We start from the raw sequence: 57,671 nt of genomic DNA, 5'->3' as shown, positions 1-57,671 counted from the left end.
CGTGCCGCGCGGGTTCGATCTGCGTGGCCTGAAGATCGTGCTCGACTGCGCGCACGGCGCCACCTACCACGTCGCCCCGCTGCTGTTCCGCGAGATGGGGGCCGAGGTGGTGAGCATCGGCGATGCGCCGAACGGCCTGAACATCAACGATGGCGTCGGCTCGATGCACATCGACAATCTGGCCGCGAAAGTGCGCGAGGTCGACGCTGATTTCGGCATCGCCTTCGATGGCGACGGCGACCGCGTGCTGATGGCCGATGACCAGGGCAATCCGGTCGATGGCGATGACCTGCTGTTCGTGCTGGCCCAGGCCTGGCAGCGCAATGGTCGCCTGCATGGACCGGTGGTCGGTACGCTGATGACCAACTTCGGCCTGGAGCAGGCCCTGGAACGGTTGAGCATCCCGTTCCAGCGCAGCAACGTCGGTGACCGCTACGTGCATCAGGCGCTGGTGGAAAACAACGGCGTGCTCGGTGGCGAAGCCTCCGGTCATCTGCTGTGCCTGGACCGCGCCACCACCGGTGATGCGATCGTCAGCGCGTTGCAGGTGCTGGAGGTGCTGCGTCGCGATGGCACGACCCTGCGCCAGGTGCTGTCGGTGCTCAACAAGGTGCCGCAGAAGACCGTCAACGTGCGTCTGCAGGGGGCTGCCAAGGCCACCGTACAGGCCGACAGCGTGCAGGCCGCGCTGGCGGCCGCGCAGCAGGCGGTGAAGGGGCGCGGCCGCGCGTTCCTGCGCCCGTCGGGCACCGAGCCGGTGGTGCGTGTCACCGTCGAGGCCGACAGTGCCGAACTGATGCAGTCCACGCTGGACAGCCTCTCGGCGGCGGTGAAGGCGGCGGCCGCGGCCTGAGCCGGGCGGTGAGCCGGAAACTGAAAACGCCCCGGGAAGCCGGGGCGTTTTCGTTGCAGCGGAGGCGACCTGTTACGGCCCCGCGACCATCTTCTTCTTCTTCGCCTTGAAGCGGTTGAACAGCGGCGCGATCAGCGGGTGGTAGCTGTAGGCGATGCGCTTGCGCAGCCAGCTGGCCGGACGGTTGCGGATCGCGAAACGGTAGATGTGTTCCGGGTCGCCACCGACCACGTTGCGGCCGAACGGATGGGTGGTATGCAGGTACTTGAAGCCCTGCGCCCGGGCGATCTGCACATAGTCCTCGTCGAAGTCGCCATACGGCCAGCACAGCGTGTCCGAGACCTCGCCCAGCTGCTGCTGCAGGACGTCGCGCGCCACCGAAAGGTCGCCGCTGATGCCCTGGCGCTTGTGCTCGCGGGAGATGTCCTGCTTGAGCCAGCGGGTATGCGTGTGCGTGTGGCAGTGCACTTCGAAGGTGCCCGCCGCGATCATCGCGCGCGCCTCGCTCCAGCGCATCATCACGTCGTCCGGACGGCTCTCGCGCAGGATCGCCGCCTCGCAGCCGCGATGGTCCGGCGTGGCGGGCAGGGTGGCGCTGGGCTGGCCCGCATGCGGGCGGACATCGCCTTCCCCCATCCAGCCGGTGACCACGAACACCACTGCGTGCATGCCGTACTTGGCCAGGATCGGGTGTGCATACACCCAGTTGTCCAGGTAGCCGTCATCGAAGGTGATCACGATCGACTTGGCCGGTGTCGGCTTGCCTGCGAGGAACCCGGCGTACTGGTCCAGCGTCAACGAGGTCCAGCCATTGGCCGCCAGCCAGGCGATCTGGCTCTCGAAGTTCTCGGGAGAGACCGTGATCATCCCCGGCGAGGGGGAGACATGGTGGTGCATCAGCACCGGGACGGATCTAGCGTTTGCCATGGCCCAGTTCCTTCAACCACTGGTGGTAATAGTGTTCGGTCGCTTCAGTGTGACCGGTCGGGGTGAAGCGGTGTGCGCTGCGCATCCATTCCCAGCCGGCCAGGCCCATCTGCTGGCGGCGGTCGGGCTGTTCGATCAAGGTGCGCAGTGCGTTGGTCAGCGCGGCCTGGTCGCCCAGCGGGGCAAGCAGGGCATTGCTGCCTTCCACCACCATTTCGGGCACGCCGCCCACGCGCGTGGCCACGATCGGCACGCCCACGTAAGCGGCCTCCAGGAACACCGTGCCGGCGGCTTCCTTGTGCGTGGCGAGGGCGAAGATATCGAAGCCGGTCATCAGCCGGCAAGCGCCCTGGCGGTAGCCGAGCAGATGCACCTGTGCGGCGATGCCCAGCTGCGCGCGCAGGGCCAGCAGGCGATCCATCACCGGCTGGCCGTCACCCACGATCACCAGCTGCACGCGCGGATCGGCACGGCACAGCGGTGCCATGGCCTGCACCAGTTCCAGATGACCCTTGGGCTCGCGCAGCACGGCAACGCAGCCCACCACGATCTGGTCGTCGCTGAAGCCCAGCTCGGCGCGCACTTCCGCACGGGTGTCCTGCAGGCACTGCCAGGGGTCGCGCTTGGCGATCTGCGACCACTGCGGCGGCACCGCGATCGGTGGCACGATGCCCACATGCGCATCGGCGATGCCGCGGCCGACCATCAGCTTCTTCACGAAGCTGCTCACGGTCATCACGCGGTGGGGCAGGCCGGTATACGTCAGCAGTGAGTTGATCGGACTCATCAGGTGGCGCGAGCGCACTACCAGCGGCGTGCCGCCCAGGCGGGCACCGGCGGCCGCGATCAGGCTGTCGCGGCGGCTGGTGGTGTTGACCACGTCATAGCGCTGGCGGCGCACCAGGCGTGAGACCGACCAGATCCCGCGCAGCAGCCGCAGCAGGCCGCCCATCTTGAGCGAGTGAACGGTGAAGCCGGCTTCGCGCGCCATCTCGCCCAGCCGGGCACCGGGCTGGCACAGCAGCGACACGTCATGGCCGCGATCGCGCATCGCCAGCATGTGGCGGTAGATGTAGATCTCCTGTCCGCCAAATCCCTTGGCAGCCTCGGTATGGAGAATTTTCAGTGGAGCGTTCATCGGTGGACAGTCCATGTGTGGAAACGCGCCCGCGGCATGCACGGGCGGCCGTCGTCATTGCCTGCGGGACTGCGCCGGCGCATCCCATGCGCTGTGCGGTGCCGTGGGTGGGAGGTGATGCGGGTGCATTGGACACGGGCGCGCCCCTGTCGGCGTGAGCCAGCGCAACGCCATGGGCGATGAGGGGGAGGGCAGGGCATCCATCAGGCGGACCGGGCGACGCAAGGAGTAGAGGGGGCGGCGCATGGGCACCACCGTTGGCCCGTTCTGGCCGTCTGGGCGCGCGCATTGTATCGGTTTGTATCAATGTATCGGTGGCGGGGTTGGCTCGATCTGGCACAATGTTCAGCCGGGCCACAGCTGGCCCACCGACCACCATGAACAAGCAGGAATCGCTGTGAGCCAGATCCCCACCCTCGACATCACCCGTTTCGACACCGACCGCGATGCGTTCGTGGCTGAGCTGGGTGCGGCCTACCGCGAATGGGGCTTTGCTGGCATCCGCAACCACGGCATTCCGCAGGCTGACATCGACGCCGCCTATGAGGTCTTCAAGGCCTTCTTCGCGCTGCCGGAAGAGACCAAGCGCCAGTACCACGTGCCGGGCAGCGGTGGCGCGCGTGGTTACACGGCCTTCGGCGTGGAGACCGCCAAGGGCTCGCAGCACTTTGATCTGAAAGAGTTCTGGCACATCGGCCGGGAGATCCCGGACGACTCCCCGTACCGTGACGTGATGGCCCCCAACCTGTGGCCGAGTGAGGTCCCGGGCTTCCGTGAGCGCGGCTACGGGATCTACCAGGCGCTGGACGCACTGGGCTCGCGGGTGCTGTCGGCGCTGGCGCTGCACATCGGTCTGCCGGAGGACTTCTTCGCCGACAAGACCAACCACGGCAATTCCATCCTGCGCCCGATCCATTACCCGCCGATCACCGCCGAAAACATCCCGAACGTGCGCGCCGGTGCCCATGGCGACATCAACTTCATCACCCTGCTGGTCGGTGCCAGCGCGGCCGGCCTGGAAGTCCAGTCGCACGAGGGCAAGTGGGTGCCCTTCACCTCGGACGCTGACACCATCGTGGTCAACATCGGCGACATGCTGCAGCGCCTGACCAACCACGTGTACCCGTCCACGATCCACCGCGTGGTGAATCCCCCGGGCGAGCAGGCGCGCCAACCGCGCTACTCGGTGCCGTTCTTCCTGCACCCGAACCCGGATTTCCTGATCGACGTGCTGCCGACCTGCATCACCCCGGAAAACCCGAGCCGCTACCCGGAGCCGATCACCGCCCACGGCTTCCTGGAAGAGCGCCTGCGCGAGATCAAGCTGAAATAAGCCACGAAGGCCGCCGAAAGGCGGCCTTCTTCATTCCAGTAGTGCCGGCCGCTGGCCGGCTCCAGACATACTGGCCCTGCTGCATTCAGCTATTCGCTGCTACGTGTTGGGCGATCGCTGCCATGCCCAGCCGGGACGCGCCGTAAACCCATCCCTGGGGGCTCGACGGGCGCCATCCTTGGCGCCCGACGGTCCCGGCTGGGCACGGCAGCGCTCGCCCCCTAGAGATTTCTCGCCGGAGGGCAAGGGCAGGGTCAGTGCCCCGACCCACCGCGTCCTAGTCGTGCCATGCAAGCCGACCCACTGTCAGAGGGTGGGCGTGGGTGGGTTGGCGGGACCGTTTTGCGCCATGGATGGCGCATAACGAGCCCCCATGGATGGGTTCACGGCGGGTCCCGCCAACCCACCCACGCCCGCCCAGCCCGGGCACGTCCACCGCCCCCGTCGCCCTTGCTTTTGACTTGCGCCCGCAGGGAAAAATAAATATCCAATTGAAATGTAAGCGTTTTCCCACCAACGTCATTTCGTTGCATCCGTTATCATGGCCGGCTGATACCCAAAGGAGCCCCGCCATGCGCCGCAAGATCGTCGCCGGTAACTGGAAGCTGCACGGCAGCCGCCAATTCGCCACCGACCTGGTCAGTGACCTGGTTGCCGACCTGCCGCTGCAGGGCGTCGAGGTCGTGGTCCTGCCGCCACTGCCGTACCTGGGCGAACTGGTCGAAGCCTTTGAAGGGCGCGCCGTCGCCTTCGGCTCCCAGGACGTCAGCAGCAACGAAAAGGGCGCCTACACCGGCGAAGTCTCGGCCACCATGCTGGCCGAAGTCGGCGCCCGCTATGGCCTGGTCGGCCACTCCGAACGCCGCCAGTACCACAGCGAGAGCAGCGAACTGGTCGCGCGCAAGTTCGCCGCCGCCCTGCATGCCGGCCTGACCCCGATCCTGTGCGTCGGCGAAACCCTCGAGCAGCGCGAAGCTGGCCAGACCGAGGCGGTCATCGCCGCCCAACTGGCCCCGGTCCTGGCGTTGGTCGGTGCCGCCGGCTTCGCCCAGGCCGTGGTCGCCTATGAACCGGTCTGGGCCATCGGCACCGGCCGGACCGCCTCCCAGGAGCAGGCCCAGCAGGTCCACGCGTTCATCCGTGGCGAAGTGGCCAAGCTCGATGCTAGAATTGCGGATTCACTGTCGATCCTCTATGGCGGCAGCGTGAAGCCCGACAACGCCGCGGAACTGTTCGCACAGCCCGATGTCGATGGTGGGCTGGTGGGCGGCGCCTCGCTGGTGGCCGCGGACTTCCTTGCCATCGCTGCCGCGGCGGCGGGGCGCTAATTAGTTACGTTGTCGGCGCAACCGCCGGCACGACATGTCCGAGGACGGATTCGAAATGCTGATGTTGATCCTCAATGTGGTCTACGTGCTGGTCGCAGTGGCCATGATCGCGCTCATCCTGATGCAGCGTGGTTCCGGCGCGGCCGCGGGGTCGGGTTTCGGTGCCGGCGCCTCGGGCACCGTGTTCGGCGCGCGTGGCGCGTCCAACTTCCTGTCCAAGTCGACCAAGTGGCTGGCCGTGGTGTTCTTCGGCATCAGCCTCTTCATGGCCTGGTACGCCAGCCATGGCTCGCGCCCGGCGGCACAGCAGGACCTCGGCCTGATGTCGGCGCCGGCCGCCACTGCGCCGGCCGCACCGGCAGGTGAGCTTCCGGCCGTGCCGAAGGCCCCGGAAACCCCGGTGCAGCAGCCTGTTCCGTCGGCCACTGTGCCGGCTCAGGCAGAAACTCCGAAATCTGGTGAAGAAAAGCCTTCGGAAGGCACCCAGACTCGCTGAAGACGGTTACAATATGCGGCGCACTGGGGAACAACCGGTGCGATCGTAAGCCCAGGTGGCGGAATTGGTAGACGCACTACCTTGAGGTGGTAGCGACGAGAGTCGTAGGGGTTCGAGTCCCCTCTTGGGCACCATTTGTTTGTAAGCGGGTTCGTCTGGCGCGCAAAGCGCCAGGTAGCGGTATCCGTCCACTCCCCCATGCCAAAGCGCCTGCAGGCGCAGCGGCAGAGGCAAGAGAGAATCGCTGTGCTGGCCGAATATTTGCCGTCTCTGCTGTTTCTGATCGTTGCCACCGGTATCGGCGTTGCGCTGATGCTGGTTGGCCGATTCCTCGGTCCCCGACGTCCTGATCTTAAAAAGCTCTCGCCGTACGAATGCGGCTTCGAGGCTTTCGAGGACGCGCGCATGAAGTTCGATGTGCGCTACTACCTGATCGCGATTCAGTTCATCGTATTTGATCTGGAAATCATCTTCATCGTGCCGTGGACCCAGGTCTTCATGGAGCTGGGCGCACGTTCGCTGGTCACGATGGGCCTCTTCGTAGGCATGCTTTTCCTCGGTTTCATTTACGTCTGGAAGAAGGGAGCGCTGGAATGGGAGTAATTCAGACGCTCGACGGCCTGATGAACAACCCGGTCCCGGAAGGGCGGGTCGATGACATCCTGCGCCCCGAAGGCGACAACCCCCTGCTCGAAAAGGGCTACGTGACCACCAGCGTCGATGCGCTGTTGAATTGGGCGCGTACCGGTTCGATGTGGCCGATGACCTTTGGCCTGGCCTGCTGCGCAGTGGAAATGATGCACGCCGGCGCGGCGCGCCTGGATCTTGACCGTTACGGTGTGGTGTTCCGCCCGTCGCCGCGTCAGTCCGACGTGATGATCGTGGCCGGCACCCTGGTCAACAAGATGGCTCCGGCCCTGCGCAAGGTCTATGACCAGATGCCGGACCCGAAGTGGGTCATCTCGATGGGCAGCTGCGCCAACGGTGGCGGCTACTACCACTACTCCTATGCAGTAGTGCGTGGCTGTGACCGCGTGGTGCCGGTGGACATCTATGTCCCCGGCTGCCCACCTACCGCCGAAGCGCTGGTGTACGGGATCCTGCAGTTGCAGAAGAAGATCTGGCGTACGCAGACCATCGCCCGCTGACATCCCTCCTGACAAGAGCACGCCAAGCCCCCATGGCAGAGCAAGCACATTCCTTCATCGACCGACTTTCCGCACGTTTCGCAGGTGCGCAGGTCTTCGTGGTCGAACCCCGCGGCGAAGTGACGCTGGAAGTGCCCGCCGCTGACTGGCATGCCACCGCTCTGGCGCTGCGCGACGAATTCGGTGTCGAGCAGGCGGTTGACCTGTGCGGCCTGGATTATCTCGGCTACGGCAGCGACGAATGGGATACGGCCGACGTGTCGTCCCAGGGTTTCAGCCGTGGCGTCGAGGGCAAGTCCGTCGGTCGTTTCGCCTGGGGTGAATTCCCCACCCGCGAAACCAGCGATGGCGCCCAGCCGCAGCCGGTCCCGCTGCAGCGTTTCGCCGTGGTCGCCCAGCTGCGTTCCTACCAGCACAACCTCACGATGCGCATCCGCTGCTTTGCGCCGAACGAGGAACTGCCGGTGGTCGCCTCGCTGACCAATATCTGGCCGGGCCTGAACTGGTTCGAGCGCGAAGCGTTCGATCTGTTCGGCGTGATCTTCGAAGGTCACCCGGACCTGCGCCGGATCCTGACCGACTATGGCTTCGTCGGCCATCCGTTCCGCAAGGATTTCCCGCTGATCGGCAACGTCGAAGTGCGCTACGACGAAGAAAAACAGCGCGTCATCTATGAACCGGTGACCTCGGTCGAACCGCGTGTCGGCGTGCCGCGCGTGATCCGTGACGACGCCCGTTTCCAGACCGCTGCCGGTGAATCCGCGCAGTCGGAGGCAAGCAAGTGAGTGAATTCACCCAGGCCAGCCAGGCCTTTGCGAGCAACCCGGCCGAACTGCGCCAGGAAATCCGCAATTACACGATGAACTTCGGCCCGCAGCATCCGGCCGCGCACGGCGTGCTGCGCCTGATCCTGGAAATGGACGGCGAAACCATCATGCGTGCCGACCCCCACGTGGGCCTGCTGCACCGTGGTACCGAAAAGCTGGCCGAGTCCAAGCCCTTCAACCAGTCGATCGGCTACATGGATCGCCTGGATTACGTGTCGATGATGTGCAACGAGCACGCCTACGTCCGCGCGATCGAGACCCTGATGGGGATCGAGGCGCCGGAGCGTGCGCAGTACATCCGCACCATGTTCGACGAAATCACCCGCATCCTGAACCACCTGATGTGGCTGGGTTCCAACGCGCTCGATCTGGGCGCGATGGCGGTCATGCTGTACGCCTTCCGCGAACGCGAAGAGCTGATGGACTGCTACGAAGCGGTCTCCGGTGCGCGCATGCACGCGGCGTACTACCGTCCGGGCGGCGTCTACCGCGACCTGCCGGACCACATGCCCAAGTACAAGGAATCGCGCTGGCACAAGGGCAAGGCCCTGAAGAACCTCAACGCCTCGCGCGAAGGTTCGCTGCTGGACTTCCTGGAGAACTTCACCGTCGAGTTCCCCAAGCGCGTCGACGAGTACGAAACCCTGCTGACCGACAACCGTATCTGGAAGCAGCGTACGGTCGGCATCGGCGTGGTCACCCCGGAACTGGCCCATGCGTGGGGCATGACCGGCGTGATGCTGCGTGGCTCGGGCATTGCCTGGGATCTGCGCAAGAAGCAGCCGTATGCCAAGTACGACGCGGTCGAGTTCGACATCCCGCTCGGCAAGGAAGGTGACTGCTACGACCGTTACCTGTGCCGCGTGGCCGAGATGCGCGAATCCAACCGCATCATCAAGCAGTGCGTCGCCTGGCTGAAGGCCAACCCGGGTCCGGTCATGGTCAAGAACTTCAAGGTCGCGCCGCCCAGCCGCGAAGACATGAAGGACGACATGGAAGCGCTGATCCATCACTTCAAGCTGTTCAGTGAAGGCTACTGCGTCCCGGCCGGCGAAACCTACGCCGCCGTCGAAGCGCCCAAGGGCGAGTTCGGCTGCTACCTGATGTCCGATGGTGCCAACAAGCCGTTCCGCGTGCACCTGCGCGCGCCGGGCTTCGCCCATCTGTCCTCGATCGACTCGGTCGTGCGCGGGCACATGCTCGCCGACGTGGTGGCCATGATCGGCACCTACGATCTGGTGTTCGGTGAGGTGGACCGGTGATCGCATCCGCCTGCACGATGCCTGACACCCGCCGGCTGCTGCCGGCGCTGCAGGTTCTGGTTTTTAACGATTTCGTATTCGCTGAGGTCGGCCGATGAAGGCGACAGGTAATTTCGAGGCGGCGCGCGACGTCGACCCGATGGTGGTCTTGAGTGACAAGACCCGTGCGCACATCGATCACTGGCTGGCCAAGTTCCCGCCGGATCGCAAGCGCTCGGCTGTCCTGCAGGGCCTGCACGCCGCACAGGAACAGAATGCGGGCTGGCTGACCGACGAGCTGATCGCCGGCGTCGCCAAGTACCTGGACCTGCCGCCGGTGTGGGCCTACGAGGTCGCCAGCTTCTACTCGATGTTCGAACTGGAGAAGGTCGGCCGCCACAACGTCGCCTTCTGCACCAACATCAGCTGCTGGTTGAACGGTGCCGAAGATCTGGTCGCGCACGCCGAGAAAAAGCTCGGCTGCAAGACCGGTCAGTCCACCGCCGATGGCCGCATCTACCTCAAGCGCGAAGAAGAATGCCTGGCCGGTTGCGCCGGTGCGCCGATGATGGTCATCAATGGCCATTACCACGAGCGCCTGACCGTCGAGAAAGTCGACGAGCTGCTGGACGGGTTGGAGTAAGACATGGCACATCATCACGCACCCAGTGGTCCGGTCGGTCCCGCACCGTTGCCGCACCAGGTGGTCTACACCACGCTGCATTACGACACTCCGTGGTCGTATGAAAACTACCTCAAGACCGGTGGTTACGCCGCCCTGCGCAAGATCCTCGAAGAGAAGATCTCGCCGGAGCAGGTCATCGAGATGGTCAAGCAGTCCAACCTGCGCGGCCGTGGCGGCGCAGGCTTCCCGACCGGCCTGAAGTGGTCCTTCATGCCCAAGGGCACCATGCAGAAGTACATCCTGTGCAACTCGGATGAATCCGAGCCGGGGACCTGCAAGGACCGCGACATCCTGCGTTACAACCCGCATTCGGTGGTGGAGGGCATGGCGATCGCCTGCTACGCCACCGGCTCGACCGTGGGCTACAACTACCTGCGTGGCGAGTTCCACCACGAGCCGTTCGAGAACTTCGAGCAGGCCCTGGCCGACGCGTACGCGAACGGCTGGCTGGGCAAGGACATCCTTGGCAGCGGCGTGGACATCGACATCTACGGCGCGCTGGGCGCCGGCGCCTACATCTGCGGCGAAGAAACCGCGCTGATGGAATCGCTGGAAGGCAAGAAGGGCCAGCCGCGCTACAAGCCGCCGTTCCCGGCCAACTTCGGCCTGTACGGCAAGCCGTCGACGATCAACAACACCGAGACCTATGCCTCGGTGCCGGCGATCATCCGCAACGGTCCGGAGTGGTTCCAGGGCCTGAGCCTGACCAAGAACGGCGGCCCGAAGATCTTCTCGGTCTCCGGTTGCGTGCAGAAGGGCGGCAACTTCGAAGTGCCGCTGGGCACCACCTTCGACGACCTGCTGGAAATGGCCGGTGGCCTGAAGCCGGGCCGCACGCTCAAGGGCGCGGTCCCGGGCGGCGTCTCGATGCCGGTGCTGAAGGCCGATGAGCTCAAGGGCCTGCAGATGGACTACGACACCCTGCGTGCCCTGGGCACCGGTCTGGGGTCGGGTGCCATCGTGGTGCTGGATGACAGCGTCTGCTGCGTCAAGTTCGCCTGCCGCATCTCGCAGTTCTTCCACAAGGAATCCTGTGGGCAGTGCACCCCGTGCCGTGAAGGCACCGGCTGGATGCACCGCGTGCTGGAGCGCATCGTCGCCGGCAAGGCCACGATGGAAGACCTGCATCAGTTGAAGACGGTGGCCGGCCAGATCGAAGGCCACACCATCTGTGCGTTCGGTGAAGCGGCGGCATGGCCCATCCAGGGTTTCCTGCGCCAGTTCTGGGACGAATTCGAGTACTACATCGTCAACGGTCATTCGATGGTTGACGGCAAGAAGGTGGAGGCAGCCGCCGCATGAGCGCGCAACCCGTAAACCCGAGCGTGCCACCGGATCATGTGACCGTCGAAATCGACGGCCAGTCCCTGGTCGTGCCCAAGGGCTCGATGATCATCCAGGCCGCCGACAAGGCCGGCATTCCGATCCCGCGCTTCTGCTACCACGAGAAGCTGCCGATCGCCGCCAACTGCCGCATGTGCCTGGTCGACGTGGAAAAGTCGCCCAAGCCGGCACCGGCCTGCGCCACGCCGGTCATGGATGGCATGAAGGTCGCCACCCGCAGTGAAAAGGCGCTGAAGTTCCAGCGCTCGGTGATGGAATTCCTGCTGATCAACCATCCGCTGGACTGCCCGATCTGCGATCAGGGCGGCGAGTGCGAGCTGCAGGACGTTTCGCTGGGCTATGGCCGTTCGGTCAGTCGCTTCAACGAGCGCAAGCGCGTGGTGCCCGACGAGGACATCGGTCCGCTGGTCGCCACCGAAATGACCCGCTGCATCCAGTGCACCCGCTGCGTCCGCTTCACCGCCGACGTTGCCGGTACCTACGAGCTGGGTGGCATGTACCGCGGTGAAAACCTGCAGATCGGCACCTACGACGGCAAGCCGCTGACCACCGAGCTGTCCGGCAACGTCGTCGACGTCTGCCCGGTCGGCGCGCTGACCAACAAGGTGTTCCAGTTCCGCGCCCGTCCGTGGGAACTAACCGCACGCGAGTCGCTGGGTTACCACGACGCGATGGGCTCGAACCTGTTCCTGCACGTGCGTCGCGGCGAAGTGCTACGCGCGGTGCCGCGCGACAACGAAGCCGTCAACGAATGCTGGCTGTCCGATCGCGACCGCTATTCGCACCAGGGCCTGTACAGCGATGACCGTGCGGTCAAGCCGCTGCGCAAGGTCAATGGCGAGTGGAAGGAAGTGAGCTGGGCCGAAGGCCTGGCCGCCGCCAAGGAAATCTTTGCCGCGAACCAGGGCGACGACCTCGGCGTGCTGGTCCACCCGTCGGCCTCGAACGAGGAGGGCGCGCTGCTGGCCCGTCTCGCCACCGGCCTGGGCACCACCAACATCGATCACCGCATCAACAACCGCGACTTCTCCGACGCCGCCACCGCCGAAGTGTTCGGCCTGCCGCTGGCGGAGATCGAAGGCGCGGACAGCATCGTCGTGCTCGGCAGCAACATCCGCCACGAGCTGCCGCTGCTGCATGCCCGCCTGCGCAAGGCGCAGACCACGCGCAACGCGAAGATCCATGCCGTCAACCCGGTGGACTTCGATTTCGCGTTCAAGCTCGCCAGCAAGCAGATCGTCGCCCCCTCGGCCTTCATCGACGCACTGGGCAACGCCGAGCTGCGCGACGCGGTCAAGGGCGCCAACAACGCCGTGCTGATCGTCGGTGGCATCGCCGAAAACCACCCGCAGGCTGCCGCGATCCGCGCTGCCGCGCGTGATTTCGCCGCGGCGACCGGTGCCAAGCTGTGCCGCATCCCGCAGGGCGCCAATGCCGTGGGCCTGACCCGCGCCGGCGTGCTGCCGGCCGGCAAGGACGTCAACGCCATGCTCGCCCAGCCGCGCAAGGCCTATGCCCTGTATGGCATCGAGCCGGGCCTGGACTTCGCCGACGCCGCTGCTGCCCGCAAGGCACTGGCCGGCGCCCAGGTGGTGGCCTTCAGCCAGTTCGCCTGTGCCTCGACCCGCGATGTGGCCGACGTGATCCTGCCGATCGGCGCACTGCCGGAAGTGGATGCCACCCTGACCAACCTCGATGGTCGCGAGCAGTCGGCGCGTGCCGGCGGCAAGCTGCCGGGCGAGGCGCGTGAAGGCTGGCGCGTGCTGCGTGCACTGGGCGGCGAACTGTCGCTGGCCGGTTTCGAGTTCACCGACCTGGCCGGCCTGCGCGCCAGTCTGGCCCCGGTCAGCGTCAGCGTCTCGTCTTCGGCGGCCACGCCGGTGGCGGGCGAGGGCCTGGAAGTGACCTCGACCGCCGGGATCTACCGCACCGATGCGGTGGTCCGTCGTGCCCAGGCGCTGCAGTCGCATCCGCTCAACAACGCCCCGCGCATCGTGCTCAACGCCGACGACGCAGCCCGTCTGCAGTTGGTGGAAGGCCAGATGGCCAAGGTCGGTACCGATGCCGGCCGTGCCACCTTGCCGGTGGTGGTCGACGCCCGCGTTGCCGCTGGGTCGGTCTGGATTGAATCGGGCCACGGTGCAACCGCACCGCTGGGTGCCGCACGCGTAACGGTGGTGGCTGCATGAACGAATTGCTGTTGAACGCGGTCGACCCGCTGCACCAGTGGCTGCTGTCACTGGGCGACATCGGCGCGCTGCTCTGGATCATCCTGAAGATCCTGGTGATCGCCATGCCGGTGATCATCTCGGTGGCCTTCTACGTGGTCTGGGAGCGCAAGCTGATCGGCTGGATGCACGTGCGCCATGGCCCGATGTATGTCGGCATGGGCATCTTCCAGGCCTTCGCCGACGTCTTCAAACTGCTGTTCAAGGAAATCATCCAGCCGAGCAGCTCGCACAAGGCGATGTTCATCCTGGCGCCGCTGATCACGCTGGGCCCGGCATTCGCGGCCTGGTCGGTGATTCCCTTCGACGCCCGGATCGTGCTCTCCAACGCCAACGCCGGCCTGCTGTACCTGCTGGCGATGACCTCGCTGGGTGTGTACGGCATCATCCTGGCCGGTTGGGCCTCCAACTCGAAGTACGCGTTCCTGGGTGCCATGCGCGCCTCGGCGCAGATGATCAGCTACGAAATCGCGATGGGCTTTGCCCTGGTCGGCGTGATGATCGCATCGGGCAGCCTCAACCTGAGCAACATCGTGATGGCGCAGGCGGGCAACTCCGGTCTGTTCGACTGGTTCCTGCTGCCGCTGTTCCCGCTGTTCATCGTGTACTGGGTGTCCGGCGTCGCCGAAACCAACCGCGCGCCGTTCGACGTCGTGGAAGGTGAGTCGGAAATCGTGGCCGGCCACATGGTCGAATACTCCGGTGGTGCGTTCGCGCTGTTCTTCCTGGCCGAATACGCCAACATGATCCTGATCAGCTTCCTGATCTCGATCTTCTTCCTCGGTGGTTGGCTGAGCCCGCTCCAGGGTTGGATCACGGCAGACATCTCGCCGTGGATCGACTGGATCTGGAAGGGCGGCTGGCCGTGGCTGCTGCTGAAGGTGTTCTTCTTCGCCAGCTCCTACATCTGGTTCCGTGCCAGCTTCCCGCGCTTCCGTTACGACCAGATCATGCGTCTGGGCTGGAAGGTCTTCATCCCGCTCACCATCTTCTGGATTGCAGTGACGGCGTTGATGGTGTTTTACGGCGTGATCCAGAAGGGCGTCTAAGCGATGAACCGAATTACCCATTACTTCAAAAGCCTGCTGCTCCTTGAGCTGCTCGGTGGTCTGTGGCTGACCCTGAAGTACGCCTTCAAGCCCAAGTACACGCTGATGTACCCGATGGAGAAGTTCCCGCAGTCGCCGCGCTTCCGTGGCCTGCATGCGCTTCGCCGCTACCCCAACGGCGAGGAACGCTGCATCGCATGCAAATTGTGCGAAGCGGTGTGCCCGGCGCTGGCGATCACCATCGATTCGGCCAAGCGCGAGGACGGCACCCGCCGTACCACCCGTTACGACATCGATCTGTTCAAGTGCATCTTCTGCGGCTTCTGTGAAGAAAGCTGCCCGGTGGACTCGATCGTCGAGACCCACATTCTCGAGTACCACTTCGAGAACCGTGGCGAGAACATCGTTACCAAGCCGCAGCTGCTGGCCATCGGTGATCGGCTTGAAGCCGAGATCGCCGAGCGTCGCGCCGCCGATGCCGCTTTCCGCTGAGGTCGAATGATGGATTGGGTAAATATCAGTTTCTGGGTCTTCTCCATCGTGGCGGGCATCTCCGCTGCGGCGGTGATCAGCGTGCGCAATCCGGTCTATGCCGTGTTGTGCCTGATCCTGACCTTCTTCTCCGTGGCCTGCATCTGGATCCTGGTCGGCGCCGAGTTCCTGGGCGTGGCGCTGGTGCTGGTCTACGTCGGCGCGGTCATGGTGCTGTTCCTGTTCGTGGTGATGATGCTGGACATCGATCCCTCCAACCTGCGTGAGGGCTGGGTGCGTTACCTGCCGCTCGGCCTGATGGTGGCGGTGACGATGCTGGTGCAGATGCTGGTGCTGATCGGCGTGAAGGGCAGGGCGGTCAATCCGTTCCCGGCCGACAACGCTGCCGCGCTGGCTGCCGACACCTCCAACATCACCTGGCTGGCCCGCAGCCTGTTCACCGAATACCTGCTGCCGTTCGAGTTCGCCGCCGTCATCCTGACCGTGGCCGTGGTTGCCGCCGTGATGCTGACCCTGCGTCGCCGCACCGGCCTGAAGACCCAGAACCCGTCCGAGCAGACCATGGTCAAGGGCAGCGACCGCCTGCGCGTGGTCAAGATGGATGCGGAGAAGCCGGTCGTGCACACCAACATCAAGCCGTCCAGCAACGAGGAGGCGCAGCCATGATCACGCTTGGCCACATTCTGGCGCTCGGCGCGGTGCTGTTCTGCATCAGCCTTGCCGGCATCTTCCTCAACCGCAAGAACATCATCGTGCTGCTGATGTCCATCGAGTTGATGCTGCTGTCGGTCAACATCAATTTCGTCGGGTTCTCGCGTGAGATGGGTGATACGGCCGGACAGCTGTTCGTCTTCTTCATCCTGACCGTGGCCGCGGCCGAGGCCGCCATCGGCCTCGCGATCCTGGTAACCCTGTTCCGTACTCGCCGCACCATCAATGTCGGCGAAGTCGATTCGCTGAAGGGCTGATCCGTAGATGGAAATCACTCTCTCCAAGAGTCTGTTGATCGCAGTGGTGCTTGCACCGCTGTTCGGCAGCATCATCGCCGGCCTGTTCGGTCGTCAGGTCGGTCGCGCTGGCGCGCAGGCGGTCACCATCCTCGGCGTGGCGGTCAGCTGCGTGCTGTCCAGCTACGTGCTGTACATGCTGCTGTGGGGCGGCGCCCAGCCGTTCAACCAGAACATCTATACGTTCTTCGAAGTGGGCCAGTACTCGGCGCACGTCGGCTTCATGGTCGACAAGCTCACCGCGATGATGATGGTCGTGGTGACCTTTGTGTCCTTCCTGGTGCACGTGTACACCATCGGCTACATGCAGGACGACCCGGGCTACCAGCGGTTCTTCAGCTACATCTCGCTGTTCACCTTCTCGATGCTCACCCTGGTGATGAGCAACAACTTCCTGCAGCTGTTCTTCGGCTGGGAAGCGGTGGGCCTTGTCTCGTACCTGCTGATCGGCTTCTGGTTCAAGCGGCCGACCGCCATCTTCGCCAACATGAAGGCCTTCCTGGTCAACCGTGTCGGTGACTTCGGCTTCATCCTCGGCATCGCCGGCGTGTTGTGGGTATTCGGCACCCTGGATTACGCCACCGTGTTCGCCAACGCCCAGGTGCTGGGCCACCCGGATGCGCTGATCCAGATCTGGTCGGGCACGATCAACCTGTTCGGCACCTCCATTCCGGTGATGAGCGAGCCGGTGATCTGGTCGGTCGCGACCGTGATCTGCATCTGCCTGTTCATCGGTGCGATGGGCAAGTCGGCCCAGGTGCCGCTGCACGTCTGGCTGCCGGACTCGATGGAAGGCCCGACCCCGATCTCGGCCCTGATCCACGCCGCGACCATGGTCACCGCGGGCATCTTCATGGTCACCCGCATGTCGCCGTTGTTCGAGCTGTCGCAGACCGCGCTGAACTTCGTGCTGTTCATCGGTGCCACCACCGCGTTCTTCACCGGCCTGATCGGCATCGTGCAGAACGACATCAAGCGCGTCGTCGCGTACTCCACGCTGTCCCAGCTGGGCTACATGACCGTCGCCCTGGGTGTGTCGGCCTACTCGGCCGCCGTGTTCCACCTGATGACCCACGCCTTCTTCAAGGCGCTGCTGTTCCTCGGCGCGGGCTCGGTGATCATCGCCATGCACCACGAGCAGGACATGCGCAAGATGGGCGGCCTGCGCAAGTACATGCCGATCACCTTCATCACCATGTGGATCGGTACGCTGGCCCTGGTCGGTACCCCGTTCTTCTCCGGCTTCTACTCCAAGGACACCATCATCGAGGCCGCGCAGCATCACGCGCATGTGTCCTCGAGCTGGGTGGCGACCTACGGGTACTGGGCGGTGCTGGGTGGCGTGGTCGTGACCAGCTTCTACAGCTTCCGCCTGCTGTTCCTGACCTTCCATGGCAAGGAACGCTTCCGCGACGCGCATGACGATCATGGCCATGGTCATGACGATCACCACGCCGCCGACGCGCATGCGGCCGACGCCCACCACGGCGACGCGCATCATGACGATCATGGCCACGGCCACGGCCATGGCGTGCATGAGCCGCATGAAACCCCGTGGGTGGTGACGCTGCCGCTGATCCTGCTGGCGATCCCCTCGATGGTCATCGGTTTCTTCAGCATCGGTCCGATGCTGTACGGCACCGACTGGGCCGGCCACCATGCCGACGCCGCCATCCCGGGCCAGGTGCACTCGTTCTTCACCGGCATCGTTGATTTCTACGACCCGGCGCGCAACACCATCGGTGCGCTGGCCGAAGAGTTCCACGGTCCGGTCGCCTTCGCGATCCACGGCATGATGGCCCCGGCCTTCATCCTGACGGTGGTCGGCTTCCTGCTTGCCGCGCTGTTCTACCTGTGGAAGCCGGAACTGGCCGGCAAGGCCCGCAAGACCTTCGCGCCGATCGTGTCGGTGCTGGAGAACAAGTACGGCTTCGACAAGCTCTGGATCGGCGGTTTCGCCGGCGGCGGTATCAAGCTCGGCAAGGTTTCGCGCGCGATCGACACGAACGTGGTCGATGGTGTGGTGGTCAACGGTTCGGCGCGCCTGATCGATCTGGCGGCCAACCTGCTGCGTCGCACCCAATCCGGTTTCCTCTATCACTACGCCTTCGCGATGATCATCGGCCTGATTGCCCTTCTGGGTGTCCTGATGCATTACCTGCGTTGATGACCTGTACGGAATAAGAAGACGTGTCGAACTGGCCCCTACTTAGTGTTCTCATCTGGCTGCCGATCATCGGCGGTGCATTGATCCTTGCCATCCGTGATGCCCAGACCGCCCGGTGGGCGTCCCTGGGTGTGGCGGTGCTGACCTTCGTGGCCAGCCTGTCGCTGCTCAGCGGCTATGACACGGGAATCGACGCGCTGCAGTTCGTCGAGACCCGCGCCTGGATCCCCGCCTACGACATCGGCTACAACCTCGGCGTCGACGGCATCGCGATCGCGCTGATCCTGCTGACCACGCTGGTCTCGGTGCTGGCCCTGATCGGTGCCTGGAGCGCGATCGACAAGCGCGTGAACCAGTACGTGGCCGCCTTCCTGATCCTGGAAGGCGTCACCGTCGGTATCTTCTCGGCGACGGACGCGATGCTGTTCTACGTGTTCTTCGAAGCGATGCTGATCCCGATGTTCCTGATCATCGGTGTCTGGGGCGGCCCGCGCCGCATCTACGCCGCGCTGAAGTTCTTCCTGTACACCTTCCTCGGCTCGGTGCTGATGCTGGTGGCCCTGATCTACCTGTACCTGAAGGGCGGCAGCTTCCAGCTGGCCGACCTGTACCAGCTGCAGCTGTCGGGCAAGGAACAGACCTGGATCTTCTTCGCCTTCCTGATCGCCTTCGCGGTCAAGGTGCCGATGTTCCCGGTCCACACCTGGCTGCCGGACGCCCACGTGGAAGCGCCGACCGCCGGTTCGGTGATCCTGGCCGCCATCGCCCTGAAGATCGGTGGCTACGGCTTCCTGCGCTTCAACCTGCCGATCGTGCCGGATGCCTCGCATGAGTGGGCCTGGCTGGTGATCGCGCTGTCGCTGGTGGCGGTGATCTACGTCGGCCTGGTCGCCCTGGTGCAGGACGACATGAAGAAGCTGATCGCCTATTCGTCGATCGCGCACATGGGCTTCGTGACCCTGGGTACCTTCATCGCGATGTGGTTGGTGCGTGACGCCGGCAACCCGGACGCGGCCCGCCTGGGCCTGCAGGGCGCGATGGTGCAGATGGTGTCGCACGGTTTCGTGTCCGGCGCGATGTTCTCCTGCGTCGGCGTGCTGTACGACCGCATGCACAGCCGCCGCATCGCCGATTACGGCGGCGTGGTCAACGTGATGCCCTGGTTCGCCACTTTTGCCATGCTGTTCTTCATGGCCAATGCGGGCCTGCCGGGTACCAGCGGGTTCGTCGGTGAATTCATGATCATCATGGCCAGCTTCCAGCGCAATCCGTGGCTGGCACTCGGCGCGGCGAGCACCCTGGTGATCACCGCGGCGTATACGCTGTGGCTGTACAAGCGCGTGTTCTTCGGTGAAGTGGCCAACGCCCATGTCGCCGAACTGAAGGACATCAACGGTCGCGAGTGGCTGGTGTTGGGTGTATTCGCCGTGGGCACCCTTGCCCTGGGCCTGTACCCCAAGCCGCTGACCGACCTGATGGAGCCCTCGATCGCGAAGCTGGCGATGCAGATCGCATCCAGCAAGCTGCTGTAATCGGGCCGTCGAGAGTATTGATTCCAGGATTTGATGATGACCACCTCGCCGCTGTTGCCACTGACCGCCGCAGACCTCCCGCCGCTCGCTCCCGAGCTGGTGCTGGTCGGCAGTGCGTTCGCCCTGTTGATGCTTGATCTTTTCATCAGTGAGAAGAACAAGATCTGGACCCACCTGTTCTCGATCGCTGCGCTGGCGGTCGTGTTCTTCATGCTCGCCACCGGAGTGGGCGGGCAGGGCGAGGTCTTCCACGGCATGTTCGTCCGCGACAACGCGGCCGACGTGATGAAGACCGTGATCGTGCTGTGCAGCGGGCTGACCCTGATCTACGGCTGGAGCTACCTGCGCGAGCGCAAGCTCTACCAGGGCGAGATCCCGGTGCTGATCCTGTTCGCCACCGCGGGCATGATGATCCTGGTCTCGGCCGGCAGCCTGCTGATGGTCTACCTGGGCCTGGAACTGCTGGCGCTGTGCTCCTACGCGCTGGTCGCCAGCAACCGTGAAAACGGCCTGGCCTCGGAAGCGGCGATGAAGTACATCGTGCTCGGTTCGCTGGCCTCGGGCCTGCTGCTGTACGGCATGTCGCTGATCTACGGCGCCACCGGCTCGCTGCACCTGGATGCCATCAACGCCGCCATCCCGCATACCGAAGAGAAGATGCTGCTGCTGACCGGCGCGGTGTTCATGATCGCCGGCGTGGCCTTCAAGCTGGGTGCGGCGCCGTTCCACATGTGGCTGCCCGACGTGTACCAGGGTGCCCCGGCACCGGTCGCGCTGTTCATCAGCTCGGCCCCGAAGCTGGCGGCGTTCGGCATGGCCTACCGCCTGCTGGAAATGGGCGTGGGCCCGCTGGCCGACGAGTGGAAGTACCTGATCGGTGGGCTGGCCGCACTGTCGCTGGTGATCGGCAACCTGATGGCGATCGCGCAGACCAACCTCAAGCGCATGCTGGCCTTCTCGACCGTCTCGCACATCGGCTTCCTGCTGATGGGCCTGGCCGGTGGTGGCGAGCGGGGCTACTCGGCGGCGCTGTTCTACGCCCTGAGCTACGCGATCATGTCGACCGCGGCGTTCGGCGCGATCATCGCGCTGTCGCGCAACGGCTTTGAAGCCGAGAAGATCGAAGACTTCAAAGGCCTCAATGCGCGCAACCCGTGGATGGCCGGCCTCGTGCTGTGCATCATGGCGTCGCTGGCAGGCATTCCGCCGTTCCTGGGCTTCTGGACCAAGCTGGCCGTCCTCGGCGCGGCGATCCAGGGCGACATGCTGTGGCTGGCCATGGTCGGCGTGATCTGCGCCGTGATCGGCTGCTTCTACTACCTGCGCGTCATCAAGGTCATGTACTTCGATGAGCCGGTGGGTGAGCCGCTGCCGGCCAACAACGACCGCGTGCTGGGCGTGGTGCTGGGCGTGAATGCCCTGGCGCTGCTGGCCCTGGGCGTGGCGTGGAACCCGATCATGGTGTGGTGCCAGCAGGCATTTGCACAAATTTCGTAAAAAACGATACAAACGTGCGCAACTCGTGTAATATTCATCTCCTGAGTTGTTGATGCAGCGGTTTCGCCAGAACATCGTTGCTAGGAAGTCCCCCGGGCCTTCCGCACTCATCCGCTTCTGCTGCGGGGTGGAGCAGTCTGGCAGCTCGTCGGGCTCATAACCCGAAGGTCGCAGGTTCAAATCCTGCCCCCGCTACCATATAGCTCCGGTGCAAACCGGAGGCAGTGGACGAATCAAGCGATACCGGAAACGGTGTCGCTTTTTTCGTTCCAGGCCCGGTAGAGCCGACCGTTGGTCGGCTGCCGTTCCTGGGCACGAGTGGAAACCGTCCCCCGGCTGCCGTTCGCTGGATGCGAGGTCATTCGTTTCAACACGGGGTTGCATGGGAATGAAAACTCCCTTACAATTCCGCTTCTGCTGCGGGGTGGAGCAGTCTGGCAGCTCGTCGGGCTCATAACCCGAAGGTCGCAGGTTCAAATCCTGCCCCCGCTACCACAGAAAATCTGCAGTGCAGATGCAGTAGACGAAAAGGCGATCTCGGCAACGAGGTCGCTTTTTTCGTTATGGCATCGCCCGGCTTTTGCTGTGCCTTTGCACCTGACCTCGATGACTGACCTGCCAAGTGTGCAGGCAGCGGTGGGGGCAGGTTGGCGGGACCATTGGGGCGACATCGATGTCGCCCATGAGCTCCCATGGACGGGTTCACGGCGCGTGCCGCGGACCTGCCTGCACCGATGCCCTCGACGAACGCCTAAACAGCCCGCCTTCGCTGTTCAGCTTTCCGAATAGGGGCGCCGGAAGCCACCCCAACCATTGCACCAGCCCGGTGCAACGGCTATCATCAGTGGCTTAGCGGACTGTCTACTCATATCCACCCAATGGACGTGAATAGGCCCCGCGACCGGCTTCCAGGAACGGCAACCTGTACCCAGGCCGCCGTGACCCCCGGAACGCTGGGCTCGCAGACACGCACCACGTGCGCATCTGCACCGGAATCCAGCATGACCGGAGTTGTACCGGACAGGGGCCCAACGGGCCCTTTGTTGTTTCCGGAAGGTGGTCCAAGCCGTGGACCAGACCGTATTTCTTTTCAACGAATCAAGGCCGACTGTGAGCGACAAGGCAACCGAAATCGCGAATCTGCTCGCCCCCACCGTTCAGTCGCTGGGTCTCGAGCTGCTGGGCGTGGAATATCTGACCGCCCCGGGTGGTGCCACGCTGCGCCTGTACATCGACGTGCCGCTGGCCGAACAGCCTGAACGCATCGTCAATATCGACGACTGCGAACGCGTCAGCCGCGAAGTGTCCGCCCAGCTGGACGTCGAAGACCCGATCACGGCGAACTACACGCTGGAAGTGTCTTCGCCGGGCGTGGACCGCCCGCTGTTCACCGGCGAGCAGTTCGAGCGCGCCATCGGCGAATCGGCCAAGGTGACGCTGAAGCTGCCGCAGGACGGCCGCCGCCGTCTGCAGGGCGAGATCCTTGCCGTGGATATCGAACAAGGCACGGTGACCTTCAAGGTCGACAATGCCCCGTTTACCGCCGACATCGAAAACATCGACAAGGCACGCATCATGCCGGACTGGGCCGCCCTCGGCCTGGCTCCGACCAAACCGACTGGCCCGGCACCCAAACAGGGTGGCAAGGCGAACAAGAAACCATCCAACGAGCCGGCGGCCAAAAAGCCGCGCGCGGAGTGAGCCAATGAGCAAGGAACTTTTGCTGGTAGTGGATGCGGTCGCCAACGAAAAAGGCGTCCCGCGCGAAGTCATCTTCGATGCCATCGAGGCAGCGTTGGCTTCGGCTGCCAAAAAGCGTTACCCGGAAGAAGAAGTGCTGGCCCGTGTGTCGATCGACCACAAGGACGGCAACTACGAAACCTTCCGCCGCTGGGAAGTGGTGGCCGATGACGTGGTCATGGAGTCCCCGGACCGCCAGATCCGTCTGATGGACGCCATCGAGGAAGCCGACGGCGTGGAAGTCGGCGATTTCATCGAAGAGCAGATCGAAAACCCTGACTTCGGCCGCATCGCCGCACAGGCCGCCAAGCAGGTGATCGTCCAGCGCGTGCGCGAGGCCGAGCGTCAGCAGGTGGTCGATGCGTGGAAGGATCGCGTCGGCGAACTGGTCACCGGTGTGGTCAAGCGCGCCGAGCGCGGCAACATCTATGTGGACCTGGGCGGCAACGCCGAGGCCTTCATCCCGAAGGACAAGGGCATTCCGCGCGACGTCCTGCGCGCTGGCGACCGCGTGCGCGGTTACCTGGCCGAAGTCCGTTCGGAACCGCGTGGCCCGCAGCTGTTCATCAGCCGCGCCGCCCCGGAATTCATGATCGAACTGTTCAAGCTCGAAGTGCCGGAAGTCGGCCAGGGCCTGGTCGAGATCAAGGCCTGCGCACGTGATCCGGGCGACCGCGCCAAGATCGCCGTGCTGGCCCACGATTCGCGTACCGATCCGATCGGTGCCTGCATCGGCATGCGCGGTTCGCGCGTGCAGGCCGTGTCCAACGAGCTCAATGGCGAGCGCGTGGATATCGTGCTGTGGAACGAGAACCCGGCCAACTTCGTCATCAATGCGATGGCGCCGGCGGAAGTGCAGTCGATCATCGTGGATGAAGAAAAGCACTCGATGGACCTGGCCGTGGCGGAAGAGCGCCTGGCCCAGGCGATCGGCAAGGGCGGCCAGAACGTCCGTCTTGCCAGCCGCCTGACCGGTTGGCAGCTCAATGTGATGACCCAGGACCAGGTGACCGCCAAGTCCGAGGCAGAGCAGGGCGTTGCCCGCCAGCTGTTCATGGACAAGCTGGAAGTGGATGAAGAAATCGCCGCCATCCTGGTGACCGAAGGCTTCAACACCGTGGAAGAAATCGCCTACGTCCCGGTCGGCGAACTGCTGGCCGTGGAAGGCTTCGACGAAGACATCGTCGAAGAGCTGCGTGCCCGTGCCCGCGATGCGCTGCTCAACGAAGCGCTGGCGGTGGAAGAAGGTCTGGAAGACGGCTCGCCGTCGGAAGACCTGCTCGCCCTGGAAGGCATGGACGAGGCAACTGCCTACGCCCTGGCCGGTCACGGCGTGCGTACCAGTGAGGACCTGTCGGACCTGGCCGCCGACGAGATCCTCGAGTTCGGCATCGAGGACATGGACCAGGAGCGCGCCGCCGCCCTGATCCTTGCCGCCCGAGCCGAGGAGATCGCCCGCCTGGAGCGCGGCGAATGAGCCAGCGATGAACAGTGCCCTGACCCGCTCAGGGCTTAGACTCCGCGCTGCCTTCGCACGTTTCGAGGGAGCGCCAACCAGATCATAGGATCCGAATGTCGCAGCAAACCACCATCCGCAAGCTTGCCGAACTGGTCAATACCCCGGTCGATAAACTGCTCGTACAACTTGCCGAAGCCGGCATGAAGTTCAGCGGTCCCGACCAGGTCGTGACCAGTACCGAGAAGGTGAAGCTCCTTGGCTTCCTTCGTCGCTCGCACGGCAAGACCGAGCAGCCCGTCGAGAGCACCGACGAAGCCGCCAAGAAGATCACCCTGAACCGTCGCAAGTTGCAGGAAGTGACCGTCAGCGCCGGCCGCAGCAAGACCACCGTCAACGTGGAAGTGCGCCAGAAGCGTACCTACATGAAGGACGCCAGCGGCAAGCCGATGACCGCGGATGAGGAGCGCGCCGACATCCTGCGCAAGCTGGAGGAATCCCGCCAGCGCAATCTGGACGAGCAGCGCGCACTGGCCGAGAAGGACCGTGCGCGCGATGAAGAAATCGCCCGCAAGCGTCAGGAAGAAATCGACGCCAAGGAACGTGCCGAAGCCGAGCGCAAGGCGGCCGAAGCGGCTGCTGAAGCGGCCAGGAACGCACCGCCGGCCCCGGCCCCGGTTGCCGCCAAGCCGGCTGCTGCCGATGCCCCGGCGCGCAATGCGCGCCCGGCGGCGCCGTCGGCTGCCCGTCCGGCGCCGCGTTCGGACGATCGCAACTCGAACAACAACAACAACCGTCCGGGCGCCAAGCGCGACGACGATGGTGGCAACCGCTTTGCCGGTCAGCTGCATCTGTCGGCCGCCGATCGTGCCCGTCGCGGCAACAACAGCAACTCGCGCGGTCGTCCGACCGGGCGCGTGCAGCACGGCAGCCGCCGTGACAGCAACCAGTCGCGCAGCGGCGGTGGTGCCCATGGTTTCGAACGTCCGGTCGCTCCGATCGTGCGTGACGTCACCATCGGCGACACCATCACCGTCGCCGATCTGGCCCAGAAGCTGGCCGTCAAGGGCGGCGACGTGGTCAAGGCGCTGTTCAAGATGGGCGTCATGGCGACCATCACCCAGACCATCGACCACGACACCGCCGCGCTGGTGACCGAAGAACTCGGCCACAACGTGATCCGTGCCAACACCAACGACGCCGAAGACGCGCTGCTGGCGCTGGCCGGTGGCAACCAGGGCGAGCCGGTGGCACGTCCGCCGGTGGTCACCATCATGGGCCACGTCGACCACGGCAAGACCTCGCTGCTGGATTACATCCGCCGCACCAAGGTCGCCACGGGCGAAGCCGGTGGCATCACCCAGCACATCGGTGCGTACCACGTTGAAACGCCGAAGGGCGTGATCAGCTTCCTGGATACCCCGGGCCACGCGGCGTTTACGTCCATGCGTGCCCGCGGTGCCAAGCTGACCGACATCGTGGTGCTGGTGGTGGCGGCCGACGACGGCGTCATGCCGCAGACCAAGGAAGCCATCCAGCACGCCCGTTCGGCAGGTGTGCCGCTGATCGTGGCGATCAACAAGATCGACAAGTCCGGCGCCGATCCGATGCGCGTCAAGAACGAACTGCTCACCGAGCAGGTCGTGTCCGAAGACTTCGGTGGCGATACCCAGATGGTCGAGATCTCGGCCAAGGCTGGCCTGGGCATCGACGACCTGCTGGACGCGATCTCGATCCAGGCCGAACTGCTGGAGCTGAAGGCCGTGGCCGACGGCCGCGCCAGCGGCGTGGTCATCGAGTCCTCGCTGGACAAGGGCCGTGGCCCGATCGCCACCGTGCTGGTGCAGCAGGGTTCGCTGAAGAAGGGCGATTACCTGGTCTGCGGTATCCAGTACGGCCGCGTGCGCGCCCTGTTCGACGAAACCGGCGCACAGCCTGACCAGGCTGGCCCGTCGATTCCGGTGCAGGTGCTCGGCCTGTCCGGCGTGCCGGATGCCGGCGATGACTTCGTCGTGGTCGAAGACGAGCGTCTGGCCAAGGACGTCGCGCAGCAGCGCGAAACCAAGCGCCGTGAATCGCGCCTGGTGCAGTCTGCCGGCAGCCGCATGGAAGACATCATGGCGACCCTGGGCAAGGGCGATGGCCAGCAGGTGCTGAACCTGGTGATCAAGGCCGACGTGCAGGGTTCGGTGCAGGCACTGAGCCAGGCCCTGGTCGCGCTGTCCAACGACGACATCCGCATCAACGTGATCCACTCCGGCGTGGGCGGCATCACCGAATCGGACGCCAACTCGGCGGTTGCCTCCAAGGCCACCGTGATCGGCTTCAACGTGCGTGCCGACGCCTCCGCGCGTCGCATCATCGAGTCCAACGGCGTGGACCTGCGTTACTTCTCGATCATCTATGACGTGATCGATCAGGTGAAGCAGGTGGCTTCCGGTCTGCTCGGCGTGGAAATCCGCGAAGAGATCATCGGTATCGCCCAGGTCCGCGATGTGTTCCGCAGCTCGAAGTTCGGTGCGGTCGCAGGCTGCATGATCATCGAAGGTACGGTGAAGCGCAGCAAGCCGATCCGCGTCCTGCGCGACAGCGTCGTGGTCTTCGAAGGCGAGCTGGAATCGCTGCGTCGCTTCAAGGAGAACGTCGAGGAAGTCCGCAACGGTACCGAATGCGGTATCGGCGTGAAGGCTTACAACGACGTCAAGCCGGGTGACCAGATCGAGTGCTTCGAGCGTATCGAAGTGCCGCGCACCCTGTAATGTTTCCAGGCCGGACCGCATCACGCGGTCCGGCTTTTTCGCTTTCGCATCACCCTTCAAGACGAGCCCGCCTACCGTGCCAAAGACCTTCCATCGAACCGACCGTGTTTCCGCCCAGATCCGCCGTGAACTGGGAACACTCGTGCACAACGCAGTGCGTGAACACGGCCTGCCTTCGGTGAGCGTCTCCGACGTGGAAATCACCCGCGACATGGCGCATGCCAAGATCTTCGTCACGGCGCTGATGCCCGAACGTTCGGTGGAAGCGATGAAGGGCCTGAAGGAACTGGCCTGGGGCCTGCGCATGGAGCTGGCGCGTGCGATGAAGCTGCGCCACGTGCCCGAGCTGCACTTCCACTACGATGATTCGGTGGATCGCGGCGAGCGCATCGACAACATCCTGCGCGATCTGCCCGATACGCTGGCGGCAGAGAAGAGCCGGCAGGGCGATGACGACGGTGGCGACGATGCCGCCGACGAAGGCGAAAAGAACGCCTGATGGACCAACAGCCCGAAAGGGCTGTTGTCTTATGGGGCGGGGCCTGTCGCAGTGCGACCGCTCCGCCGGAGGCCGGATTGACCGGCAGCGCCACACGGCGCCGATCTGAATTGAATGCATGGCACCCCGAATTTCGTTCCGTCGCCTGGATGGCATCCTGCTGCTCGACAAGCCGACCGGCATGAGCTCCAACGCCGCCCTGCAGGTGGCACGCCGTCTGTACCGCGCCGAGAAGGGCGGCCACACCGGCAGCCTGGACCCGCTGGCCACCGGCCTGTTGCCATTGTGTTTTGGCGAAGCCACCAAGATCGCCGGCCTGCTGCTGGGCTCGGCCAAGGCCTACGACGCCGAGGTGGTGCTGGGCCAGACCACCGATACCGATGATTCCGATGGCGCCGTGCTGCGCGAGCGGCCGGTACCGGCGATCAGCGCGGCTGAACTCGAGGCGGCGCTGGCACCGCTGCGCGGCCGCATCCGCCAGCGCGCCCCGATCTACTCCGCGCTCAAGCAGGGAGGTGAGCCGCTGTACCTGAAGGCCCGCCGCGGCGAGGCGATCGAGGCGCCCGAGCGCGACGTGGAGGTCCACGCCCTGGAGGTGCTGGACCAGCAGCCGACCCGTCTGTCGCTGCGGGTGACCTGCGGTTCAGGCACGTATATCCGCAGCCTGGCCCGCGATCTCGGCGAAACGCTGGGCTGTGGCGCCCACATCGCCGGCCTGCGCCGGTTGTGGGTGGATCCCTTCCGCGAGGCGCCGATGGTCACCCTGGAGACCCTGCGCGCCCTGGCCGGGCAGGGCGACGAGGCCGGCATGGAGGCCCTGCTGCTGCCGCTGGACGCGGGCCTGGCGCATTACCCCCGGGTCACCCTGGACGACGAGCAGACCCGCCGCTTCCGCGTGGGCCAGCGCATCCGCGATGCTGGCTGGCCGCAGGGTGGGGTGGTGGTGTTCGGCCCGGGCGAGGCGATCCAGGGCCTGGGCCAGGTCGATGAGACCGGTCTGCTGGCCCCGCAGCGCCTGTTCAACCTCTGACCGACCCGGCCGGGCACTACCCCGGTCCTTGTCCCGGACGGCCGCTGACGTTACAATTTCGCGGCCTTTTCAGGCGTCCCGCGTTCTGCGGGTTCATCCTTTCGTTAACGGCGAGTCGCGCGGTACGTCAATGGGACGTTTCTGCGGGCCACGCATCCAAGAGAAAACAGATATGTCGATCGACACCCAGAAGGTCATTGAAGAGAACAAGCGCAGCGCGGCTGACACCGGCTCCCCGGAAGTCCAGGTCGCTCTGCTGACCGCCCGCATCGAACTGCTGACCGGCCACTTCAAGACCCACAAGAAGGATCACCACAGCCGTCGTGGTCTGCTGCAGATGGTCAACCGTCGCCGCAGCCTGCTCGACTACCTGAAGAAGAAAGACGCCCCGCGTTACAAGGCCCTGATCGAAAAGCTCGGCCTGCGTCGCTAAGCACGAACCCCCACCGCGGCGCAGGAATGCGCCGCGGTTTTGTTTTGGTCGTACCGCAATAAACGCCTGGGCCGGACAACCGGTCACCCGTCGGCGGCAAGGGTCGCCCGCGGTCCATTCGAAGAAAGCATCATCCAAGGACATCCCCCGTGGCAAAAATCACCAAAACCTTCCAGTACGGCAAGCACACCGTCACGCTTGAGACCGGCGAAATCGCCCGTCAGGCCGGTGGCGCCGTCATCGTCAAGTTCGACGACACCGTGCTGCTGGTCTCCGCCGTTGCCGCCAAGAGCGCGCGTGAGGGCCAGGACTTCTTCCCCCTGACCTGTGACTACCAGGAGAAGTTCTACGCCGGTGGCCGTATCCCGGGTGGCTTCTTCAAGCGCGAAGGCCGCGCGACCGAAAAAGAGACGCTGATTTCGCGCCTGATCGATCGCCCGATCCGTCCGCTGTTCCCGGAAGACTACAAGAACGAAGTTCAGATCATCGCCACGGTGATGTCGCTGAACCCGGACATCGATGGTGACATCGCTGCCCTGATCGGCGCCTCGGCCGCGCTGTCGCTGGCCGGCACCCCGTTCAAGGGTCCGATCGCCGCCGCCAAGGTGGGTTACAAGAACGGTGAGTACATCCTCAACCCGACCGTGACCGAACTGAAGGATTCGGAGCTGGAGCTGGTCGTCGCCGGTACCGCCAACGCCGTGCTGATGGTGGAATCCGAAGCCGCGCTGCTGTCCGAAGACGTGATGCTGGGCGCCGTGACCTTCGGTCACCGCGAAATGCAGAAGGTCATCAACGCGATCAACGAGCTGACCGTGGAAGCCGGCACCAAGCCGTCGACCTGGGAAGCCCCGGCCAAGAACGGCGCCCTGATCAGCGCCCTGCAGGAAGCCATCGGCCCGCGCCTGGGCGAAGCCTTCCAGGTGCGCGACAAGCTGCAGCGCCGTGACGCCATCTCGGCGATCAAGAAGGACGTGACCGAGTCGCTGGCTGGCCGTGTGGCCGCTGACGGCTGGAACCCGGCCGAGCTGTCGAAGGAATTCGGCGAGCTGGAATACAGCACCATGCGCAACTCGGTGCTCGACACCAAGGTCCGCATCGACGGCCGTGCGCTGGACACCGTCCGCCCGATCGCCGTGAAGACCGGCATCCTGCCGCGTACCCACGGTTCCTCGCTGTTCACCCGCGGTGAAACGCAGGCCATCGTGACCATCACCCTGGGCACCGCCCGTGATGGCCAGGTCATCGATGCCGTCGCCGGTGAGTACAAGGAAAACTTCCTGTTCCATTACAACTTCCCCCCCTACTCGGTGGGTGAGACCGGCCGCATGATGGGCCCGAAGCGTCGCGAAATCGGCCACGGCCGCCTCGCCAAGCGCGGCGTGCTGGCAGTGATGCCGTCGCTGGAAGCCTTCCCGTACACCATCCGCGTGGTCTCGGAAATCACCGAATCCAACGGCTCCTCGTCGATGGCCTCGGTCTGCGGTTCGTCGCTGGCCCTGATGGACGCCGGCGTGCCGGTGAAGGCCCCGGTGGCCGGTATCGCCATGGGCCTGGTCAAGGAAGGCGATCGCTTCGTCGTCCTGTCCGACATCCTGGGTGACGAAGATCACCTGGGCGACATGGACTTCAAGGTTGCCGGTACCGCTGAGGGCATCTCCGCCCTGCAGATGGACATCAAGATCGAAGGCATCACCGAAGAGATCATGAAGCAGGCACTGCAGCAGGCCAAGGCTGGCCGTCTGCACATCCTGGGTGAAATGGCCCACGGCCTGACCGCCCCGCGCGAAGAGCTGTCGGACTACGCGCCGCGCCTGCTGACCATCAAGATCCACCCGGACAAGATCCGTGAAGTGATCGGCAAGGGTGGTTCCACCATCCAGGCCATCACCAAGGAAACCGGCACCCAGATCGACATCCAGGATGACGGCACCATCGTCATCGCTTCGGTCAACGCCATCGCTGCGCAGGCTGCCAAGGCCCGCATCGAGCAGATCACCTCGGACGTCGAGCCGGGCCGCATCTACGAAGGCAAGGTCGCCAAGATCATGGACTTCGGTGCGTTCGTCACGATCCTGCCGGGCAAGGACGGTCTGGTCCACGTGTCGCAGATCTCCAGCGAGCGCGTCGAGAAGGTCGGCGACAAGCTGAAGGAAGGCGATGTGGTCAAGGTCAAGGTCCTGGAAGTCGACAAGCAGGGCCGTATCCGCCTGTCGATGAAGGCCGTCGAAGAAGGCGAAGGCGTCGCTGCCGCCGAGTGATCGGCGCACGCTGATCCGTCGTAGGTGCGGACCGTTGGTCCTCACGCTTTCGCAGACAAAAAAAAGCGGGCTTCGGCCCGCTTTTTTTTGTGCCCGCCTGTCGAACCAACGGCGCGGGTTCGCGGTGTCGCGCCCCACCATGCCTGGCCGCCGTTGGGTGGGGCGCATTACGCCAGGTAGTGCGACACCTCGATCAGATTCCGATCCGGATCGCGGAAATACACTGACAGGATCGGCCCGGTGGCCCCGGTCCGCTGGATCGGTCCTTCTTCGACGGTCACGCCCTGTGCCTGCAGGTGCGCCAGGATCTCGTGCATGGTCGCGTAGGTGATCAGGCACAGATCAGCCGAGCCGGGTGTCGGCCGTTCCGCCTTGGGGTCGAATTCGTTGCCGTGCGCATGCAGGTTGATCTTCTGCAGGCCGAAGCGCAGCGCCTTGCGCCCCTCGCCGAAGGTATCCACCTCCATGCCCAGTACACGATGGTAGAAATCACAGGTCGCGGCGACATCCGCCACGGTCAGGACCAGATGGTCCAATCGGTCGATATGCAGGTCGGTCATCGGTATCACGCAGCAGACAGTCAGAACCGCTGAACTGTAAAACCGGCGACGCAAGGCGGAGGTGAATGCCTGGCGCCGTCAGCGTGCATGCGGGCTGCGCAGCAGGACCGGACAGGCCGCGTGGCGGTCCACGGCAGGCGGCGACCTCCAGTGACACCTCCGTGGCGTGTTGCCGCCCGCGCTGCGCGGCCTGCGGACTGCCGCGACGCCTGCGCAGGTCAGCGTTGAATGTCCGCCGGACGGATTCGCAGGACATCCGGGTGGAAAGCGCGCACGCCCGGCATCGCACTGCTAACGTGGCCTCGCCTTCGATCCGGGAGATCCCATGTTCCGTCCTGCCGTCGCTGTCCTCGCCGTCCTGATCGCCAGCGTGATGCCCCACGCCGCTTCCGCCGCCGAGCCGTTGCCCAAGGTGATCGGCGCGTACTACCCCGGCGGCTCCGCCGATCGCTACCCGGTGGAAAACATTCCGGCCGACACGCTGACCCATCTGTTCTATGCGTTCGCCACCATCGACCAGGGGCAGTGCGTGGTCGCACCGCAGGCCGACGCGCATTTCAAGGCATTGGCCACGCTCAAGCGGGCACATCCGACGCTGCACACGCTGATCTCGATCGGCGGCTGGAACGCGGGAGGCTTCTCCGATGCGGCGCTGACCGCGGAAAGCCGGCAGCGCTTCGTGTCCTCCTGCGTGGCGATGTTCTTCGAGCGCCATCGCGGCAGCTTCGACGGCGTGGACATCGATTGGGAATTCCCGGTGTACGGCGGCCCGACCGAGATCACCGACCGCCCGGAAGACCGGCGCAACATGACCCTGCTGGTGCAGGAGTTCCGCCGCCAGCTCGATGCGCTGGACAGGGCCGACGGGCAGCACCGGCTGGTCACTGCTGCATTGCCGGCCGGCCGCGTGCAGACCGATGGTCCGTACGATCCGGCGCGCAGCTATGAACTCAAGGAGCTCGGCCGCGCGCTCGATTTCATCAATCTGATGAGCTACGACATGGGCACCGGCTTCTCGGCGGTGTCCACCTTCAACGCGCCGCTGCACGCGGTGCCGGAAGATCCGCTGGCACCGGAACTGAAGCGCTGGAACAGCGTGGCCGGTGCGGTCGCCTACTACGAGCAGCACGGGGTGCCGAAAGACAAGCTGGTGTTGGGGGTGCCGTTCTACGGCCGCGGCTTCAAGCTGCAGAGCGATGCCAGCCAGGGGCTCTACCAGCGTTACAGTGCGCCGCATCCGGCCGGCGACTGGCGGCAGATCCAGGCCGGCATGCTCGGCCAGCCCGGCTGGGAGCGGCATTGGCACCCCGTCGCGCAGACCCCGTGGTTGTACAACGCCACCGAGAAGGTTTTCGTCAGCTATGAGGATCCCAGCTCGATCGGCCTGCGCGCGGGCTTCGCAAAGGACAGTGGCCTGCGCGGCGTCTTCATGTGGGAGCTGACCGGTGACGATGCGCAGGGCAGCCTGCTCAAGGCAATGGTGGCGCCGTTCCAGGGCGCTGCCAGGTAACCCCGCAGGAGGGGGCGCCGCGACGCACGCGTGCCCTATGCTTGCAGGCATGGAGACCGTCCGCCTGCTGGATCTGCACATCGACCGCACTGCCCAGCAGGTGCGGCGAGGGGATGAGGTATTGCCGGTCGGCGGGCTGAGTTGGCGGCTGCTGGACTGCCTGCTCGCCCATGGCAACGCCGTCGTCGATTTCGACACGCTCGCCGATCAGGTCTGGGCACCGGCGGTGGTCGGCGAGGATGCGATCAGCCAGCGGGTGAAGCTGCTCCGGCTGGCGCTGGGCGATGACGGCCGCCGGCCGCGCTACCTCCGCTCGGTCCGTGGCCGTGGCTACCAGTTGTGCGCCTCGCCGCAGCCGGTGACGCGCGAGACCATCGCCCACGCCAGCACGGAGGGTGCCCTCGTCGCACTCGGCGGGCGCGCACGCGCACGGTGGGTCTGGCTGATGACCGGGGTAGCCATCGCCGCTGCGGCCGTCGGGTTCATCCTGGTCCGTCCCGCTGTCGCACCAGCGTCGCCAGCGGATGCGGTGCTGCAGCGTGCCGCCTATTACGCGGGTATCGGCCAGGCCAGCAACAACGAGCGTGCGATGGCGTTGTACCGCCAGGCGTTGCAGATCGACCCCGAATCGTTGACGGCACGGCGTGGACTTGCGCGCGCGCTGGCGGCGGATGCCTGCCTGTTCAATGGCGCCCGCGAGCGCGCGCAGGAAGCGCTCGCGCTGGCCAGCTAGGTCGTGCGCGCGGCACCGGACGATGCCGCAGGCTGGGCGGCGCGCGGTTACGCCCATGATTGCCTCGGTGCGATGCCGCAGGCCATGGCCGATTACCAGCAAGCCCTGCAGCGGGACCCTGGTGATGAGCGCACCCGCGCCTCGCTGGCGTATCTGCATCAGGAACGGGGCCACCTTGCGCGGGCACTGCAGGACAACCTGTCGCTGCGGGCGCCGGCGCGTGTCCGCTTCCGCGACGTGCAGGTCGCACGTGAACTGGAGCTGCTCGGCTTCACCGATGCCGCAGCGCGCCGGCACGCCCACAACTTCCAGCTCTATCCGGACAATGTATTCGCCAACATCGCCTGGCCGCACAGCCTGCTGGCGATGGGGGAGGCGGGCAAGGCGCAGCAGGCACTGGATCAGGCGCTGGCGCGCGGCACGCCGCATCCGCGATTGCTGCGCCTGCAAGGCGAAATGCTGCTGTTGAAAGGCGATCGACACGGCGCTGCAGAAGCTTTCGAGCGTAGCCGCGCCCTGCGTCCGCAGCAGTCGATGGGGCAGACGCTGGCTGGCCTGTATGGCGACGAAGCCGCCACACCGGCCTGGATCGCCGGGCGCCTGCAGGCACTGAAGCGCCAAGGCGACGACGGCTGGTCCGACACCGCACTGGAACGTGCGTTGTTGCTGCAGGCGCAGGGTGATGACGCCGCGGCGCTTGTCGCCCTGCAGCACGCGGTGAAGGGCGGCTTCCGCGATGCGGCGTGGTTGCGTGCGACCCCCTTGTTTGCGCCTCTGCAGGGTGCGGCTGGCTGGCAGGGGCTACTCGACACGATCGAGGCGGACGTATCTGCCCAGCGCGCCCAGGTGCTGGCCGCCGCGTGGCGGCCAACAGACCTTGATGGCCTCAGCGCAGCGCCGGGAGCAGGAACTCGGTGAGGATGCGGCGCGACTGCGGATGGGCGAAGCTGCGGTTGTAGGCCTGGCTGGTGATCACCGCGACCAGCTTCTTCCCCGGCATCACGAACACGTAGTTGCCGCCGTTGCCGGACATGGTCCAGATCGTGGTTTCATGCCCATCGACCGGAAGTTTCAGCCCCCACCACTGATAGCCGTAGTCGCTGCCATCACCGGTGGTGGCCTGGGCGCTGACCATCGCCCGGACATAGCTGGCCGGGATCAGCTGCTTGCCCTGCCAGCGTCCCCCGGCCAGCACCAGTTCGCCCAGCCGGGCGAGGTCCCGGCTGCGGTAGCGCGTCCCGCCGCCGCCCATGCCGATGCCTTCCGGGGAGCGGTTCCATCTGCTCGTCGTGATCCCCAGCGGTCGTTCCAGCGCCTGCGCGGCGTAGTCGGCCAAGGGCCGCTTCGTGGCTTGTTCCAGTACCGCGCCGAGCACGAAGGAATTGGCCGTGCAGTACGCATGCGCACGACCATGCGGGCTGTCTTCCGGTCGCGTCATCCACGGTGCGAAGCCCTTGACCGGCAACGACAGCACGAAGTCCAGCCAGTGCTCGGTCACGTACATGCGTTCCTCGTGGCCGGCCGAGAACGCGTTTTCGTCATCGCATTCCCACAGCGTGCTCATGGTGAGCAGGTCTTCCACGGTGGTGGTGCGCAGCCGTGGGTCGACCGCGTGGTGGGCGGTGAATGCCGGGAAGTAGTCGTACACACGGGCCTGCACGCCGGGCAGGGAACCGTCGCCGGTGGCGGCACCGACCAGCATCGCGGTGACGCTCTTGCTCGCCGAGCGCACGTCATTGAGGGTGTCGGCCGTGCCGCCATTGAAGTAGCCCTCGTACGCCACCTGGCCGTCCACCAGCAGCAGGACGCTGGTGACCTGTTTGATGTCCTGGGTGGCGATCGCCGACTCCAGCGCGGTGATCCGCGCTGCGTCCAGGTGGGTGGGCCCGGCCAGTGCGGTCGGTGGCAGGACAACCGCCAGGGCGAAGATCAGCGCGGCGGAAAAACGGGGGCAGCAGTGGTGCATGGGTAAGGCTCCTCGAGACGAGGGCCGACTACGCCATGGGGCGGTCTGAAGTGCTGGAAACGCGACTGAAGAATTCTGAAGGCCTGCCAGCGCAGGCCGCCCGAGCGATCAGCGCGGTGCACTCCAGACGCTGTTCGGATCGCCATGCCGCGCCCGGCGCAGGCTCGCACGCGCCAGGGTGGCAAAACCAAAGGCCAGTGCCAGCGCCACCGCGTCCACCCAGAACAGCGGCCAGTAGCCGCGTGCCGCGCTCGCCCACGGCCAGAAGCCGGTCAGGGCGCCATGCATCACCGCGACCAGCGCGGTGCTGATCGCGGCCGCCCACAGCAGCTCACGGGCCGCCTGGTCGGGGCGACGCAGCGCCGCCCACAGGGCGCAGACGCCCCAAGTGACGAAACAGATCCAGCGGATGCCGTGGTCCACCGCCTGCGGCGCGACCTGCTCCAGGACCTGTGCGCCGACGAAGCTGGCCGAGATCGCTACGCACAACCCGATGCAGATGCCCACCGTGGCGCGGGCCATGTTGACCTGCGCGCGACCCTGTTCGACCTGGCGTCGCTTGCGCCGCGATTCGATCCACAGCAGGTTGCCGGAGTAGAACAGGAAGGCGCCGCCCAGGCCGAGCAGGAAGTACAGCCACACCACCACGCCATTGCCGAATTCACCGAAATGCAGCGCATAGGCGGCACTCAGGGTGGCGTGGTTGGCATCGCGCTGGCCGGGCAGCTGGCTGCTCAGCAGGCGGCCGCTGGCCGCATCCAGGCCGACCGCGCCGAGCGGCCCCAGGGTGCCCCCGGATTCGCCGGTGATCTCGATGGTGGCGTTGGCATCGCCGGCATGGGCGAGCTTGAGGAAGGCCGGCTCGAAATCGGCCACGCCCTGCGCCCGGGCCACCTCGATGGCGCGGGCATGCAGCATGCGCAGGTTGGTTTCATCGCCTGGCTGGCCGCTGGGCTCGCGTACCGGCGCGGTGTCCATCGCTGCCGGCACCGCCTGCAGCAGCTTGCCGTCGAAGATCAGCGGATTCAGCGCCGCCATCTGCAGGAAGATCAGGCAGAGCAGTGCGCCGGTCACCGCGAACATCAGGTGGAAGGGCAGGCTGAGTACGCCGATCACGTTGTGCGCGTCCTGCCACATCTGCTTGAGGTTGCGGCCCGGGCGCAGCGCGAACAGATCGCCCAGCAGTTTGGGCAGGTGGATGACCAGCCCGCTGAGCAGGGCCACGCCATACAGCAGGCTGACGATGCCCATCAGGTAGGTGCCCGCGACCGGCAGGCCGAGGCTGTAATGCAGTTCGTTGACCAGCTCCGCCAGCCCGGTCTGCGGCGGCGTGACACTGCCGTCGTAATGGTCCAGCCACGCGTACAGCCAGGTGCCCTTGGCATCCTGCCAATACGCGATCGGCTGCGGGTGATCGCCACCGGGGAAGGTCATGCCGACGTGGGCGCGCGCGGCCGGGTGGCGTTCGAGCACGCCATCGAGCAGGCGTTGCGCGTCGTCCAGGCTCGCGGCCGGCGTGTCCACCGCATGCGGGGTCTGCCACAGCGGCAGATCGTGGTGGAACAGGGTCAGCGCGCCGGCGTAGAACGCGACGAACAGCGCGAAGCCGGCGACCAGGCCGACCCAGGTGTGCAGGGTGGTGAAGGTACGCAGGGTCTGGGAACTGAACTTCATCGCATCGCTCTCATTGCACCGCGCCGGTCAGGCGCAGCAGCCACAGCAGGCCGAACCCGGCCACGGCGGCGGCACTCATCACGGCCCACGCCCGCAGCCCGGTGCGGAAGCTGAAGGCCCAGATCGCGGCCAGCATCCACAGCGGGATGAACGCGATCAGGCTGGGTACCAGCGCATTCTGCCACGGCCCCGGCGGCAGCCAGGCGATCAGCCCGGTCGCCGCGGCGGCCACGAAGAACCCCGCCAGGACGCCGGCGCCGGCCCGTGCCCACATCAGCGGGTCACCTGCGCCGGGCGGTGCCAGGCGGCGAGCAGGGGCAGTGCGATCGCCACCAGCATCCAGCTGCACAGCATCACCACCACGCCGGTGGCGATACCCAGATTGGCGATCCACAGCCAGAGCGCCGCCACCGCAGCGACCAGGCTGATCTGCCGGCCCAGGCGGCCGGCCCGGCGCAGGCGCGGCCAGCGGCAGTGCGGCGAGGCGGCATACAGCGCCAGCGCCGAGAACGCCGAGCCGGCCAGCGCTAGGCTGCAGAAGCCAAGCGAGGTCAGGGCGACCGTGATCATCGGGTGGCCGCCAGCGCACGCGGCAGGGCGCGGCAGGCCGGGAGGGAAGCGGGGCAGGGCATGGGGGGAATCCAATCGGCAACCCTGTCCTGGTCAGGACAGTAACCCGCGCATGGTAATCATTGCCGTTTATGGGCGCCACACGTACACATTCAGGCGCCTGGGCGGGGGCCTGCCGGGGCGCGGCGGCGCATTCATCGGCAGATTGGTTTAAGATCAGGGCATCTCTATCGAGGCAACAAGGTGGCCCGCGCCCTGCGCCGGTCTAGCGTGTGACATGAGCACTACCACCGCCCACCGCTGAACGCCCCCGACGGCCCCTGACGCAGGCGCCTTCGTGGCGCTTTTTTATTGCCTCGCCCCCGGATTCTCCAGGCCCCCTGCGGGCCACCAGACCAAAGCACTCTCATGATCGCGATCACGCTCCCCGACGGCAGCCGCCGTGAATTCGAACATCCCGTCAGTGTCATGGACGTCGCCCAGTCGATCGGCGCCGGCCTGGCCAAGGCCACCATCGCCGGTGCGGTGGATGGCGTGCTGGTCGATGCCAGTGACGTCATCGACCACGATGCCAGCCTGCGCATCATCACCGCCAAGGACGAGGAGGGCGTGGAGATCATCCGCCACTCCGCCGCCCACCTGGTCGGCCATGCGGTCAAGCAGCTGTACCCGGACGTCAAGATGGTGATCGGCCCGGTCATCGCCGAAGGGTTCTACTACGACATCTACTCCGAGCGTCCGTTCACGCCCGAAGACATGGCCGCCATCGAAAAGCGCATGGCCGAGCTGATCGCGCAGGATTACGACGTGATCAAGAAGGTCACCCCGCGTGCGGAGGTCATCGAGATCTTCAAGGCGCGCGGCGAGGACTACAAGCTGCGCCTGATCGAGGATATGTCCCCGGACATCCAGGCCATGGGCATGTACTACCACCAGGAGTACGTGGACATGTGCCGCGGCCCGCACGTGCCCAACACGCGCTTCCTGAAGGCCTTCAAGCTGACCCGCATTTCCGGCGCCTATTGGCGCGGCGACGCGCAGAACGAGCAGCTGCAGCGCGTCTACGGCACCGCCTGGGCCGACAAGAAGCAGCTCGATGCGTACATCAAGCGCATCGAAGAGGCGGAGATGCGCGACCACCGTCGCATCGGCAAGCAGCAGGACCTGTTCCACCTGCAGGAAGAGGCCCCGGGCCTTGTGTTCTGGCACCCGAAGGGCTGGGCGCTGTGGCAGGTGGTCGAGCAGTACATGCGCAAGGTGTACCGCAGTACCGGCTACGGCGAAGTGCGCTGCCCGCAGATCCTGGACGTGTCGCTGTGGCAGAAGTCCGGCCATTGGGACAACTACCAGGACGCGATGTTCTTCACCGAGTCGGAGAAGCGTACCTACGCGCTCAAGCCGATGAACTGCCCGGGCCACGTGCAGGTGTTCAACCAGGGGCTGCACAGCTACCGCGACCTGCCGATCCGCTACGGTGAGTTTGGTGCCTGCCACCGCAACGAGCCCTCCGGCGCGCTGCACGGCATCCTGCGCGTGCGTGGCTTTACCCAGGACGACGGCCACGTGTTCTGCACCGAAGACCAGGTCGAGGCGGAAGTGACCGCGTTCCACCAGCAGGCGCTGGCGGTGTACCAGCACTTCGGCTTCGAGGAGATCCAGGTCAAGATCGCGCTGCGCCCCGAATCGCGCCTGGGCGATGACAGCACGTGGGACAAGGCGGAGGGCGCATTGCGCTCGGCACTGTCCAGCTGCGGGGTGGAATGGCAGGAGCTGCCGGGCGAGGGCGCCTTCTACGGCCCGAAGATCGAGTACCACCTCAAGGATGCCATCGGCCGTACCTGGCAGCTGGGCACGATGCAGGTCGACTTCATGATGCCTGGCCGCCTTGGCGCCGAGTATGTGGACGAAAACAGCCAGAAGAAGCATCCGGTCATGCTGCACCGCGCGATCGTCGGTTCCATGGAGCGTTTCCTGGGCATCCTGATCGAGCACCATGCCGGCCAGTTCCCGGCTTGGCTGGCCCCGACCCAGGTGGTGGTGGCCAATATCACCGACGCCCAGGCTGAATACGTCAGCGAAGTCCGGAAAACCCTTGCAGATCAAGGCTTCCGCGTGAACGCCGATTTGCGCAACGAGAAGATCGGATATAAGATTCGCGAGCATACGCTGCAGCGGGTCCCGTACCTGCTGGTGGTTGGCGACCGTGAGAAGGAAAACGGCGCCGTGGCCGTGCGTACGCGCTCTGGCGAAGATCTGGGCAGCATGTCCGTCCAGGCCTTCATCGAGCGGTTGCAGGCAGAACAGTCCGTGTAAGAAAGTCCCGGCCCTGCGGATGCTCCGCGATGGGCCGGTTTGATTCCTCTGGGAGATTGCAATATCAGTACCCCTGACAACAAACAGAACCGCAAGAATCAGGAAATCCGGGTGCCGCGCGTCCGCGTGATCGGCAGCGACGGAGAAATGATTGGTGTGTTGACGCGTGACGAAGCGCTGTCGATGGCCGAAGACGAAGGTCTGGACCTGGTCGAGATTCAGCCGCAGGCTGATCCGCCGGTGTGCAAGATCATGGACTTCGGCAAGTTCAAGTTCGAAGCGCAGAAGAAGGCCAACGAGGCCAAGAAGAAGACCAAGCAGGTCGAGATCAAGGAAGTGAAGTTCCGCCCGGTCACCGATGAAGGTGATTACCAGATCAAGCTGCGCAAGATGCGCGGGTTCCTGGAAGAGGGCGACAAGATCAAGGTCAACATCCGCTTCCGTGGCCGTGAGATGAGCCATCAGGAACTGGGTCGCGAGATGGCCAACCGGATCGAAGCCGATCTGGGCGAGGACATCGTGATCGAGTCCCGTCCGCGCCTTGAAGGCCGGCAGATGGTGATGATGATCGCGCCGAAGAAGAAGTAACCGGCCATCGGGCCTGGCCCGGACCGGCAAGGGGTGGAGCCGAGCGTTGCTCGGCTGCCCAGCCCACCGTGGCAAAGGTAGAGCCGACCGTTGGTCGGCTGCCCAGCTTCTTCGCGCACCACGCAGCGGGCGCCCATCGGCGCCTTCTGTCGTTTCCCGCGCGCGGCCTGGCATGACCCCCCGGCGCTTGCGCCGGTTCCGTTCAGGTTCGGCCGCCCTGCGGTAAACACCCGCCCAATCAATCGTTTGCAAGTGTCCGTATACACGGGCATAATGGGCGGCCCCGTTTTGCGGGGGTGCTGTTTTGAACGGTTTCCCGCCCACAATGGCACGCTGTTCCAACGGCAAACAGGACCGGCCTGGTTCCCATCGGGGATCCCGGGCTTACAAGCAGGCAAGGGCACGGACGGAAAGTGTGGCAATGCCACCGCCCTGGTCAGTGACAAAACATCATCAAGGACATAGCAATGCCCAAGATCAAGACCAACCGGGCGGCGGCCAAGCGTTTCCGCAAGACCGCCTCCGGCAAGTTCAAGGCTGGCCACGCCAACCGCAGCCACATCCTCACGAAGAAGTCGACCAAGCGGAAGCGCAATCTGCGTCAGACGAACCATGTTCGTGCAGAAGACGCAGGCCGTTTGAACCGTATGCTTCCCTACCTCTGAGGACTGACCCATGGCACGAGTAAAGCGTGGCGTACAGGCGCGTCGCCGCCACAAGAAAATTCTGACCCTGGCGAAGGGTTACTACAACGCTCGCCGCAAGGTCTTCCGCGTTGCCAAGCAGGCCGTGATCAAGGCACAGCAGTACGCCTACATCGGCCGTAAGCAGAAGAAGCGCAATTTCCGTTCGCTGTGGATCACCCGCATCAACGCGGCTGCCCGCATCAACGGCCTGAGCTACAGCCGTTTCATGAACGGCCTGCTCAAGTCCGGCATCACCCTGGACCGCAAGGTTCTGGCTGACATCGCCGTGCACGACGCAGCTGGTTTTGCTGCACTGGCCGAAAAGGCCAAGGGCGCACTGGCGGCATAAGTCCATTCCCCTGCCGTTGCCGTTCACGCGCAACGGCTGTGGGTAAGGCAAATGCATGGGGAAGGGCGCAAGTCCTTCCCCATTCTTTTTTGTGTTGGCGGTGGCCCTCCCGGTGCCATCGATCGACAGCGGTGGCGACGGGGGTCGGCCCGACGCGCATCGCGATGGCATACCGACGCGAGGCTCCGGCTATCCATGAGTGACATCCAATCCCTGACCACGCAGGCACTGGCCGACGTGGCCGCTGCCCAGAGCCCTGACGCGCTGGAAGCCCTGCGCGTGGCCCTGCTGGGCAAGAACGGCAGCATCACCGCCCAGCTCAAGCAGCTCGGTGGCCTGCCGGCCGATGAGCGCAAAGCCGCCGGCGAAGCCATCAACCGTGCCCGTGACGCGCTGAGCAGCGCGCTGGGTGATCGCAAGACCGTGCTGGAAGACGCTGCGCTGGACGCGCGCCTGGCCGCCGAAGCGATCGACATCACCCTGCCGGGCCGTCGCGATGAACGCGGTGGCCTGCACCCGGTGACCCGTACCCTGGAGCGCATCACCGAGATCTTCGGCCGCCTCGGCTACGAGCTCTCCGAAGGCCCGGAAATCGAAGATGACTGGCACAACTTCGAAGCACTGAACTTCCCGCCGCACCACCCGGCGCGCGCGATGCACGACACCTTCTATTTCGGCGATGGCCGCCTGCTGCGCACGCATACCTCCGGGGTGCAGGTGCGCTACATGGGCGAGCACGCTCCACCGCTGCGCATGATCGCGGCCGGCAAGGTGTACCGCAGCGACAGCGACCAGACCCATTCGCCGATGTTCCACCAGGTCGAAGGCCTGCTGGTCGACGAGCACTCCACCTTCGCCGATCTGAAGGGCACGCTGTCCGAGTTCGTGCGCGCGTTCTTCGAGCGCGATTTCGAGATGCGGTTCCGTCCCAGCTACTTCCCCTTCGTCGAACCCGGCGCGGAAGTGGACATCGCCTGGCAGCAGCCTGACGGCAGCACCCGCTGGCTGGAAGTGCTCGGCTGCGGCATGGTCCATCCGAACGTGCTGCGCAGCGTCGGCATCGATCCGGAGCGCTACACCGGCTTCGCCTTCGGCCTGGGCGTGGAGCGCTTTGCGATGCTGCGTTACGGCGTCAACGACCTGCGCGCGTTCTTCGAAAACGACGTGCGGTTCCTGAAGCAGTTCGCGTAACAGCGGAACCGCCGGGCAGCCCCCGGCGCTACGTCGCACCACCATTCATCACCGCCCAGGCGCCTGCGCCGGGTCCACCAGGGTGACACCATGAAATTCTCTGAAAACTGGCTGCGCAGCCACGTCCCGACCACCGTCTCGCGCGATGAACTCAGCGCGGTGCTGACCGCGATCGGTCTGGAAGTGGAAGCGGTCGATGCGCTGGGCGATGGCCTGCAGCATGTGGTCGTGGCGAAGATCATTTCCGCCGAACGCCATCCCGAAGCCGACCGACTGCAGATCTGCCAGGTGGATGCCGGGCAGGGCGAGCACCTGCAGATCGTCTGCGGCGCGCCGAATGCGCGTCCTGGCCTGGTCGCGCCGCTGGCAATGGTCGGCGCGCAGATCGGCGACCTGAAGATCAAGCCGGCCAAGCTGCGTGGCGTGGAATCCAACGGCATGCTGTGCTCGGCCAAGGAGCTGGGCCTGGACAGTGATGCGTCCGGTCTGTTCGAACTGCCCGACGCTGCGCCGGTCGGCCAGACCCTGGTCGAGTACCTCGGCCTGCCCGACGCCAGCATCGAGATCAAGCTGACCCCGAACCGCGCCGACTGCTTCAGCATCCGCGGCATCGCCTTCGACGTGGCCGCTGCGTGCGCCAGTGAAGTGGTGCCGTTCGACGCCGCGCCGGTCGCCGCCGTGGGCACGCGTGAGCTGGCGATCAGCCTGGATGCCGGTGCTGAAGCGCCGCGTTACGTCGGCCGCGTGATCGAGGGCGTCAACGCCCGCGCCGCGACCCCGCTATGGATGGCCGAGCGCCTGCGCCGCAGTGGCGTGCGCCCGGTCTCGCTGCTGGTCGACGTCACCCAGTACGTGATGCTGGAACTCGGCCAGCCGATGCACGCCTTCGATCTGGGCACCCTGCAGGGCAGCATCGGCGTGCGTCGTTCGCGTGCGGGTGAAACCCTGAAGCTGCTTGACGGCCGCGATGCCGCGCTGGATGACAGCTTCCTGCTGGTCACCGACGCCGACCGCCCGATCGCACTGGCCGGCCTGATGGGCGGCTTCGATACGCGCGTCACCGACGAGACCACGAACGTGTTCCTGGAGGCCGCGCACTTTGCGCCCGCCGCGATCATGGGCCGTGGCCGCAAGTTGGGCCTGCACACCGACGCCGGCCACCGCTTCGAGCGCGGCGTCGACCCGGTGCTGCCGCGCACGGCGATCGAATACGCCACCCGCCTGATCCTGGATCTGGCCGGCGGCACCCCGGCGCCGGTCACCGAGGCCGTGCGTGAGGCCGACCTGCCGACGACCGCCAGCATCGGCCTGCGTCGCGCCCGTATCGCGCGCGTGCTGGGTATCCAGATCGCCGATGCCGATGTGGAGCGCATCCTGCGCGCGCTGGGCATGGACGTGACCGCGACTGCGGAGGGCTGGCAGGTCATCGCGCCGAGCCGTCGTTTCGATATCGCCATCGAAGAAGACCTGATCGAAGAGCTGGCCCGCATCCACGGTTACGAGCAGATCCCGACCACGCTGCCGGGCGGTGCCGCGCGCATTGCGATGCCGACCGAGACCCGTCTGGACGACCTGAGCGTGCGCCGCCAACTGGTCGCCCGTGACCTGCAGGAAACCATCAACTACGCCTTCGTCGATGCCGCGCTGCTGGCGCAGTGGCAGCTGAGCGAGGGTCTGGTCGCGCTGGCCAACCCGCTGTCGGCCGAGCTGGCGGTGATGCGCCCATCGCTGCTGCCGGGCCTGGTCGCCACCCTGGGCCGCAACGCCGCCCGCCAGTTGGGCCGCGTGCGCCTGTTCGAGCTGGGCCGCGTGTTCCACCAGCAGGCCGGCGAGGGCCAGCCCGCGCCGCTGGAAACCCAGCGCGTGGCTGCCGCCATCTGTGGCGATGCCGACACCCAACAGTGGGGCCTGCCGACGCGCAAGGTCGACTTCCATGACCTCAAGGGCGACCTGGAATCGCTGGCGGCTGCCAGCGGCGCCGCGCTGGAGTTCACCCCGTCGCTGCGTCCGTATGGTCACCCCGCGCGTTCGGCCGAGGTTTCCCGCGACGGCGTGAGCCTGGGCTGGATCGGCCAGATCCACCCGCGCCTGGCCAAGGCCATGGATATCGACGTGGACGTGGTCGCCTTCGAGCTGGACCTGGCCCCGTTGGCGGCCCGCGCGCTGCCGCGCGCCACCGAGCTGTCGCGCTTCCCGTCGATGCGTCGCGATCTGGCCTTCCTGGTGCCCGAAGCTGCCGCCTGGGCCGACCTGGAAGCGACCCTGCGCCGGGCCGTCGGCCCGCTGCTGCGCGAGGTCACCCTGTTCGACCGCTACGTCGGCCAGGGGGTCGAGCCGGGCTTCAAGAGTCTCGCTATGGGCTTGATTTTGCAGGACAAGTCGCGCACTCTGACGGACCGCGACGTGGATGCGGTGGTGGCCGAGGCGGTCTCTGCCATGGAGCGTGAACATCACGCCCGGATCCGCGGTTGAGCGGGAAGCATGGGGGATAGCAGGCAATGGCATTGACCAAGGCGGAGATGGCCGAGAAGCTGTTCGACGAAGTCGGTCTGAACAAGCGCGAAGCCAAGGAATTTGTCGACGCGTTCTTCGATGTGCTGCGTGAAGCATTGGAACAGGGACGTCAGGTGAAGCTGTCCGGCTTCGGGAATTTCGACCTGCGGCGCAAGAACCAGCGCCCGGGTCGCAACCCCAAGACCGGTGAGGAAATTCCGATTTCCGCCCGTACGGTGGTCACCTTCCGTCCGGGCCAGAAGCTCAAGGAAAGGGTAGAGGCATATGCTGGATCCGGGCAGTAACCGAGAACTTCCGCCGATACCGGCCAAGCGCTACTTCACCATCGGTGAGGTCAGCGAACTGTGCGACGTCAAGCCGCACGTGCTGCGCTACTGGGAAACCGAGTTCCCCAGCCTGGAGCCAGCCAAGCGCCGCGGCAACCGCCGCTACTACCAGCGCCACGATGTGCTGATGGTCCGCCAGATCCGCGGCCTGCTCTACGAGCAGGGCTACACCATCGGCGGCGCGCGCCTGCGCCTGGAAGGTGCCGATGCGCGCGAAGAATCGGCGCTGAGCAACCAGATCATCAAGCAGACGCGGATGGAACTGGAAGAAGTGCTGCAATTGCTGCGCCGCTGAACCATTTTTCACGCAAACCCGTTATACTCGTCGGCCCGCTGAGAGGCGGGGACATTGCCAGCATCATCGGGGCGTAGCGCAGCCTGGTAGCGCATCTGCCTGGGGGGCAGAGGGTCGTCGGTTCAAATCCGGCCGTCCCGACCAATGTTGGTGATTCGATCAAAGGCTTGTGCAGCGATGCGCAGGCCTTTTTTCTTTGTTGGCTGCTTGGCCGCGGCGGTGCTCACGGATCAGCGAACGTACCCTGACCGCAAGATCACCACCGCCGCCACATCGTCATACCATTCATCGTTGGATGCACGCGGTCGGAAGGTATGACGCCGTTGCGTCAATGCCCATGCAACGGCAACGGCCGGTCGATCACCACATCCTTCATCACCAGGGTCGAGGTCAGCCGCTGCACGCCGGGCAGGGCGGAAAGGTGTTCGTCGTACAACTGCCGGAACGCGGCCAGGTCGCGGGTGACGACGTGCAGCAGGTAGTCCGGATCGCCGAACAGCCGTTGCGCCTGCAGGACCTGCGGCACCTCGGCGACGGCGTGCTCGAAGGCATCCACCGCGTGGCGGTCGCCGTCGCGCAGGGTGATGAACACCAGCGCCGAGAACTTCAGGCCCAGCGCGGCGGGATCGAGCTCGGCGCGGTAGCCCCGGATCGCGCCGGACTGCTCCAGCGCCCGCACGCGTCGGTGGCAGGGCGAGACGCTCAGGCCGATGCGCTCGGCCAGTTCGGTCACGCTGAGGCGGCCGTCTTTCTGCAGCTCGGCAAGAATCCGTTGATCGGTGATGTCCATGCGCAAGAGTTTCCTCCTGAGCGGCCGCACTGGGCAAGTATTTGGAAGCACATTCCAAGGGGGCGGGAATATTCTTCTGTCTGGCACGCAGATCGCGGCAAGACCGCCCCTTGGACCCCATGCAACCCAGCGTCATCGCCGCCTTCTGGGCGGTCTCGATCCTGTTCGTGCTCACGCCGGGCGCGGACTGGGCGCACGCGATCGCCGCCCGCCTGCGCGGGCGCGCGGTGGTGCCGGCGGTGGCCGGGCTGCTGTCTGGCCACCTGCTGGCGATCGGACTTGTCGCCGCGGGCGTCGGTGCGATGCTCGCCCGTGCGCCGGTCGCGTTGCACGTGCTGACCGTGCTGGGCGCGCTGTATCTGCTGTGGCTGGGCATCGGGCTGCTGCGCCATCCGCCGGTCGCCGCCGCCGAAGCGGGGCAGGCCGTGGCGGGCTGGCGCCACTGGGCGCTGAAGGGCGCCTGCGTAAGCGGGCTCAATCCCAAGGTGCTGTTGCTGTTCCTGGCGCTGCTGCCCCAGTTCATTTCCGCCAGTGCGGCGTGGGCGATGCCTGTCCAGATCCTCGCGCTGGGCATGGTCCATCTGGTCAGCTGCGCGGCGGTCTATCTGGCGGTCGGGTATGGCGCCGGTGCCGTGCTGCGCACCCGCCCGCGTGCATCACGCGTGGTCGGCCGCATCTCGGGCGCCGCCATGATCGTGATCGCGATGCTGTTGCTGAGCGGAACCGGCACACTCTGACCCCACGTTGTTCCCCACCAGGATGCCTCGCATGACCGAACAGCTCCATCCCTACGCGTCCCCGGGCAGCACCCCGGTCCCGGCACCGCGCGTGCGTATCCCACATCTGCAGCAGATGAAGGAACGCGGCGAAAAGTGGGCCATGCTCACCGCCTACGACATGTACACCGCGGCGATCTTCGAAGACGCTGGCATTCCGGTGCTGCTGATCGGCGATTCGGCGTCCAACAACGTGTTCGGCAACGACTCGCTGCTGCCGGTCACGGTCGATGAGCTGATGCCGCTGGTGCGCGCGGTGAGCCGCTGCACGCGCCGGCCACTGGTGATCGCCGATCTTCCGTTCGGTTCCTACCAGGCTTCGCCGGAGCAGTGCTTCCATACCGCCGTGCGTTTCATGAAGGAAGGCGGCGCGCATGCGGTCAAGCTGGAGGGCGGCATCGAGATGGTGCCGCAGGTCCGCAAGCTGGTCGGCTGTGGCATTCCGGTGATGGCGCATATCGGCTTCACGCCGCAGTCGGAGCATCAGCTGGGCGGGTTCCGCGTGCAGGGGCGGGGCGACGATGGCGCGCGCCTGATCGAGGAGGCGCGTGCGCTGGAGGCGGCGGGTGCGTTCGCCGTGCTGATGGAGATGGTGCCCGGCGCGGTCGCGGCACAGATCACCGCGGCACTGAGAATTCCCACTGTCGGCATCGGGGCAGGCAGCGACTGCGATGCGCAGGTGCTGGTCTGGCAGGACATGGCTGGCCTGCGCACCGGCAAGCTGCCGCGCTTCGTGAAACAGTACGCGGACATGCACGGGCTGCTGCAGAACGCCGCGCGTGAATTCGCGGCAGAGGTAGGCGCGGGCACGTTCCCGGGCCCGGAGCATACGTTCTAGGCGCTGCCCGGACGGGTCGGGACACCGGCCCGTCCACCGCAGTTTTACCTAGAGGATGCAGGTGGAAATACGCTGGCTGGGCCCGATCACGCATCGCTATCGTGACCGCTCCCCCGCACCGGCCCGCCACCTGCGGCCCGGGCGCTCGCCAGGAGAACGGTATGACTGCCACGCCGGCCGCTACGCACGCCGAATCGATCGCCGCCACCACCCCCGATGTGCTGCCCCGCCCGGATTTCCGCTTCCCCGGTGAAGTCGGACGCACCTACCTGGATTCGGACCCGGCGCAGTTTCCCAAGCCGGTCGCGGCGCCGGAGGGCGCGCCCAACATCCTGATGATCCTGATCGATGATGCCGGCTTCGGGCAGTTCAGCACGTTCGGCGGCGGGGTGCCTTCGCCCACGATGGACCGGCTCGCCGCCGAAGGGCTGCGCTTCAACCGCTTCCACACCACGGCGCTGTGCAGCCCTACGCGCGCGGCGCTGATCACCGGGCGCAACCATCATTCCACCTCGTTCGCAGGCATCACCGAGCTGGCCACGGGCTATGACGGCTACACCTGCATCCTGCCGCATAACTGCGGCACGGTCGGCGAGGTACTGCGCCAGAACGGCTACATGACGGCCTGGATCGGCAAGAACCACAACACGCCCACCTGGGAGACCAGTCCGGCCGGCCCATTCGACCGCTGGCCCAATGGGCTGGGCTTCGACTACTTCTACGGGTTCATGGGCGGCGACATGAATCACTGGAATCCGATCCTGTACCAGAATCGCGATCTGGTGCCGGCGTCTACCGATCCGGACTATCACCTCACGACCGATCTGGCCGACAAGGCGATCGACTGGGTCCGCCAGGCCCAGGCCATCGCGCCGGACCGCCCGTACTTCCTCTATGTGGCCACGGGTGCGACACATGCCCCGCATCACACGCCGCAGGAGTGGATCGAAAAGTTCAAGGGCCAGTTCGACGAAGGCTGGGACGCGTACCGTGAGAAAACGCTGGCACGGCAGAAGACGCTGGGTGTGGTGCCCGCCGATACACAACTCACCGAGCGCTCCAAGGGACTGCCCGCGTGGGACTCGCTCAATGCCGACCAGCAGCGCCTGTATGCGCGGATGATGGAGGTGTTCGCGGCCTACGGCGCGCACTGCGACCACGAGATGGGCCGCGTGGTGGAGGCCTGCCGGAGTCTGCCAGGTGCGGACAACACCTTGATCATCTTCATCGCCGGCGACAACGGCTCCAGCGCCGAAGGCGGTCTGGAAGGCTCGCTGTGCGAGAACCTGTACTTCAACGGGTTCTCGGAGAAGTGGCAGGACAACATCAAGGTCATCGACGAGCTGGGTGGACCGAAACACTTCAACCACTTCCCGTCGTCGTGGGCGCACGCGATGAACACGCCGTTCCAGTGGACCAAGCAGGTGGCCAGCCACTTCGGCGGTACGCGCAATCCGCTGATCATGTCCTGGCCGGCGCGGATCAAGGACAAGGGTGGGCTGCGCGACGCCTTCCTGCACACGATCGACATCGTGCCGACGCTGTACGAACTGTGCGGCATCCACGCGCCGTCGGTGCTCAACGGCATCCAGCAGAAACCGATCGAGGGTGCCAGTTTCGCCTATGCATTCGATGACGCCGATGCCGCCGGACCGCGCAAGATCCAGTACTTCGAGCTGGGCTGCAACCGGGGCCTGTACAACGACGGATGGATGGCGTCTGCGCCCTCGTTCGTGCCCTGGGATCCGAACCGCCAGGAGTGGGACCCGGACAAGGCGGTGTGGGAGCTGTACAACATCGATGAGGATTTCTCGCAGGCCAACGACCTGGCCGCGCAGCATCCGGACAAGCTGCGCGAGCTGCAGGACCTGTGGTGGGTGGAAGCCGCCAAGTACAGCGTGCTGCCGCTGGATTGGCGCGGCACCGTGCGGATGAACGCCGAGCTGATGGGGCGCCCCAGCCTGATCGGGCATCGCCGCTCGATGACGTATTACCCGGGCGTGGTCGGCCTGCCCGATGCGGCCTCGCCGCCGATGTGCAACAAGTCCTGGACGATCACGGCGGAGATCGATGTACCCGCCACCGATGCCAACGGCATGATCATTACCCACGGCGGCCTGGAAGGCGGCTACGGGCTGTACCTGCGCGATGGCCGGCCGACCTTCGTCTACAACTACCTGAGCATCGACCGGCCCACCTTCACCGCGACCGAGCCACTGCCTGCGGGCAGGACCACGCTGGTGGTCGACTTCAAGTATGACGGCGGTGGCATGGGCAAGGGCGGTACGTTCACGGTAAGCGCCAATGGCAGGAACGTCGCCGGTGGCCGCGTGGAGCGCACCATCCCCATCCAGTTCTCACTGGGCGAGGGTCTGGATATCGGCAAGGACATCGGTTCGCCGATCGACTTCACCTACCCACTGCCGTTCGCCTACACCGGCACGATCGACCATGTGACGATCGATCTGGGCGAGCCGGACATCGCACCCCGCGGGAAAGCGTCGGCCAAGGCCTGATACCTCTCGCCACCCGCAGCGTAGCGGTCACTGATCGCCACGCTGCGGCTTGGCCACGTCATCGCACCGTCATACGCGCCACGTACCTTCGCCGCACCTGGGGGGAGGTGGGATCGTGGCCGAACACGCAAAACGGCGTTTGGCGCGCATGTTCCTGGAACAGGGGCCGGTGCTGAGGGGATTCTTCAGCCGCCGCGGTGCGCGCCAGGATGCCGACGACATGGTGCAGGAAACCTATCTGCGCCTGCTGCGCGCGCATGAATACCAGGGTGAGGCGATCGCCAATCCGGAGGCGTATCTGTTCACCGTCGCGCAGAATCTGGCGCGCGAGCAGGCCGCGCGCCGGCGCTGGTCGATGCTGCCGATCGACGATCTGGAGAACCTCACCACGTTGTTGAGCGGTGAAGAGACCGTCGAAGACGCCGCCGAACGCGAGCAGCGCCGCAAGCACCTGCAGGCACTGCTGGGGACCTTGCCCGAGCACACCCGCGCCGTACTGGTGATGCAGTACCGCGATGGGCTGAGCTACAAGGAAATCGCGGCGCGGCTGGGCGTGTCTTCGCACATGGTCAAGAAGCATGTCGTGCGCGGGCTGTCCGTGTGCCGCCGTGCGCTGGCCGAGCATGCGGAGGCGTGGTGAGCGAGCTGCCCGCACCGCGCCGTTCCCTCGCCAACGAGGCCGCGCACTGGCACGCCGTGCAGCGCCAGGGCGGATTGACGGCGGAACAGCAGCGTCAGTTCATGACATGGCTGGTGACCTCGCCCGCGCACCTGCGCGAGTACATCACCGTGAGCCGCGTCGCCAGCGAACTCAGCGATGCGCTGCGTGGCATGGCCGTCGATCTGGATGCCTTGATCGCTGCGGGGCCGCCACCGGCCGACGACAATGTGGTGACGCTGCCGGTGCGGCGGCGCCCACCACCGCCGCAGGCCTCCCGCACGCCGCGCCGACACCTGCCGGGCATTGCCGCAGCGGCGGCGTTGCTGCTGGGTGTCGTGTTCGCCGGGCACCTGGCCTGGCCACAGACCCGGCACTACGTGGCCGCGCACGGTACGCCGCGCAGTTTCGCGCTGCCTGACCACACCGTGGTGCATCTGAACGCGGAGAGTGAACTCTCGATCCGTTTCACCCTGTTGAGCCGTCGCGTGGAGCTCTCGCGCGGGCAGGCCAGCTTCGTGGTTGCCGACGACCGCCGTCCGTTTGCCGTGCATGCGGCGGGGCTGGAGGTGCGCGACATCGGCACTACCTTCGACGTCTCCCTGCGCCGCGAGCAGGCCCGCATCGAGGTGGCCGAAGGCAGCGTGCAGGTGCGTGGCGACTCGGGGCAGGGCCGCGTGCTCGCCGACCTGCATGCCGGCCAGAGTGCCCATATCGACTACCGCGATCAGACGGTCAGCCTGCGTCAGCAGCATGCGGACACGATGACCGCATGGTGGCGACGCCGGGTGGTGTTCCAGGATGAGCCGCTGCGCGAGGTGGCCGAGCAGTTCAACCGGATCAACGATGTGCGCCTGCGGGTGGACGACGACGTCGCCGGCGCGCTGCGCCTGACCGGCAACCTGCGCGGGGATGATCTTGCATCCCTGCGCACCTTCCTCGATCAGCAGCCGTCGCTGCGGACGGAGGTGGTCGGCAAGCAGATCCGTGTGAGCAGCCGAACGACCACGGAACTGGATACGAAACAGCGGTGATCCCGCTCTCCGCGCGTGCTCGCGCGGACAGCGCTGAGCGACTGTCAAAAAAAATTCATCGAAATACCGGTGCCCGATCCTCGCCTTGCGCCCTCGTAGTCCAGGCAAGCGCGAACGATCCCGTCTCGCGACGCTCATACCACCCCACTGGATTTCTACGATGCGACGCATTCTCTTCCTTTCCATCGCGCTTGCCCTGCAGAGCGCCGCCGTCACCGCTACTGCACAGGAAACCCGGGTTGCCAGCGAGGCGATCCCCGCCCAGCCCCTCGACCGCGCACTCAACGAGCTGTCGCGCCAGACCGGCCTGCAGTTCGTCTACAACGCACAACAGGCCGGCAATCCGCGCACGCGCCCGATGCCGGCCGGGCTGGCGCCGCAGCAGGCGCTGGAGCAGCTGCTGGACGGCACGGGCCTGCGCTATCGCTATCTCAACGACACCACCGTGACCATCGAAGCGCGCAGCGATGCCATGCCAGCGGGCACGTCGGCGGTGTCGGCCGCAGCACCTGCGGTCGCCCTGCAAACGACGCCAGCAGCCGAGGCGGCTGCCCTGCAGCAGCTGGAGCGTATCGACGTGGTCGGCAGCTACAGCCGCAGCCTGGAGCAGGCCGTGGATATCAAGCGCGCCACCATCGGCTTTTCCGACTCGATCGTAGCCACCGACGTAGCGGACTTTCCCGAGCAGAACCTGGCCGAAGCGCTGCAGCGCATGCCGGGCGTGACCATCGAGCGCGACAAGGGCCTGGGCAGCCGCGTCAACGTCCGCGGCCTGCCCTCGGAGTACACGCATGTCTCGATCAACAACCTGGCCACCGCCTCGGGCAGCGGCGGGCGTGACATCGAGTTCGACATCTTCGCCTCGGAAATCATCCAGCAGGTGACCGTGCTGAAGTCGCCGACGGCGGCGGACGAAGAGGGTGGCATCGCCGGTTCGGTACAGATCTCCACCGCCCGCCCGTTCGATTACACCGGGCGCAAGCTGGTGGCGTCGGTGGAAGGCGCGCACAACTCGATCTCCGAAGAAGTCGACCCGAAATTCTCCTTCCTCGCCAGTGACACCTGGGGTGACTGGGGTGGCCTGGTCTCGTTCGCCACGGCCAAGCGCAGCAACCGCACGGATGCGACCTCGGGCATCAATTTCCGTCCGATGTCCCGCTTCCTGGGCGCCTCGGGCACGCGCGGCACGCAGGCTGCGGCGGTGCTGGCGCGCGATGCCGGCGTGGTGGTCAAGAACCGCAACAACACCGATGAAACCAACCTGATCGTGTTCCAGGACAAGGTCGGCGACCGCGTGTTCGTCAACGAGCAGGACAAGTGGGGCGCCACCGCTTCGCTGCAGTACAAGCCCAGCAGCCGCTTCAGCCTGACCTTCGATGCGATGCGCGGTGGCTACGACACCACCGAGGACGAGTACGATGCCGCCGCGTACTCCGCGTCCAGCCGCAGCACCCTGGAGACCATCCACGACTACGACGCCAGCACGCTGTCGCAGTACGGCATCGTGGTGCTGCGCGATGTGTCCTACACCGCCACCCAGCATGAGATGCTGAGCAAGGAGCGGATCAACAAGACCGACTTCAGCCAGTACAGCGTGGCGATGGATTGGCAGGGCGACAGTTGGGGCGTGGATGCGATGGTCGGTTACTCCGGCGCCGACAAGACGCTGGATGCCAGCAACCTCAAGCACGTCGCCTACGCTCCGTCGCGCACCCGCTGGACCGGCAAAAGCGGCGAGACGATTCCCAGCGCCAACCCGGGCAGCATCGACATGTACAACGCCTCGGACAAGTACCTGTTCGAAGCGTATGAGACCACGCTAGAAAAAGTCAGCGATGACAAATACGCCGCCCAGCTGGATGTGACCAAGGCACTGGAACTGGCCTTCCTGCCGGCGCTGCGTAGTGTGCAGTTCGGCGCACGCTACACCGACAAGTCCAAGCAGCGCGAGTATGGTGAAGCCAAGATCTACGGGCCGCGTGCCGGCGACAGCTCCTGGGTGAACAAGCGCACCCTGGCCGACAGCCCGCTGCAGTCGATCGGCGACATCGTGCCCGGCGGCGGCTACTCGGTGAAGGACCTGGACTGGAAGATGGTCTCCAACGACTACGCGCGCGATGCGTTCCGCTATCCCGGCTTCGTGACCCCGTTCGATCCCGGCCAGTACTACCGTGTCGATGAGAACGTGACCAGCCTGTATGCGATGACCGACATCGGCTTCGACGTGGGCCGCGTGCCGGTGTCGATCAATGCCGGTGTCCGCTATGTGGATACCTCGGTGCAGTCCTCCGGCTTCCATCCGATCCAGAAGGCCGACGGCACCACCGGTTACACCGACACGCCGGTCTCGCGCAAAGGCAGCTACAACGACCTGCTGCCGAGCCTGAATGCCACCGCCGAACTGGCCGAGGGCCTGGTATTGCGTGGCGCGGCCTCCAAGACCTTCATCCGCCCGGCGTTGACCGACATCGCCTACAAGCGCACCGCCAGCTGGAGCTCGTTCCGCTTCACCGACGGCAACCCGGACCTGCAGCCGACCTATGCCGAACAGTGGGAACTGGGTCTGGAGAAGTACCTGGACAACGGTGGCCTGCTTGCGGCCTCGTATTTCCACAAGAAGATCGACGGCGTGGTGATCAATGCGCTGACCGGCGTGGTGCCGGATGTGGCGGTCTACAATGCCAACGGCTCGCTCAACGGGACCTATGACTTTGACGTGTACCAGCCGATCAACGCCGATGGCACCTATGTCGTGAAAGGTCTGGAGCTGATCGCACAGCTGCCGCTGAGCATGTTGCACCCCTCGCTGGAGGGCTTCGGCATCAACGCGAACTACACGATGCTGGACAGCTCGCTGGCCGGCGAATCGGACCTGGGCGTGAGCACGCCGATGCCCGGCCTGTCCGAGACCTCATACAACATGACCGTCTACTACGAGAACGCGCGCTTCGACGCGCGCGTGTCATACAACCACAAAGGCAAGTACGTGGAGTCGATCGGCTACAACATGTACCCGATCTGGCGCGACGACTACGGCCAGGTGGATGTATCGATCGGCTACCGCCTCACCGACAACGTCAAGCTCAGCCTGAAGGGCATCAACCTGACCAACCAGGCGACCACCGGCTACACGATGGATCCCTCGTTCCCGACCATGTACGAACGCTCCGGCCGCCGCATCAGCCTCGGCCTGCGCGCGGATTTCTGAGTGGGTTGATGCCTGTACCGTGGCGGCACCCGATGCGGTGCCGCCACCGCTGCGGTTGACCGGGTGCGCCTGCCGCGCCGGGGAAGGCCGCCCGTTCGTGAGGAACTTCGATGCGACACCTTTTTCTCCTGCCGCTTGCGGCGATCCTGTCATGGCCGATCGCCGCAGGTGCCGCTGACGAGGATGCCGGCCGCAGCTGGCAGCCCGGCGACCACCATGTGCACAGCGAGTGGAGCGTGGACTGGGACCGCAGCACCACCCCGCCCACGCCGATCCGCGGCGGCGACTCGTCCTATACCCGTACCCACAACGCACGCCAGGCGTTGGCCAATGGGCTGACGTGGATGGTGCATACCGATCACGGCGGCCCGGGGCATTCGGCCGTCACCCGCGACCACGCCTGGCCGGCGTTGCTGGAGGCCCGGCGCGAGGTGCCCGGGCTGATCCAGTTCAACGGGATGGAGTTCGATGTACCGGCCGGCGAGCATGCCTCGCTGATCATCGCGCCGGGCCCACAGGAGCGCGACCAGCTGATCGCGATCGAGCGCGCGTACAGCCGCAGCGAGCCACTGCAGGGCAGTCGCGATGACGGCCAGACGATGCTGGACGCGCTGGCGCACATGCGCGCGTTGCCGACCCCGCCGGTGATGTTCATCAATCATCCTTCGCGTACCGCCATCGCGATGGGCCGTTGGGGCGATGTCGAGCCGGATGAACTGCGTGCCTGGCACGCCGCCGCCCCGCAGGTGCTGGTCGGCATGGAAGGTGCGCCCGGCCACCAGGCCACCCGCGTGCATCGTGGCCTGTACCGCAATGCCGAGGCGCCGACCCTGGGCGGCTTCGATCAGATGACCGCCATCGTCGGAGGCCTCTGGGACACGCTGCTCTCCGAGGGGCAGCGCTTCTGGATCACCGCCAGCTCCGATTCCCACGTCAATCAGCGCGATGGCGGCAGCGACTTCGATCCCGGGCAGTACAGCAAGACCCACGTATGGGCGCGGCGCGATGCCCAGGACATTCTCGATGGTCTGCGTCACGGGCGGATGTTCGTGGTGACCGGCGACCTGATCGATGCGCTGGAACTGCGCGTCACCGCCGTGGAGGAC

At 65.6% G+C, this 57,671-nt stretch carries 51 protein-coding genes and 4 tRNA genes (2 of these 55 only partly in view); 47 read left to right on the top strand and 8 right to left on the bottom strand.

Annotated features, from left to right (window positions below; translation table 11 throughout):
• Window positions 1-853, top strand: the 3' portion of a protein-coding gene (gene glmM, locus AC07WC_RS03910; protein WP_495208846.1) for a phosphoglucosamine mutase. 500 nt of this gene lie to the left of the window's left edge; the window shows 853 of its 1,353 coding nt (coding positions 501-1,353); the start codon falls outside the window, past its left edge; its stop codon occupies window positions 851-853.
• Between the two features lie 72 nt (window positions 854-925).
• Here the strand turns inward: glmM and AC07WC_RS03905 are convergent, their stop codons facing one another.
• Together AC07WC_RS03905 and AC07WC_RS03900 are read right to left on the bottom strand one after the other, a co-directional pair.
• The gene (locus AC07WC_RS03905; RefSeq protein ID WP_495208845.1) at window positions 926-1,780 is read right to left on the bottom strand and encodes a polysaccharide deacetylase family protein; all 855 of its coding nucleotides are present in this window, start codon (window positions 1,778-1,780) and stop codon (window positions 926-928) included.
• Window positions 1,767-2,918: a glycosyltransferase family 4 protein gene (locus AC07WC_RS03900; RefSeq protein WP_495208844.1), complete on the bottom strand. Its 1,152-nt coding sequence runs from the start codon at window positions 2,916-2,918 to the stop codon at window positions 1,767-1,769. The genes AC07WC_RS03905 and AC07WC_RS03900 overlap by 14 nt, the downstream gene beginning before the upstream one ends.
• A 397-nt stretch (window positions 2,919-3,315) precedes the next feature.
• Between AC07WC_RS03900 and AC07WC_RS03895 the strand changes: the two genes are divergently transcribed.
• From AC07WC_RS03895 to pnp, 27 genes are all read left to right on the top strand, one after another.
• A complete protein-coding gene (locus tag AC07WC_RS03895) occupies window positions 3,316-4,251 on the top strand; it encodes an isopenicillin N synthase family dioxygenase (RefSeq protein ID WP_495208843.1) in 936 nt (311 codons plus the stop codon).
• Between the two features lie 572 nt (window positions 4,252-4,823).
• Complete coding sequence (tpiA, locus tag AC07WC_RS03890) at window positions 4,824-5,579, top strand: triose-phosphate isomerase (protein ID WP_495208842.1); 756 nt, start codon at window positions 4,824-4,826, stop codon at window positions 5,577-5,579.
• Between the two features lie 55 nt (window positions 5,580-5,634).
• The gene (gene secG, locus AC07WC_RS03885; RefSeq protein WP_123730889.1) at window positions 5,635-6,075 is read left to right on the top strand and encodes a preprotein translocase subunit SecG; all 441 of its coding nucleotides are present in this window, start codon (window positions 5,635-5,637) and stop codon (window positions 6,073-6,075) included.
• A 49-nt stretch (window positions 6,076-6,124) separates the two neighbouring features.
• Window positions 6,125-6,209 (top strand) — tRNA-Leu (locus AC07WC_RS03880).
• Window positions 6,210-6,321: 112 nt separating this feature from the next.
• On the top strand, window positions 6,322-6,678 hold the full coding sequence (locus AC07WC_RS03875; protein WP_026069699.1) for an NADH-quinone oxidoreductase subunit A: 357 nt from the start codon (window positions 6,322-6,324) through the stop codon (window positions 6,676-6,678).
• A complete protein-coding gene (locus AC07WC_RS03870; RefSeq protein WP_019182677.1) occupies window positions 6,669-7,223 on the top strand; it encodes a NuoB/complex I 20 kDa subunit family protein in 555 nt (184 codons plus the stop codon). Before AC07WC_RS03875 ends, AC07WC_RS03870 begins: the two co-directional genes overlap by 10 nt.
• 32 nt (window positions 7,224-7,255) lie before the next feature.
• Window positions 7,256-8,008, top strand: coding sequence for an NADH-quinone oxidoreductase subunit C (locus AC07WC_RS03865; RefSeq protein WP_495208841.1), 753 nt, complete (start codon window positions 7,256-7,258; stop codon window positions 8,006-8,008).
• Window positions 8,005-9,312: an NADH-quinone oxidoreductase subunit D gene (locus tag AC07WC_RS03860; protein WP_495208840.1), complete on the top strand. Its 1,308-nt coding sequence runs from the start codon at window positions 8,005-8,007 to the stop codon at window positions 9,310-9,312. The genes AC07WC_RS03865 and AC07WC_RS03860 overlap by 4 nt, the downstream gene beginning before the upstream one ends.
• A 94-nt stretch (window positions 9,313-9,406) precedes the next feature.
• Window positions 9,407-9,934, top strand: coding sequence for an NADH-quinone oxidoreductase subunit NuoE (gene nuoE, locus AC07WC_RS03855; protein WP_019182680.1), 528 nt, complete (start codon window positions 9,407-9,409; stop codon window positions 9,932-9,934).
• A 3-nt stretch (window positions 9,935-9,937) separates the two neighbouring features.
• Window positions 9,938-11,278 carry an NADH-quinone oxidoreductase subunit NuoF gene (nuoF, locus tag AC07WC_RS03850; protein WP_088432520.1) on the top strand — a complete coding sequence of 447 codons (1,341 nt, stop codon included), beginning with the start codon at window positions 9,938-9,940 and terminating at the stop codon, window positions 11,276-11,278.
• Window positions 11,275-13,509: an NADH-quinone oxidoreductase subunit NuoG gene (gene nuoG / locus AC07WC_RS03845; RefSeq protein ID WP_495208839.1), complete on the top strand. Its 2,235-nt coding sequence runs from the start codon at window positions 11,275-11,277 to the stop codon at window positions 13,507-13,509. Before nuoF ends, nuoG begins: the two co-directional genes overlap by 4 nt.
• Window positions 13,506-14,597: an NADH-quinone oxidoreductase subunit NuoH gene (nuoH, locus tag AC07WC_RS03840; protein ID WP_070470914.1), complete on the top strand. Its 1,092-nt coding sequence runs from the start codon at window positions 13,506-13,508 to the stop codon at window positions 14,595-14,597. The genes nuoG and nuoH overlap by 4 nt, the downstream gene beginning before the upstream one ends.
• A gap of 3 nt (window positions 14,598-14,600) precedes the next feature.
• A complete protein-coding gene (nuoI, locus tag AC07WC_RS03835; RefSeq protein ID WP_017355930.1) occupies window positions 14,601-15,089 on the top strand; it encodes an NADH-quinone oxidoreductase subunit NuoI in 489 nt (162 codons plus the stop codon).
• A 9-nt stretch (window positions 15,090-15,098) separates the two neighbouring features.
• Complete coding sequence (locus AC07WC_RS03830; RefSeq protein ID WP_495208838.1) at window positions 15,099-15,755, top strand: NADH-quinone oxidoreductase subunit J; 657 nt, start codon at window positions 15,099-15,101, stop codon at window positions 15,753-15,755.
• Window positions 15,752-16,057, top strand: a complete 306-nt coding sequence (gene nuoK, locus AC07WC_RS03825) for an NADH-quinone oxidoreductase subunit NuoK (RefSeq protein WP_019182685.1) — start codon at window positions 15,752-15,754, stop codon at window positions 16,055-16,057. The genes AC07WC_RS03830 and nuoK overlap by 4 nt, the downstream gene beginning before the upstream one ends.
• A gap of 7 nt (window positions 16,058-16,064) precedes the next feature.
• A complete protein-coding gene (gene nuoL / locus AC07WC_RS03820; protein ID WP_495208837.1) occupies window positions 16,065-18,263 on the top strand; it encodes an NADH-quinone oxidoreductase subunit L in 2,199 nt (732 codons plus the stop codon).
• Between the two features lie 23 nt (window positions 18,264-18,286).
• A complete protein-coding gene (locus AC07WC_RS03815) occupies window positions 18,287-19,795 on the top strand; it encodes an NADH-quinone oxidoreductase subunit M (RefSeq protein ID WP_019182687.1) in 1,509 nt (502 codons plus the stop codon).
• A 36-nt stretch (window positions 19,796-19,831) separates the two neighbouring features.
• Window positions 19,832-21,292, top strand: coding sequence for an NADH-quinone oxidoreductase subunit NuoN (gene nuoN, locus AC07WC_RS03810; RefSeq protein ID WP_495208836.1), 1,461 nt, complete (start codon window positions 19,832-19,834; stop codon window positions 21,290-21,292).
• Between the two features lie 121 nt (window positions 21,293-21,413).
• Window positions 21,414-21,490, top strand: a tRNA-Met gene (locus tag AC07WC_RS03805).
• Window positions 21,491-21,710: 220 nt separating this feature from the next.
• Window positions 21,711-21,787 (top strand) — tRNA-Met (locus AC07WC_RS03800).
• A 615-nt stretch (window positions 21,788-22,402) separates the two neighbouring features.
• Window positions 22,403-22,993: a ribosome maturation factor RimP gene (gene rimP / locus AC07WC_RS03795; RefSeq protein ID WP_495209102.1), complete on the top strand. Its 591-nt coding sequence runs from the start codon at window positions 22,403-22,405 to the stop codon at window positions 22,991-22,993.
• A 4-nt stretch (window positions 22,994-22,997) separates the two neighbouring features.
• Window positions 22,998-24,509, top strand: coding sequence for a transcription termination factor NusA (gene nusA, locus AC07WC_RS03790; RefSeq protein WP_495208835.1), 1,512 nt, complete (start codon window positions 22,998-23,000; stop codon window positions 24,507-24,509).
• Window positions 24,510-24,604: 95 nt separating this feature from the next.
• Window positions 24,605-27,247: a translation initiation factor IF-2 gene (gene infB, locus AC07WC_RS03785; RefSeq protein ID WP_495208834.1), complete on the top strand. Its 2,643-nt coding sequence runs from the start codon at window positions 24,605-24,607 to the stop codon at window positions 27,245-27,247.
• Window positions 27,248-27,323: 76 nt separating this feature from the next.
• Complete coding sequence (gene rbfA, locus AC07WC_RS03780) at window positions 27,324-27,746, top strand: 30S ribosome-binding factor RbfA (protein ID WP_019182692.1); 423 nt, start codon at window positions 27,324-27,326, stop codon at window positions 27,744-27,746.
• A gap of 118 nt (window positions 27,747-27,864) precedes the next feature.
• The gene (gene truB, locus AC07WC_RS03775) at window positions 27,865-28,776 is read left to right on the top strand and encodes a tRNA pseudouridine(55) synthase TruB (protein ID WP_495208833.1); all 912 of its coding nucleotides are present in this window, start codon (window positions 27,865-27,867) and stop codon (window positions 28,774-28,776) included.
• 172 nt (window positions 28,777-28,948) lie between these two features.
• Entirely contained in the window at window positions 28,949-29,209 is a 261-nt protein-coding gene (gene rpsO, locus AC07WC_RS03770; RefSeq protein ID WP_019182694.1) for a 30S ribosomal protein S15, read from the top strand.
• A 149-nt stretch (window positions 29,210-29,358) separates the two neighbouring features.
• Window positions 29,359-31,470 (top strand): polyribonucleotide nucleotidyltransferase, encoded by a 2,112-nt coding sequence (pnp, locus tag AC07WC_RS03765; RefSeq protein WP_495208832.1) that lies wholly within the window; start codon window positions 29,359-29,361, stop codon window positions 31,468-31,470.
• Between the two features lie 167 nt (window positions 31,471-31,637).
• Here the strand turns inward: pnp and AC07WC_RS03760 are convergent, their stop codons facing one another.
• A complete protein-coding gene (locus tag AC07WC_RS03760) occupies window positions 31,638-32,021 on the bottom strand; it encodes a VOC family protein (RefSeq protein ID WP_495209101.1) in 384 nt (127 codons plus the stop codon).
• A gap of 334 nt (window positions 32,022-32,355) precedes the next feature.
• Between AC07WC_RS03760 and AC07WC_RS03755 the strand changes: the two genes are divergently transcribed.
• Genes AC07WC_RS03755 through AC07WC_RS03745 form a run of 3 tightly spaced genes read left to right on the top strand, consistent with a single transcriptional unit; the run spans window position 32,356 to window position 35,191 of the window.
• Window positions 32,356-33,540 (top strand): glycoside hydrolase family 18 protein, encoded by a 1,185-nt coding sequence (locus AC07WC_RS03755; RefSeq protein ID WP_495208831.1) that lies wholly within the window; start codon window positions 32,356-32,358, stop codon window positions 33,538-33,540.
• 49 nt (window positions 33,541-33,589) lie between these two features.
• On the top strand, window positions 33,590-34,273 hold the full coding sequence (locus AC07WC_RS03750; RefSeq protein ID WP_495208830.1) for a winged helix-turn-helix domain-containing protein: 684 nt from the start codon (window positions 33,590-33,592) through the stop codon (window positions 34,271-34,273).
• 3 nt (window positions 34,274-34,276) lie between these two features.
• Window positions 34,277-35,191, top strand: coding sequence for a tetratricopeptide repeat protein (locus AC07WC_RS03745; RefSeq protein WP_495208829.1), 915 nt, complete (start codon window positions 34,277-34,279; stop codon window positions 35,189-35,191).
• On the opposite strand, the gene AC07WC_RS03740 is transcribed toward AC07WC_RS03745, so the two are convergent.
• The 4 genes from AC07WC_RS03740 to AC07WC_RS03725 form a co-directional block, all read right to left on the bottom strand.
• The gene (locus tag AC07WC_RS03740) at window positions 35,160-36,239 is read right to left on the bottom strand and encodes a serine hydrolase domain-containing protein (RefSeq protein ID WP_495208828.1); all 1,080 of its coding nucleotides are present in this window, start codon (window positions 36,237-36,239) and stop codon (window positions 35,160-35,162) included. The two genes, AC07WC_RS03745 and AC07WC_RS03740, sit on opposite strands and share 32 nt — an antisense overlap.
• 108 nt (window positions 36,240-36,347) lie before the next feature.
• Window positions 36,348-37,913, bottom strand: a complete 1,566-nt coding sequence (locus AC07WC_RS03735) for a PepSY-associated TM helix domain-containing protein (RefSeq protein ID WP_495208827.1) — start codon at window positions 37,911-37,913, stop codon at window positions 36,348-36,350.
• Between the two features lie 10 nt (window positions 37,914-37,923).
• Window positions 37,924-38,187 (bottom strand): hypothetical protein, encoded by a 264-nt coding sequence (locus tag AC07WC_RS03730; RefSeq protein WP_261997096.1) that lies wholly within the window; start codon window positions 38,185-38,187, stop codon window positions 37,924-37,926.
• Complete coding sequence (locus AC07WC_RS03725; protein WP_019182702.1) at window positions 38,187-38,483, bottom strand: hypothetical protein; 297 nt, start codon at window positions 38,481-38,483, stop codon at window positions 38,187-38,189. The genes AC07WC_RS03730 and AC07WC_RS03725 overlap by 1 nt, the downstream gene beginning before the upstream one ends.
• 408 nt (window positions 38,484-38,891) lie before the next feature.
• Between AC07WC_RS03725 and thrS the strand changes: the two genes are divergently transcribed.
• The 9 genes from thrS (at window position 38,892) to AC07WC_RS03680 (ending at window position 46,889) form a co-directional block, all read left to right on the top strand.
• On the top strand, window positions 38,892-40,796 hold the full coding sequence (gene thrS / locus AC07WC_RS03720; RefSeq protein WP_495208826.1) for a threonine--tRNA ligase: 1,905 nt from the start codon (window positions 38,892-38,894) through the stop codon (window positions 40,794-40,796).
• 48 nt (window positions 40,797-40,844) lie between these two features.
• Window positions 40,845-41,384 (top strand): translation initiation factor IF-3, encoded by a 540-nt coding sequence (gene infC / locus AC07WC_RS03715; RefSeq protein ID WP_026070650.1) that lies wholly within the window; start codon window positions 40,845-40,847, stop codon window positions 41,382-41,384.
• A gap of 467 nt (window positions 41,385-41,851) precedes the next feature.
• Complete coding sequence (rpmI, locus tag AC07WC_RS03710; protein ID WP_017355265.1) at window positions 41,852-42,049, top strand: 50S ribosomal protein L35; 198 nt, start codon at window positions 41,852-41,854, stop codon at window positions 42,047-42,049.
• Window positions 42,050-42,059: 10 nt separating this feature from the next.
• Window positions 42,060-42,419, top strand: a complete 360-nt coding sequence (gene rplT, locus AC07WC_RS03705; protein WP_017355264.1) for a 50S ribosomal protein L20 — start codon at window positions 42,060-42,062, stop codon at window positions 42,417-42,419.
• A gap of 195 nt (window positions 42,420-42,614) precedes the next feature.
• Complete coding sequence (locus AC07WC_RS03700; protein WP_495208825.1) at window positions 42,615-43,610, top strand: phenylalanine--tRNA ligase subunit alpha; 996 nt, start codon at window positions 42,615-42,617, stop codon at window positions 43,608-43,610.
• Window positions 43,611-43,700: 90 nt separating this feature from the next.
• Complete coding sequence (gene pheT / locus AC07WC_RS03695; RefSeq protein WP_495208824.1) at window positions 43,701-46,082, top strand: phenylalanine--tRNA ligase subunit beta; 2,382 nt, start codon at window positions 43,701-43,703, stop codon at window positions 46,080-46,082.
• Window positions 46,083-46,108: 26 nt separating this feature from the next.
• Window positions 46,109-46,408: an integration host factor subunit alpha gene (locus AC07WC_RS03690; RefSeq protein WP_005410432.1), complete on the top strand. Its 300-nt coding sequence runs from the start codon at window positions 46,109-46,111 to the stop codon at window positions 46,406-46,408.
• Entirely contained in the window at window positions 46,389-46,745 is a 357-nt protein-coding gene (locus tag AC07WC_RS03685) for a MerR family transcriptional regulator (RefSeq protein ID WP_019182707.1), read from the top strand. The genes AC07WC_RS03690 and AC07WC_RS03685 overlap by 20 nt, the downstream gene beginning before the upstream one ends.
• A 67-nt stretch (window positions 46,746-46,812) precedes the next feature.
• Window positions 46,813-46,889 (top strand) — tRNA-Pro (locus tag AC07WC_RS03680).
• Window positions 46,890-47,073: 184 nt separating this feature from the next.
• Here the strand turns inward: AC07WC_RS03680 and AC07WC_RS03675 are convergent.
• Entirely contained in the window at window positions 47,074-47,535 is a 462-nt protein-coding gene (locus tag AC07WC_RS03675) for an Lrp/AsnC family transcriptional regulator (RefSeq protein WP_495208823.1), read from the bottom strand.
• Between the two features lie 119 nt (window positions 47,536-47,654).
• Between AC07WC_RS03675 and AC07WC_RS03670 the strand changes: the two genes are divergently transcribed.
• The 7 genes from AC07WC_RS03670 to AC07WC_RS03640 all read left to right on the top strand — a co-directional run.
• On the top strand, window positions 47,655-48,272 hold the full coding sequence (locus tag AC07WC_RS03670; RefSeq protein WP_495208822.1) for a LysE family translocator: 618 nt from the start codon (window positions 47,655-47,657) through the stop codon (window positions 48,270-48,272).
• A gap of 31 nt (window positions 48,273-48,303) precedes the next feature.
• The gene (gene panB / locus AC07WC_RS03665; protein ID WP_495208821.1) at window positions 48,304-49,149 is read left to right on the top strand and encodes a 3-methyl-2-oxobutanoate hydroxymethyltransferase; all 846 of its coding nucleotides are present in this window, start codon (window positions 48,304-48,306) and stop codon (window positions 49,147-49,149) included.
• A gap of 161 nt (window positions 49,150-49,310) precedes the next feature.
• Window positions 49,311-51,665 (top strand): arylsulfatase, encoded by a 2,355-nt coding sequence (locus AC07WC_RS03660; protein WP_495208820.1) that lies wholly within the window; start codon window positions 49,311-49,313, stop codon window positions 51,663-51,665.
• A 115-nt stretch (window positions 51,666-51,780) separates the two neighbouring features.
• A complete protein-coding gene (locus tag AC07WC_RS03655; RefSeq protein ID WP_495208819.1) occupies window positions 51,781-52,305 on the top strand; it encodes an RNA polymerase sigma factor in 525 nt (174 codons plus the stop codon).
• Window positions 52,302-53,357 (top strand): FecR family protein, encoded by a 1,056-nt coding sequence (locus AC07WC_RS03650; RefSeq protein WP_495208818.1) that lies wholly within the window; start codon window positions 52,302-52,304, stop codon window positions 53,355-53,357. The genes AC07WC_RS03655 and AC07WC_RS03650 overlap by 4 nt, the downstream gene beginning before the upstream one ends.
• Window positions 53,358-53,517: 160 nt before the next feature.
• A complete protein-coding gene (locus AC07WC_RS03645) occupies window positions 53,518-56,565 on the top strand; it encodes a TonB-dependent receptor (RefSeq protein ID WP_495208817.1) in 3,048 nt (1,015 codons plus the stop codon).
• A 110-nt stretch (window positions 56,566-56,675) separates the two neighbouring features.
• Window positions 56,676-57,671 carry the 5' portion of a CehA/McbA family metallohydrolase domain-containing protein gene (locus AC07WC_RS03640; protein WP_495208816.1) on the top strand. 399 nt of this gene lie beyond the right edge of the window, so 996 of the gene's 1,395 nt are visible here — the first part of the coding sequence; its start codon is at window positions 56,676-56,678; its stop codon lies off the right edge, out of view.

Source organism: Stenotrophomonas sp. GW821-FHT01H02A, from assembly GCF_059422145.1.
Note: the sequence above shows the minus strand (reverse complement) of the source record. Positions and strands in the feature narration are given on the sequence as shown.

Coding starts and splice junctions, on each gene's coding strand:
- AC07WC_RS03865 (WP_495208841.1), top strand. CDS start 7,256: ATGGCAGAGCAAGCACATTCCTTCATCGACCGACTTTCCGCACGTTTC.
- nuoL (WP_495208837.1), top strand. CDS start 16,065: ATGGAAATCACTCTCTCCAAGAGTCTGTTGATCGCAGTGGTGCTTGCA.
- nuoH (WP_070470914.1), top strand. CDS start 13,506: ATGAACGAATTGCTGTTGAACGCGGTCGACCCGCTGCACCAGTGGCTG.
- AC07WC_RS03725 (WP_019182702.1), bottom strand. CDS start 38,483: ATGATCACGGTCGCCCTGACCTCGCTTGGCTTCTGCAGCCTAGCGCTG.
- nuoF (WP_088432520.1), top strand. CDS start 9,938: ATGGCACATCATCACGCACCCAGTGGTCCGGTCGGTCCCGCACCGTTG.
- pheT (WP_495208824.1), top strand. CDS start 43,701: ATGAAATTCTCTGAAAACTGGCTGCGCAGCCACGTCCCGACCACCGTC.
- nusA (WP_495208835.1), top strand. CDS start 22,998: ATGAGCAAGGAACTTTTGCTGGTAGTGGATGCGGTCGCCAACGAAAAA.
- rpmI (WP_017355265.1), top strand. CDS start 41,852: ATGCCCAAGATCAAGACCAACCGGGCGGCGGCCAAGCGTTTCCGCAAG.
- rplT (WP_017355264.1), top strand. CDS start 42,060: ATGGCACGAGTAAAGCGTGGCGTACAGGCGCGTCGCCGCCACAAGAAA.
- panB (WP_495208821.1), top strand. CDS start 48,304: ATGACCGAACAGCTCCATCCCTACGCGTCCCCGGGCAGCACCCCGGTC.
- AC07WC_RS03730 (WP_261997096.1), bottom strand. CDS start 38,187: ATGTGGGCACGGGCCGGCGCCGGCGTCCTGGCGGGGTTCTTCGTGGCC.
- AC07WC_RS03750 (WP_495208830.1), top strand. CDS start 33,590: ATGGAGACCGTCCGCCTGCTGGATCTGCACATCGACCGCACTGCCCAG.
- nuoN (WP_495208836.1), top strand. CDS start 19,832: ATGACCACCTCGCCGCTGTTGCCACTGACCGCCGCAGACCTCCCGCCG.
- tpiA (WP_495208842.1), top strand. CDS start 4,824: ATGCGCCGCAAGATCGTCGCCGGTAACTGGAAGCTGCACGGCAGCCGC.
- AC07WC_RS03660 (WP_495208820.1), top strand. CDS start 49,311: ATGACTGCCACGCCGGCCGCTACGCACGCCGAATCGATCGCCGCCACC.
- nuoI (WP_017355930.1), top strand. CDS start 14,601: ATGAACCGAATTACCCATTACTTCAAAAGCCTGCTGCTCCTTGAGCTG.
- nuoE (WP_019182680.1), top strand. CDS start 9,407: ATGAAGGCGACAGGTAATTTCGAGGCGGCGCGCGACGTCGACCCGATG.
- AC07WC_RS03685 (WP_019182707.1), top strand. CDS start 46,389: ATGCTGGATCCGGGCAGTAACCGAGAACTTCCGCCGATACCGGCCAAG.
- AC07WC_RS03755 (WP_495208831.1), top strand. CDS start 32,356: ATGTTCCGTCCTGCCGTCGCTGTCCTCGCCGTCCTGATCGCCAGCGTG.
- AC07WC_RS03670 (WP_495208822.1), top strand. CDS start 47,655: ATGCAACCCAGCGTCATCGCCGCCTTCTGGGCGGTCTCGATCCTGTTC.
- thrS (WP_495208826.1), top strand. CDS start 38,892: ATGATCGCGATCACGCTCCCCGACGGCAGCCGCCGTGAATTCGAACAT.
- infB (WP_495208834.1), top strand. CDS start 24,605: ATGTCGCAGCAAACCACCATCCGCAAGCTTGCCGAACTGGTCAATACC.
- nuoK (WP_019182685.1), top strand. CDS start 15,752: ATGATCACGCTTGGCCACATTCTGGCGCTCGGCGCGGTGCTGTTCTGC.
- AC07WC_RS03735 (WP_495208827.1), bottom strand. CDS start 37,913: ATGAAGTTCAGTTCCCAGACCCTGCGTACCTTCACCACCCTGCACACC.
- AC07WC_RS03900 (WP_495208844.1), bottom strand. CDS start 2,918: ATGAACGCTCCACTGAAAATTCTCCATACCGAGGCTGCCAAGGGATTT.
- AC07WC_RS03690 (WP_005410432.1), top strand. CDS start 46,109: ATGGCATTGACCAAGGCGGAGATGGCCGAGAAGCTGTTCGACGAAGTC.
- secG (WP_123730889.1), top strand. CDS start 5,635: ATGCTGATGTTGATCCTCAATGTGGTCTACGTGCTGGTCGCAGTGGCC.
- truB (WP_495208833.1), top strand. CDS start 27,865: ATGGCACCCCGAATTTCGTTCCGTCGCCTGGATGGCATCCTGCTGCTC.
- AC07WC_RS03870 (WP_019182677.1), top strand. CDS start 6,669: ATGGGAGTAATTCAGACGCTCGACGGCCTGATGAACAACCCGGTCCCG.
- AC07WC_RS03740 (WP_495208828.1), bottom strand. CDS start 36,239: ATGCACCACTGCTGCCCCCGTTTTTCCGCCGCGCTGATCTTCGCCCTG.
- AC07WC_RS03675 (WP_495208823.1), bottom strand. CDS start 47,535: ATGGACATCACCGATCAACGGATTCTTGCCGAGCTGCAGAAAGACGGC.
- rpsO (WP_019182694.1), top strand. CDS start 28,949: ATGTCGATCGACACCCAGAAGGTCATTGAAGAGAACAAGCGCAGCGCG.
- AC07WC_RS03645 (WP_495208817.1), top strand. CDS start 53,518: ATGCGACGCATTCTCTTCCTTTCCATCGCGCTTGCCCTGCAGAGCGCC.
- AC07WC_RS03830 (WP_495208838.1), top strand. CDS start 15,099: ATGGATTGGGTAAATATCAGTTTCTGGGTCTTCTCCATCGTGGCGGGC.
- AC07WC_RS03905 (WP_495208845.1), bottom strand. CDS start 1,780: ATGGCAAACGCTAGATCCGTCCCGGTGCTGATGCACCACCATGTCTCC.
- AC07WC_RS03700 (WP_495208825.1), top strand. CDS start 42,615: ATGAGTGACATCCAATCCCTGACCACGCAGGCACTGGCCGACGTGGCC.
- nuoG (WP_495208839.1), top strand. CDS start 11,275: ATGAGCGCGCAACCCGTAAACCCGAGCGTGCCACCGGATCATGTGACC.